This is a genomic window from Streptococcus sp. E29BA (assembly GCF_041807805.1).
GTDB lineage: Bacteria > Bacillota > Bacilli > Lactobacillales > Streptococcaceae > Streptococcus > Streptococcus entericus.
Window position 1 is genome coordinate 1 of record NZ_JBGTZA010000016.1, and the last position, 53,512, is coordinate 53,512.

Here is a 53,512-nt window from a genome sequence, read left to right on the forward strand (position 1 = left end):
CACCTATGGTTAAGCGAGTTATCGCTTAACAAAAACACTTTATAAAAATTGTACAGAAAAGGGGTGCCTTTTCAGGCTTTTTCTTGTTATTCTACCATATCGGTGGTACATTTGTACAGTCAAAACTAGAAAGGACGCTCTTATGAACTATCTTTACCTCATCGACAGCCTCATCCTCACCCTCAGCCTCGGGCTGTATGTCCTTTTCCACCAGCCTGCGACTATCGTTCCATTCCTGCTAGCCCTCCTCACCTACCGCTTCCTGCGTAGCCAAGCCCTCTGGCAAAAAGGATTCAGCCTGGCAAGTTCCCTTGCTCTAGTCATCGATTGGTGGAGCGACCGCTACCCTCTCGCCATGCTGGCAGCGACCTTGACAGGCGTGACAGGCCTGAGCCTTGTCCTCTCTCATCTTTTGAAAAATGGCAGAGCTCCTCAAACCGTTTGGGGCAAGGTCAGACGTGGTTTAGCTAGCCTTGCTCTACTAGGTCTTGTAGTTGGTCACCTCTTTTTAACCTACAATGTCATCAACCCAGACGTCATGACCCGCCAAGCTCCGCTATTGTTCAGCGAAAAAACACCCCCAAAAGAAGCCGACCTCCAGCGCACCGAAAAGCTATCAAAGGGCAGAATCAACTACTCCAACCTAACCTATCCATCTCATCTGCCCAACAACACCATGGACATTTACACCACACCACAAGCTAAGGTAACGCTGGTCTACATCCACGGCGGCGGCTACGCTACTGGCGACAAGTGGAACCGTGAGAATTACCTCTTTCGCTATGTCAAGGATGGCTACAACGTGGTCAATATCAACTACCAGCTCTCACTACCCTGACGGTCTCACACAAGTCGACCAAGCACTGGCTGATGTCGTCGCACAGGCGGCCACCTATAGTATTGATCCCGATAGCATCATCTTGTCAGGCGATTCGGCTGGTGGGCAACTGGCAGGACAGTTAGCACTTGTCTTGACGAATAAAGACTATGCCAAAGCCATTGGCTTTACGCCCAAAACTCATTCCCAAAGCCTATATTGGTGCTAGCTCTTGGTCAGATATTCAAGTGGGCTTAGAGACTGGTTGGGCAATCTTTGATTGGTTCATTCAACCACTTGCCCGTTCCCACTTCCAAGTGCTGGATGTGGAGCAGGCAGCTATTGCCGAAGAAGCCTCAATCGTTAAGCATGTGGATGCCAACTTTCCAGCCAGCTTTATCAGCGATGGCAACACAGGCAGTTTCACCACTGACAATTTGGCGCTGGTTGACCGCTTGAAGGCACTTGGAGTGAGGGTTGAGAGCCAGTTTTACGACAAAAAAGACATCGAACTCCACCACATCTTTGAGCTGGACATTAAAAACCCTTACGCTCAAGAGGTCTATGCCAAGCATTTAGCCTTTTTGGACAAGGTCTTAAGCAACTAATCTGAAAGGACAACTCACATGAAAAAATATCTCTCACCAGCTTTACAAACCTTAGCAATCCTTATCGTCTTCCTCCTGCTACTAACTGCTGCTCTGTTGACCGAGCACCCTTGGTGGAGCTTGACAGGTTTGAGCCTACTCGGTGTCGTTTCTCTCTATCAGGTCTATCACCCATTTTGGACGAAAAGCCTGACTCTTTTGTCGCTGACCATTTTAGCTCTTGGACTATTTGCCCTCGGCAGACCTTATAAAGACCATAGCCCGATGAATGACGTCACCGAGGTTGTTCTTGATGGACTAGCTGTTAAGACCCAAATGACCAGCCCTATCGGTCAGACAAAAATCCCTGTCTTGGTCTACCACAAGGTTGTTGAACAACCAGCTGCAGATGATCCTTTTGAGTATCCTCTATCGCTCTTTGAGGCACAAATGACCCACCTCAAAAAAGAAGGCTACACGACGCTGAGTCTAGCAGACTACAAGAACATCTTGTTAGGCAATCAACCCGCACCAGATAAACCCATTTTACTAACCTTTGATGACATCACCGCAGACTTTTATGACAATGTCTTGCCTATCCTCACTGCAAATGAACAAACAGCGACCCTCTTTGCCGTCAGTGATTGGGTGGATAAACCAAACTACCTAACCAAAGAGCAACTGCTAGATATTGAACAAGCAGGCTTTGCTATCCAAAACCATACCAAAAGTCACCCACGCCTCAGCCAGTTAAGCCTATTAGACCAAGAGCAGGAACTTATAACAGCTAAAAACAGGCTTAAAGATTTCCTGAAACAGGACATCACCACCATCGCCACTCCTTATGGCAATCACAATGCAGATACCCTGACTGTTGCTAAGTCCTTACAAACAGATTTGGTCTTCACTGGTCAAACAGGCATTCCCTCATCAAAACTGTCTGATCCCTATCAATTACCACGGATAAGTCTTTTGCAGAGCCACAGTTTTGAGGAGTTTTTGGATTTTTTGTTAAACCACTAGAAGATTAGCTAAAAATAAGGTAAAATGAATCGATAGTTCAATGTATTTGGAGGAAAAAATGATCCAACGACCAATTCATCTGTCGCACGAATTTTTAGCAGAGGTTTTAGATAAGGATGCGGTAGCAGTTGACGCTACTATGGGTAATGGTAATGATACTGCTTTTCTGGCTGGTTTGGCTGGTCAGGTCTATGCCTTTGATGTGCAGGAGTTAGCCTTAGTCAAGACTCAAGAGCGCTTGGCTAGTCTTGGCTTGACCAATGTACGCCTTATCCATGCAGGCCATGAGCAAGTTGACCAATACGTAACCAGCTTGAGGGCAGCTATTTTCAATCTAGGCTATCTACCTAGTGCGGACAAGTCAGTTATTACACAACCTGAAACAACGATTAGTGCTTTGGGAAAAATTCTTGACCGCCTAGAGGTTGGAGGTAGAGTATCGATAATGATTTACTACGGTCACGAGGGTGGGGAGATGGAAAAAGACAGTGTTCTTGCCTTTGTTAAGCAGTTAGATCAGACGGTGTTTACCGCTATGCTTTACCAACCGCTGAATCAAAAAAATCATCCGCCCTTTTTAGTCATGATTGACCGCCTGAAGTGAGGCTATCAACGATAGAGGACATGCCACTTGATAGAGTAGGCATGTTTTTTGTTGGGAAATTCAATATATAATCAGTTGACTTTTTGCTTGGTAAGCTTTATAATAATGGTGTATACGTTTACAATATCTATATTATCATCAAAAGGAGCAAGTGTGAGATGAAAGCTAAACATCGGTTATTTGATGAACGGCAGCGTTATGGTATCAGAAAATTAGCTGTCGGGACAGGTTCTATACTGATCGGCTCTTTCTTGCTGGGGGTCAACACTGCCTTTGCTCAAGAGCAAGCGACCAGTGAAACCACAACTAATTTAGGAGCCGTAGCAGTTGATGAGTATAATCAACTAGCTGAACCCTCTCTGTCAACATCGACGCGACTAGCTAATTTGGAGGAGGGAGAACCTCTTGTTGAAGATTTAATTCACCATAAACAAGGGCAGGTCATGAGTTCAGGTGTTGATTTGAATGATCTGGAGCGTTTTTCCCACGATTATGCTTTTGACCACAATCCTGAGACACGTTATGCTGCACCTAAGATGAAAGAACAGGGGAGTTCAGCAACTGACCCACAGACTCCGCAGTGGGTGCAGATTGATTTGGGGCAGAAAGCTAAGTTGATCTCAGGGCGTGTTGATTTCTATCGTCTCGTTTATTCAACTGATTATGAGGTTTTAACAGCAAGCCAGTCGGATGCGCAGGAGGCTGATTGGCGGCAGGTCGTGCATCGGACTGCTCTGGCTGACTACGGTCCTGCAGATCAGAGTGATTACTTTACTCTAGAAACACCACAAGACCTCGATCGCCATGTCCGTATCCGTTTCAATCGTGTGAATGCAGGAGCCAGTGGCTATGCTGTTTCGGTCAAAGATATTCGTCTTAACGGTTACTTGCTTGCTAATAGCACCACTGAACCAGAAAAACCAGCGACAGCTATTGCCCTAAACCGTCCAGTAACCGCATCGGGAGTGGAGGCAGGGACGAACACGTCACCTGAGCAGGCGTTTGATGGGGATGCTAGTACACGTTGGGCAGGCTTGCCGATGAAGCAATCTAACCGTCCAGACGATATGCAGACACCTCAATGGCTACAGCTTGATTTAGGATCAGATGGCAAGCTAGCTGCTATAGAAATTGATTTTTTTCGTAAGGTTTATGCGACAGACTATAGTCTCCTCACCTCTGCCACAGGTCAAGAGGGGAGCTTTAGAGAGCTTCATCGGTCGACCAATCTAGCTGCCAGTGCTACGGCTGCCGATTTGACAGACCGCCTAGTATTTGAGCAACCTTTAGCGGTCAATCGCTATCTTCGTTTCCAGTTCAATCGGATCAATCACCATGCTGGTGGCAATTCGGTGTCGGTCAAGGATATCCGCGTCAATGGTTGGTTGGCAGAAGACGCTAAAGAACCTGTTGATCCTGTCACCAAGCTAGAAGCAGCTCATCTGATTGTTCGTGATGGGCGTGTGGTGCTGGTTGGGGCAGATACCGATGACGAGTATAGCTATGAGGTTATCGGCTCTGCTAATCAATATGTCGTGGATAACCAAGGACGTTTGGCTACCTACCGCCTCAATGATATGGACGTGGTCATGGTTGTCGCTGCTAGGCATCAAACGACGGGTGAGTTGGTCATCCCATCTAAAATGAATAAGACCATTCATATCCCTGCTAGCCATCAAGAAACAGTGACAGGAACAAATGCTAAGCCTTTGCTAGCTTTGGACATTCAGGAGTTTTTACCTGGCGAAGGGATTCTGACCCTAGACGAACAATCAACCTTATATGTCGCTGATGGCTTGGCTAAGCAGGCAGCCTTGTTTAATAAGGACCTGCAAACGATTCTGGGCTACCAATTGTCTTCAGCACCAGCAGACCAGGCGACAATTAGTTTCACACTTACGGATGAGTATGACCTAAAAGACGAGGGCTACTTGATGCGGATTGGGGACAAGGTTGACGTTTTTGCCAAAGACGCCAAGGCTTTCAACTATGCCGCCGTGACCCTTGCTCAGATGTTACAGGCGCAAGGGCACTTGACCAAGGGTGTTTATCGCGATTATCCTAATTATGCCATCCGTGGCATGTTGCTTGATGTGGCTCGGATTCCCATGCGACAGGACTTTTTAGAGGAAGTTTCCCACCTCTTTCGCTGGTATAAACTCAATGAATTGCACCTGCATATCAATGATAACCAGTGGCCGGATGGGTCGCGCTCAAGTGCTGAAGCATGGGCTAAGACGGAAGCTGCCCATCGCTTGGAATCTACCGCATTTCCAAGCCTTAACAAGTCAGCGTTTAAGCATGACCGTTATGAGGGAGAGTACGATTTTTACCGTGATACCTATGGCAATCCTGCCTATTCTTTGGAGGAATTCAAGAAATTCCAAGCTCAAAATGGCGTAGCTGGGATCAACACACTGGTGGAGTTCGACACACCAGGGCATTCGGCGGTGTATTCACTCTATGCCTTGAACAATCCTGACCAGATTGATTATCTTGGTCAACCCATTCACCACCCGAATGATTTAGAAGCGCTAGCCATTAACGAACAAGTGTATCCGGAAGAAACGGCTCGCGCTAAGCGTTTTGTGCGAGAATTATTGAACAGTTATCTGGATGCAGGTATTTTTACCTATGACCATATTCATCTCGGTGTTGATGAATATTGGCAAAAAAACGGTAATAAAGAAGCCTTTAGAACCTATCTAAATGAGCTGAATGAATTAGCAAGAGAGCATGGTAAAACACTCAGAACTTGGGGAGCGTTGAGCATTTTCCAAGGAAATACCCCAGTCTCCAAAGACATTATCTTTGATGAGTGGGCTCAGTACGAATCAGTGAGTGTTGACCGTATCAATGAAGGTTTTAGAGTGGTCAATGTGCCACAGCCCTTCACCTATGTCACACCCGGGCGTAATCATAAAGACATCATCAACGAGCAGTATGTGTTCGACCACTGGAAGCCTTACGTGTTTAATTTGGATGTTGCCAGTCACCAGCGCCAGGCATTGGAGGGCGAGCCCTTACTTTTAGGAGCCAAGGGAGCGATGTGGGGCGATGAACATGCTGAAGGGATTGAGGAGAGCGATTTATACTACCGTTTGGAAAAATCTCTCGCTATGATTGGTTTTAAGACTTGGAATGGGAAATCACCTCGGAGTTTTTTGGAGTATCAGAAAGCCCTTGAAGCCACACGCCTCCGCAACAATTACCTGCCTTACCAGACAAAGACAGAAGTTCTGTTAAATATTGATGCGACCTATGCTCAGGATAATCAGGTCAGTGATTTGTCAACCAACGGCTTGGGGATTCGCTCTGAAGGTCGGACGGCTATCGTTGAACTTGATGGCGAAAAATGGCTAAAATTTGACGGAGACAATCATCTGGTGACTGATGTGCAGACCTTGGGCTTGCCTTACACCCTTGAGATGACCTTTAAACCGACTAATGTTGACAAGGGGAGTTTGCTTTTATCAGAAGATGGGGCTTTGTTCCTCAACGCCAAAGGTCGAACACAAGCAGGTGAAGTTGCTGAAGGTTTCAATCTTAATCGCTATTTTTATTCACAACACATCGCACCAAAACTGGAGAGCGGTAAGGTCTACAAACTGACCTTAACAGGGACCAGAGAAGTGCTCAATGTTTACTTGAACGATGAGCAGATTGCCTCTTTTAGTCATACAGAAGGGTTGCCTCTAGGCACGCGTGGGAACTTTAGAACCTCATTTAACCTCCCAATCAAGGAAATCGGCAAGGGATTTGAGGGTTACATCAAAACTATCACGGTTTATAATCGAACTCAGGAAGCAACTGAAGTTGGCAATGAACATCTGGAACGGGTCAATGTTGCCTTGCACAAGCCTGTCTATGATTACCGTCATCAGTCAGCTTTTTGGAACCAGCACATCAAACCTTACCATCGTGGTCGCTTGACCGATGGTGACACAGACGGTCCAGAAGGGCGCTGGCAGTCATCGAATCATGACCATGATTACTTTATCGTTGATTTAGGTGAACAAACTGATTTTGATACTGTACAGGTAGTATTTGATGCTTCTAGAGCGGCAACTGCCTTTAACATCGCCGTGTCAGATGACATGACTAATTTTAGGGACGTTAAGCAAGTTACCCAAAACACGACGACAATGGTCACGCTTGACCTTGGACCTCAGAAAGCTCGTTATGTGAAGTTTGCATCTGTCACCAGAAAACCTGGCACTAACGAAGTAGGTATCAAGGAATTCAGAGTTTATCAACCACGAACAGTTGATAAATCAGCCTTAGCTCAGCTATTAGCCACTAAAGAAATTACGATTGAAAACGATACTTGGTTGTATGCAACAAATGTGCTCGCCAATAAGTTTGCGACTGTTCAGGACGTTAGCGACGCCTTGGCCTTGGTGGAGAAGTTGAAAGACCGTACAGCAGAAGATGACGATTCAACAGTAGCCCCTGAGACCCCAGAGGATGCAGGCAAACAAGATGAAACTCCAGCACCAGATTCGTCAGATGGTGCTGATACACCTGACGTGTCCGCTCCGACCTCACCAGAAGATTCATCGGACAGTGGTGCTGGTTCAGATAGCGCAAGTGAATCAGCTGATACGCCAGCTAACTCGGTGGACAACGGTTCTGGTTCAGAGGATGCAGGCGAACAAACTGAAACTCCAGCACCAGATTCTCCTGATATGTCTGCCCCGACTTCACCAGAAGATTCATCGGAAAGTGGAACTGATTCAGGTAGCGCAGGCGAATCAACTAATGCGCCAGCTGACTCGGTAGACGATGGCTCTGATTTAGACGGTTCAAGTGAACATGCTGAAACTCCTACTCCAGATTCGTCAGATGGTGCTGCTTTACTTAATGTTGGCATAGCTCAGCGCTTGATGAATGCTGATAGAACAAGGCCATCAGAACATAATCTGACAAGCAGTCTCTCTCTGTCTGGAGAATTTGCTACAAAAAGTGATGAAAATAGTCAAATATCAGCTGCTTTCCCACAGTCAAGGAATGTAGAAACAGCGCAAGCAATTACTCAAAATCACCAAGCGAGTGAACGTGCCAAAAATCCAATAACTACAGAATCTAAGAAAATGAAGAGCGCAAATTCCTCTCCTAAAGCGTCAGCAACTCAAGCAGAAACCAGTGATTTTCCCGCTTTACTCGTTTTAGGTGCTGGCGGTATGCTTGCGGCACTCGGACTACTGAGCGTCAGACGTCGCGGTACAAAGTAGGTAAGAAATATCAAGGATGACTTGCACCGTTGCCTAGTGCAGACTAAAGAACAAAACACCCTTCAGCCTTATTGCTGAGGGGTGTTGATGGTGTTGCTACTTTACCACTTAATCTCCATGACAATTGGAGTGTGGTCTTGGCGAGTACCAGAGTCAATCATATCAGACTTAGTGACCTTGCCAGCGATGCGGTTGCTGACAAGCCAGTAGTCGATTCTCCAGCCTGTGTTGTTGATTTTGCTGGTGCGGCTGCGCTGTGCCCACCAAGTGTAGGCGCCTGTCACATCACCGTGGAGGTGGCGGAAGGTATCTGTGAAACCTGTTGCCAGCAGATTGGTAAAGCCAGCACGCTCTTCATCAGTAAAGCCGGGTGACTGGCGGTTGCTGGCGGGGTTGGCAAGGTCGATTTCCTTGTGGGCAACATTGTAATCCCCTGTGGCAAGGACGGGTTTGATAGCATCCAGCTTAGCGAGGTAGTCAGCGTATCTTTCGTCCCAGATTTGGCGGTCAGCCAGGCGACGGAGACCATCGCCAGCATTTGGGGTGTAGACTTGCGTGACAAAACAGTCATCAAACTCAAGGGTGATGATGCGCCCTTCGCTGTCCATGGTGGTTGGTGAGCCAATTTCTGGGTAGGTCACGACTGGATTTAAGTCCTTGCGGTAGAGAAACATGGTCCCTGCGTACCCCTTACGAGCTGGTTCGCAAGAAGAACGCCAGACGATGGCATGGTCTGGGAAATAGCTTTCAAGGACCTCTAAGTGTTTTTTGGTCGGTCCCTTGTCGGATAATTTGGTCTCCTGAATAGCGATGATATCAGCATTTTCAGCGACGAGCGTGTCTATCACCGCTCGAGACAGCAGAGCCCGTGGGCTGTCAGATGTCAGGGCGGCGTTGAGGGAATCAATGTTCCAAGAAATCAGTTTCATGAAATGTCCTTTTCTAAATTAGAAGTTCCTTTCTATTATATCAAAAAAATAAAAAAATGAGCATAACGCCTGCTTACAGTTGTTGTGTTTATCATAAAAACAAGAAATTCTAGTAGTTGTTAACCTGATGTCATAATTTTTCCATGATTGAGAAAGCGGTCGCTTAACAGTTGTGTTTGTGATATAATTATTTTGTAAAAAAGATGAAAAGGAGTTTCAAATGACGAAAATTTTGTTAAGTGAACCAATTAGTTCTAAAGCTGAGCAGTTGCTTGTTGATAAGGGATTCGAAGTGGTAACCTCACCAGCAACAGATATTGTGACAATGGCTGAACAGATTGTCGATGCCGATGCAGTTATTCTGCGATCTAGTCCCATGCCTGCAAGCGTTATTGAAGCTAGTAAGCAACTCAAGCTCATTTCTCGTCATGCGACGGGAATCAACAATATTGACCTGGCCAGTGCTAATCAGCAGGGTGTTTTGGTTGCCAAGGTTAATGGTGCCAATGCCTACTCAGTGGCAGAATACCACCTGACCATGATTTTGGCATTGTCTCGTCGGATTTATAAGTCTGATCAGCATTTCCGTGCAGGTAAGATGACTGGCGATGGCGTATCGCTGATTGGTCTGGCTAATACCTACGGTCTCAATGGTTCTGAAATCCGTGGTAAACGCTTGGTGATTTTAGGTTACGGAGCTATCGGACGTGAGTTGAGCAAGATTGCACAGGCTCTAGGGATGTCAATTGTGGCTTACGACCCATTTGTCAAGGAAGCCGATATTGAGATTTCAACGGATTTAAAAACCCTTTATAAAGAAGCTGATTTTATCTCCATCTGCATGCCTCTGACACCTGAAACGCACGACTTTATCAGTACCAAAGAGCTGGGTTGGATGAAAGAGACTGCTTACCTCATCAACGCTGGACGTGGCGGCATTGTCAACGAAATTGCCCTTGCTAAGGCTTTAGAAGATGGCGAAATCGCCGGTGCTGCTTTGGACGTGTTTGAAGTTGAACCGCCACTGCCAGATAACCCTATTTTAACAGCACCGAACGTACTTCTCACTTCCCACATTGCAGGGACAACAGTAGAAGCGACGGAAGCTCTTTCCTTTGGAGCTGTACAAAATGTCATCGACTTCTTTAACGGGACTATTCCAGCGTCAGCTGTTAACCCAGAAGTAATAGGAGGAACGTATGAATAAGAAATTAATAACAGGTATCTTAGGAATTTTAGCAGGAATTCTGGTCGTCTTTTTACCAGCTCCAGAAGGGTTGAGCAGGGAAGCTATGTTGGTTTTAGGAACGGTTGTGACGGCCAATGTCTTTTGGATTGCAGACTTGATTCCAAACTTTGCAACAGGTCTCATCATGATTTCCCTCTGGGCAGGTCTTGGTATTGTTCAGTTCAATGAAGCTTTTGGTGTTTTTTCAAGTTCAGCCTGGTGGATTGTTATCGGAGGTCTAGGCATTGGCTCTGTGGCAACGAAAACAGGTCTGGTTAAGCGGGTGGCCTTGAACATCATGCGGTTTTTCCCGCTAAACTATGGCGGTCAAAGTTTGGCACTCTTTGTGGCTGGAACTGCAGTAGCACCAGCTATTCCATCAACCAATGCCAAGGGAGCCATTGCAGCCCCAATCTCTCGCAGTATCAGTGAATCTCTCGGCTATGAAGAAGGCAGTGATCAGAGTGCAGGGATTTTCATGTCCATGGTCTGGGGCTTCTTGGTATCAGGAGCGGTTTTCCTTAGTGCAACGTCGATTAACTACGCCATCAAAGGCTTATTGCCAGAAAATGTTCAAGCTCAGTTGGCTTGGGCTGACTGGTTCAAGGTGGCTATTCCATGGGCTCTTGTGAGCATGGTTGGCGGTTATTTTGCCCTACAATTCCTTTATAAACCCAAAAATGAGCAAACCATGTCCAAGGAGACAATCCTTAAGCAAATTGCTGATTTGGGACCGATGAGCCGTGAGGAGAAAATCACTGCAATTGTGCTAGCTATCACCTTGATTTTCTGGGTGTTGGAACGTCAACTTGGGATTTCAGCTTCTATTTCAGCTATTATCAGCTTGAGCGTTCTCGTTGGGTTTGGCGTCATGAAACCTGCCGAATTTAAAAATTCAATTGGCTGGGATGTGGCAATTTTTATCGGAACAGCGATGAGTTTAGGAACGGTACTTGGCTTGGTCGGTGTCAGCGAATGGCTCAAGGTTAACTTGAGTGGTGTGATTACACCGCTCTTGGACAATCCCTTCCTAACAGTCGTTGTCTTAGCCTTGATTATCTATGCGGCTAAGTTTATCTTGGTGTCTTTGATTACTTCAAGTACCATTTTCCTCTTAATCCTCATTCCATTCTTTGAGGGTTTGTCTTACAATCCAGTTATTCTGGTCTTTATCGTAGCGACAAGTATCAACATCTGGTTCTTGCCTTACATGAACCCACCTTACTTGACAACGTCAGCCGCTGTTAATAATAAGATGGCTCTCAACAAACACGCCATGGTAACCTCTGTTGTTTATATGATTTTAAATATCTTAGGTCTGCTCATCAGCCTTCCCTACTGGCAGATGATCGGCTTGATATAAGACATAAAAGTTAGGCTCCGGTCTAACTTTTTAACATAGTTACCATAAATGTCCCAGCTGATAGTAAAATTCTCTCTTTGCTCAGCTATTATGGTAAAATAAAATGAACACAATAAAGAGGAGGTCGTATGAATTTATCGCAACGCCTGACGTTCGGTGAGGAGCTGGCTAATGCTATTAGCCATGGTGTCATGTTTTTACTGCTTTTGGGCTTATCGCCTTGGGTGGCCGTTCATACCTACCTCAAAGGAGGCGTCACCTTAGCTTTTGGTGCCAGTGTTTTTATCGTTGCTCTCAGCCTCATGTTTCTCTCCTCGACCCTCTACCACAGCATGGCCTACGACTCGCCACACAAACGAGTTTTCCGCATCCTCGATCATTCCAGCATTTTTATCGCCATTGCAGGCTCCTACACCCCAGTCCTTTTGATGGCTTTGGAGAAATGGCAGAGCTGGCTCATGGTGGGGTTACAGTGGTTTTTGGTCATCGGTGGGATTTTGTATAAGGTGTTAGGCAAAAATCGCATTCCAAAACTCAGCCTTATCATTTATTTGGTCATGGGCTGGCAAGCAGTCTTCTTTCTACCTCAGATTATCCGTGCAACTAACGCGGTCTTTCTCAGCTTGATCGTCGCAGGTGGCCTGATGTACACGATAGGGGCGTATTTTTACAGTAAGAAAAATATGCCCTACCATCATCTGATTTGGCACCTCTTTATTAACGCCGCCTCTATCTGCCATATCATTGCTATTGTGGGCTACCTATAAACTCATGTGAAAGGATGATAATGTGAAAAAACGAGTTCTATTGCTAACGTTACTTTGCCTTTTTTGCTACCTCAGCTTGCGCCTTTTTCCATCACTAGAAGAAGCTTTACACGACTTTTTGGGTTGGTACTGACGACTTGGTGGTCTATAGCCCTTCGGGAGCAATCCAGAGGGCTTTTTGCGTGTTCTAAACGCAGTTGGTATTTTTTAGGAAGCCCTTGTCCAAAGGTCGTAAACTCATCTTGTCTATCGAAAAATTTATTACTCCATTCGTGTGCTAAAATAGACTAAAGTGGTTTCGATAGCAGTTGAAAAGCCTTATCTGATGCAGTTTGTAGCTTGTGGTGGCGCAAATCGGTCATTCTATGGTATAATGGTCAAAGATAGTCAGATGAAATCAGGTCTTACATGAAGCACCTGATTTCCAAAGAAAGGGTGTTGGCATGCCACTAAAAAACACATCGGATCATATTGAAGAATACATAAAAGAAATTTTAGAGAGAACAGGAATGGCTGAAATCAAGCGTTCCCATATAGCGGATACCTTCCGCGTGGTGCCTAGTCAGATCAACTATGTTCTTAAAACACGCTTTACGGAGAGTCGAGGATACTTGGTCGAAAGTAAGCGAGGCGGCGGAGGTTATATTCGGATTGCGCGGCTGACCTTCTCAGACCAGCACCATTTGCTCTGCAATTTAATGGAAAGCATTGGAGACCAGCTCAGTGAGCAGATTTTTGCTGAGTTGTTGGACTATTTAAGTGATGAAAACCTCATCACACGACGAGAAGGCCAGCTTGTTCTCAGTTTAGCAACAGACGACCTGTTAGGCACTGAAGGACCACGTCTACGCGCAGAAATGTTGCGCCGTCTGCTCCAACGCTTAGATAGAAAAGGATAGGTTATGGATTACTCATTAAAATTAAAGGAAATTCTTGATTTTGCCCAATATCAGGCAACACGGTATAAGAGCCAGTCTATTGAAAGTTGGCATTTATTGTTAGCCATGGTGGTGATTCCTGATTCTGTAGCAAGTTTAGCGTTCGCAGAATTTGACGACGTTGTTTCCTATAAGGAATTTGAAGCCGTGGCCCTACATGTTTTAGAGAAACAACCTGAATTGAGACGCCCCAAAAGTGCCAAACACCTATTGCCCTTATCCAAAGGCAGTCGCCTTCTTTTTCAAGATGCGGAACAAATTGCTACCTTGGTTAATGATAAGGAAATCGGTAGTCAGCACCTGCTATTTGCCATGTTGCTTAACAAAGACCTCTTGCCCTACCAAATTTTAGAGGCTGTTGGCTTTGTTTCTGGAAATAGCAAGACATCTGGTTTACGCCTATCAGCCCTTAGAAATGTTTTAGCAGGTCATTCTGGACTGACCAAGGACCAAGTGAAAGAGATTTACGACCTCAAGCATGGGCGTAAAGCTAAGATGAGCCAGTTTCATATGATGGGCGGAGCCATGACAACTCCTGTCGGGGATTTGGAAGATTACACCCGAGATTTGACTGAGGAGGTTAGACGTGGGAACCTTGACCCAATCATCTGTCGTGATGAGGAAATCACTCGAATGATTAAGGTGCTGAGCAGAAAGACCAAAAATAATCCTGTTTTGGTGGGAGAAGCAGGTGTCGGAAAGACAGCTCTTGCTTACGGTTTAGCGCAGCGGATTGTCCACGGAGAAGTACCTTATGAGCTACTGGGTAAACGTGTGCTGGAGCTTGATATGATGAGTGTTATTGCTGGCACTCGTTTTCGTGGTGATTTTGAGGAGCGAATGGAAAAAATCATTGAGGAAATTGAGACAGCAGGCGATATTATTCTCTTCATTGATGAGCTGCATACCATTATGGGGTCAGGTTCAGGCATTGACAGCACACTTGATACCGCTAACATTTTGAAACCTGCTCTATCTCGTGGCACTCTGCATTTGGTTGGGGCAACGACACTCAATGAGTACCAAAAACACATTGAAAAGGATGCCGCTATTGCACGCCGTTTTGCGAAAATTATTGTTGATGAGCCTAGTTTGGCTGATAGCTTGGCTATTCTCAAAGGAATCCGTGAGAGTTATGAGCGCTATCACCGTGTAACAATCAGTGATGAAGCTCTGGAGACTGCTGTGAAATATGCGAAGCGGTATTTAACCAGCAAGCAGCTCCCTGATTCAGCCATTGATTTGTTAGATGAAGCGAGTGCTATGGTGCAGCAGATGGTCCAGCAAGAGGAACAGCCCCTTTTGTCTGTGGCTGATGAAGCCCTTATAGCAGGTGACTTTAAGCAGTTGAAGGCAGCCTTAGCTGAGGTCAAAGAGCCAGTACGCCCTACTCAGGTCACGACAGAAGATATTCTGCTGACCCTCAGCAAACTATCTGGGATCCCTGTTAGCAAGATGACACAGGCGGATAGCCAGAAATACTTGCAGTTAGAGCAAGAGTTGCATAAGCGCGTGATCGGTCAAGATGAAGCCGTATCAGCGATCAGCCGTGCTATCCGTCGCAATCAGTCAGGGATTAGGCTTGGCAAACGCCCAATTGGCTCCTTTATGTTCCTCGGTCCAACTGGTGTCGGCAAGACTGAGCTTGCCAAGGCCTTGGCTGAAGTTCTGTTTGATGATGAGCAGGCTCTGATTCGTTTTGACATGAGCGAGTACATGGAGAAATTTGCAGCTAGTCGCCTAAACGGTGCGCCTCCTGGCTACGTCGGTTATGATGAAGGCGGTGAATTGACTGAAAAGGTACGCAACAAGCCCTATGCTGTCCTTCTCTTTGACGAAATTGAAAAAGCACACCCAGATGTGTTCAACATGTTCCTACAGATTTTGGATGATGGTCAGCTAACCGATACTAAGGGACGAAAAGTTGATTTTTCAAATACCTTAATCATTATGACTTCAAACCTCGGAGCGACAGCTTTGCGTGACGATAAGACAGTTGGTTTTGGGGCAAAATCAATGGCACATAACCATCACGCCATGGCACAGCGGATTGCTGAAGAAGTGAAAAAAGCTTATCGCCCAGAATTTCTCAATCGGATTGATGAGCAACTGGTCTTCCACAGCTTAACCGAAGATGATATGCAAGCCATCGTCAAGATTATGGTAAAACCACTCGTTAACCATCTGGCAGAACAGGGGATAACACTCAAAATCCAGAAATCAGCCCTGTCGCACTTGGCGACTGCGGGTTATGATGCCACATTGGGTGCTCGTCCCTTGCGTCGAACCTTGCAAACCAAGGTGGAGGACAAGTTGGCAGAACTCCTCTTGTCAGGTGACCTAGTTGCAGGCAATACGCTCAAAATTAGCTACACAAACGAGAAACTAAAATTTATAGTGACGGCATAAAAAGAGAACAGCTACTTATTATACAGGTAGCTGTTCTTTTTTGATTGTCGTGATGAGTTGTTGGTGTCATGAAGGCCATTAAGGTTTCTTTAAGACGATTGCCTTACAATGACAATACAAAAACATAAAACGGAGGAACATCATGAAAAAACTATTGAGCATTTTTTTGCTGCTGATTGTTGGTCTTGGGCTGGTCTATGAAGCATTTATTGTTATCAGTATTGGGTTAAACGGGTCGCAGATTGTTCAACTCCTTAGCGCATGGGGGATTCTATTCATTGCCTATGCCCTGCCTTTGATAGTTTTGGCAAGGCATTATTTGAAAAAACATCATCAGCCCGCTTGGATTTTGCCGATTGCTATCTTGGTAGGTGCAGGAGCAATTGGTCCCCTGTCAGGATTACTCAATTTTCAATTGATTGCGGTGCTTAAGCAGCTTTTAGGCAACAATACCGTATTAGATGCTTGGGCAGCAAGTATTGCTCCGCCAATTGTTGAAGAAACGCTGAAAATGGGCGTAGCCCTGCTTGTTATTGTCCTGTTTTCGTTGCGCCATCGGGTGTCGTGGTTGGTAACAGGGTTGGGCGTTGGACTCGGTTTCCAACTGTTAGAGGACCATACTTATTTTATAGGAACTTTTGTGGAAAAATCAGGTTCACCAATCAGTCAGGCAATCTCCCGTCTGGATATGGCTTACGCTTCTCACTGGTTGTTAACTGCTGTGATGACTTTGGGTGTGGCTACATTGATTTTTGACAAAGCTTCTCGGCGTTCGGTTCTGCCTTATCTGTGGGTCATCGGTCCAAGCTTGCTCCATGCTTTTGGAAATAATCCATTTACAGACGAGCATAAATGGTTACTAGTCATCTTTGTTCTTCTAGGTTGGGCATTGTTGTGGACAACGCGAAAACAAGCTGAGGGGTGGAAAAGTAGTCTTTCTCCGAAAAAGCAAAGCCCATCACTTTTTGGTCTCTTCTAAGGCCATAGGAACAATAATTTGTGAATAATCAAAAAGGCTGACGTCAATGTCAGCCTCTTTTACTGTTCAAATCTTGTTGGTTAAGCCAGTGACATCACTCCGTAGCAAACCCATCAATAGTTGCAAACAGTGTTTCAACTTGTTCTAAGGTTTCTGCCTTAGCGACGCTACCTCGGATTTTGGCGGCGCCAGATGTGCCACGGAGGTAGTAAGGGGCGAGACCTCGAAATTCGCGAACCGCCACCTTTTCTCCCTTGAGCGCCACCAAACGCTTGAGGTGCTCATAGGCAATGCCCAGTTTTTTCGCAAAAGGTAAATCAGGCAAGACCTCACCAGTCTCGAAATAATGGTTAATCTGGGTGAAGAGGTAAGGGTTATTTAGAGCGCCACGACCAATCATCACTGCATCTGCACCGACCTCGTCAATCATAAACTTAGCTTCATCAACGGAGCGAATATCACCATTACCGATAAAGGGAACTTTGGTGATGGCCTTGGCTACCCGAGCCAGGGTCTCATGGTCGCAGGTTCCGGTGTACATCTGCTTACGGGTTCGACCGTGCATGGCGAGGGCTGACACACCAGCAGACTCAGCTGCAAGGGCATTTTCAACCGCTAGAGAACTATCTGCCCAGCCTGTCCGCATTTTGACCGTCAGTGGGATGTCAATTGCTTTTTTAACCGTACTGATGACAGAGTAAATCTTCTCGGGGTCTTTGAGCCAGATGGCTCCTGCTTCATTTTTCACGATTTTGTTGACAGGGCAGCCCATGTTGATGTCTAACATATCTGCTTTGGTGTGTTTTTGTAAAAACTCAGCTGCTCGAGCGAGACTATCCCCATCACTACCGAAGACTTGGATAGACATGGGGTGCTCATTCTCATCAATGTGGAGCATGTGCAGGGTTTTGGCATTGTTGTAGAGAATCCCTTTATCAGAGACCATCTCCATGACCACTAGCCCTGCACCAAACTCCTTAGCGATGGTGCGGAAAGCGGAGTTGGTTACCCCTGCCATGGGGGCTAAAACAGTACGGTGGGGAATCTCAACGTTCCCAATCATAAAAGAGGAATTAAGTTTGCTCATTAATCAATCTTTCTAGGTCATTTTCAGTAAAGGAGTAGGTGGTCTGGCAGAACTGACAGACAATCTCTGCACCGTGATCCTGCTCTGCCATGTCCCTTAAATCGCTGGTCGAAAGAGTCATCAACACCCCCTCGAAGCGCTCGCGAGAGCAATCGCAAGCAAAGGCAATCGGCTCCTCGCTTAGGCGTTTATAGGGGTCGTCGCCATAAATGGCGGATAGCAGAGCATCGAGTGGTTGGCTACTACTGAGGAGGGTGGAGATGGCTGGCATCTCTTGCAGGCGTTTTTCAAAGCGGGCGATGTCAACTTCCTTGGCACCAGGCAGGACTTGGAGCATGAACCCTCCTGCGACCTTCACCTGGTCCTTATCGTCCAAGAGGACGTTGAGACCGACAGCAGATGGGGTCTGCTCACTTTCTGTCAGGTAGTAGGCAAAATCTTCACCAATTTCACCTGTGATGAGTGGTGTTGTTGAGGTATAAGGGTTGCCTGTCCCATAATCAGTGATGACGATGAAATGCCCCTGTCCCATGAAAGGTCCGACCAAGACCTCGCCAGTAGAGGTCTTTTTAATATCCACTCCGCGATTTTGAATGTAGCCCTTGCCTGTCCCCTTGGTGTCCGCAACGGAGATGATGTGACCAAAAGAACTATCACCGATGACTTTAAGGGTCACCTTGCTGTCTCCTTTTTGGTTGGCTGCTAGAATGAGGTTAGCAATCAAGGCACGCCCTAAGGCAACAGTGGACGATGACATGGTTTGGTGAGCGGTTTGAGCAGCTCTAACGGTTTCGGTGGCGTCCAAGACATAAGCTCGGAAAGCCCCGTTTTCTGCGATTGTTTTTATCAATTTATCCATAAGGACTATTATAGCATACCTTGGTTATTTTGCCACATAGAGACACTTCATCTAAACACTGGCAACCGGTTTTTACTTGCAAATTTTTGTTAAAAAGCGTATACTAAATCTATCATCATAACTAATGAAAAGGAGGACAGTTTGATGCCATTTCAACTCATTTTTCTCATCTTATTCCTATTTTTTGTGATAGGGATTATCGCTAGCACCCTTTATGTGGTGCGCCAGCAGACGGTGGTTATCATCGAGCGCTTTGGTAAATACCAAAAAACAGCAACGTCAGGTATTCACCTGCGTTTACCCTTTGGTATTGACAATATCGCTGCCCGCATCCAGTTGCGTGTCTTGCAAAACGATATGGTGGTGGAAACCAAGACCAACGACAACGTGTTTGTGACCATGAATGTCGCGACCCAGTACCGCGTTGATGAACAAAACGTGATGGACGCCTACTATAAACTCATGCGACCAGAGGAACAAATCAAGTCCTATATCGAGGATGCCCTGCGTTCTTCTGTACCGAAATTAACCTTGGACGAACTCTTTGAGAAAAAAGACGAAATCGCCCTTGAAGTGCAACATCAGGTGGCTGAGGAAATGTCCAGCTACGGCTACATCATCGTCAAAACCCTAATTACCAAGGTTGAGCCAGATGCCGAAGTTAAGCAGTCCATGAACGAAATCAATGCTGCCCAACGTAAACGTGTGGCCGCTCAGGAGCTTGCCAATGCAGACAAGATTAAAATCGTAACTGCTGCTGAGGCAGAGGCTGAAAAAGATCGCCTACACGGGGTCGGTATTGCTGAGCAACGTAAGGCTATCGTGGACGGTTTGGCAGATTCTATTCAAGAACTCAAAGATGCTAACATCAGTTTGACTGAGGAGCAGATTATGTCTATTCTCTTGACCAACCAATATCTGGACACGCTCAATACTTTTGCTAGTTCTGGTAGCCAGACCATTTTTCTACCGAGCACACCTCAAGGGATTGATGACATTCGGACACAGATTTTATCAGCACTGAAAGCGAAATAATGTTTGTCTGAACAGTAGTCCATATTTTTTATCTTGATGTTTTGGGAAATAGCAGAGCGCTAAAATCGTCAGTAACTAAGAAAACAGGAGGTTTCTATGCTTGAGCCAATTCTCTCACAACCTAATAGCCCCTTGTGGTACTGGTATGTGATGTTCATTTTTGGTTCTGCCTTTGTTTTGGGCTGGTGGGGATTGCTGGGTATGTTGCTATTGCACCTCATCATCTTTGCAGGCCTCTATGCCAGTTATCGTAAACGCCAAGCAGGGAAAACTCAGCCTCTCTGGCAACGTTTGTTAAGCCTGTTAGGCTTGATCATTTTGACCAATATCCTCTCTGGGGTACTCGTCTATGGCGGTCTTTGGCTCTACAGAGGGGTGGTGAGTCTATTAAGTTAAGTTAAAACTAGAACTAAAAAATTTCCTTAACATTGATTTTTTTAACGGCCTTTTACGAATAGTTAGGTGTCAACAGAAAAAATCAATAAAAGGAGATGACATGTTCACACATTCTCAACTTAATCGCTTTGCTATCCGCAAGTATGCTGTAGGTGCTTGCTCGGTTTTGGTTGCTAGCTTAACCTTTTTAGGAGCAGCTCATGTTTCAGCTGATGAGCTTTCCTCATCAGCCAATTCGGCAACAATAAGCCTTGTTCAAATCGGAGAGGCTACCACTGACCAGTCGGAGCCTGTAGCTGGTTTAGATATTGCGTCAGCTGGGTCTGCGACGAATGACTCACCACAAACAACTCTTGAAGAGGTCAAAAAAGATGGGCTAGTTGTGACGAATCAGCAGGATACCAAAGAAAGGTCTGAATATCAGACCCCAGTAGTTACCCCATCAACCCAGTCACTAGAAACTGACGCAGCAGCTAGCGTAGCAGAAGTTGCTACGTTAAAAACGAGTGGAACAGTGGCCAATCCAAAAGAGCTGAGCTCTGCTATTGACAAAACGGTTGAGACGATAGACCACAAGAAGGAATTGTCGAAACCAACCGAAACGGTAGCACCAACAGTTCCAGTGACTGAGCAACAGCAAACTCCAGACCAACAGCCTAAACCAGCTCCAGCAAGACAAACCGTTCAGCCGAGTCTGACGCCGTCTAGTCGCACCGCTTTTCGAACATCAACCAGAGCAGCTGGCGCCCTAGGTGATACCTACCCAGCAAAATGGAAGAACTTAGATCCAGATAGCAACATTGATGATTGGGGCATGTATGTGCGCAATTGCACTTCCTTTGTTGCTCATCGCCTCAGTGCGGTCAATAAATTTGAACTACCACGCGCTTATGGCAATGCTGAGGCCTGGGGAAATCGGGCAAGATCAGAAGGTTATCGTGTTGACGAGTCTCCTGTTTTAGGCGCGGTTGCCTGGTCAGCTGCTGCACCTGATAACTGGGGCTACGGGCATGTTGCCTGGGTTGCTGCGGTCAATGGTGACATGGTCACTGTAGAAGAATATAACTACGGTAAACGTTATGCCTACAATAGCCGTACTGTTCACAAAAGCAGTTTTACAGGCTATATCCATTTTAAGGATGTAACCTCAAAAACCAATACACCATCAACCCCAGCACCAGCAGCACCTCAGGCCTCACATAACTTGCCAGCTCAGGGCACCTACACCTTTACCCAGCGTTCAGGTGTCAAGAGTGAACCAAAACAGGCAGCGGCGGATTTGGATTTCTACGAGGTTGGTGAAAAAGCCAACTATGATAAATTGGTTGAGAGCGACCAGAAACTGTGGATTAGTTACCTCAACTATAAAGGTAGCCGTAGTTACGTTGCCATTCGTGATTTGGCACCTGTTATCACGACAGGGACTATTAACGTTCAAAATAAAAACAATCAAACCGGTGATTTTGATGTTCTGATTACCAATGTCAATCATTCTCAAGGCATCAAAGAAGTCAAAGTGCCGATCTGGTCAGATAAGAACGGACAGGACGATATCATCTGGTATGTCGCACAAGCTCAAGGGAATAACACCTATAAGGTTTCTGTGAAAAATAGCCAGCACAAGTCTGACACAGGCACTTATCATATTCATCTCTATTACCAGCAAGCAGATGGGCAATTAAAAGGTGTGGGTGGCACAACAACAGTTGTTGAAAAAGTTGCACCAGCTCCAAGCTTGCCATCCAGTGGCACCTATCGCTTTACCACAACTCAGCCGATTAAAAACCAGCCAAGCCTAGCTTCGGCAACTATTGATCACTACTATGCAGGAGAAACGGTTAACTATGACCGTACGTTGACGGCGGAAGGGCGCCAATGGCTGAGCTATATCAGTCGAAGCGGGGTTCGACGCTATATCCCAATTAACTAAATTATTTATGGAAAGGATGACACTCATGTCTAAAGTAGCAAAAATTTCAAAAACCGTCCTACTATTAGGTCTTCTAACCAGCGTTGCAACCTTGACAGCCTGCGGTAAAAAAGAAGCAACCACCACCACAGCCTCATCAAGTGTCACAAAAACGAGTCAGTTATCTTCAAAAGAAAAATCGACCACCTCACAAGCGACTGAGGTCACCTCTAAAGCTACTGACACTGGTTCAACCACTGCTGAAACGGGTTCTTCAAAAACTTCTGAAACGGCGTCTTCAACTGCAACAACCAGTACCTTTAATCTGGATGCTATCGTGGCTGGAGACTTTAGCTCAATTGCAGGAACTTGGGCAAATGTCAACGGTAAAACAGTTGTGATTGAAGGAGATAAACTGATTTTTGAGACAGAAGGAGAGTCAGATCCTAATCAGTATAATCTGATTGAATCACAAAATCTTAATGAGTCGGGGCGTGTAGGTGCTTCCATTGGCTTCTATAACAACGGCGAGCGTCAAGGAGGGATTGTTTTATCAATCGTTCCAGCAGGTGTTCCTAATATTCTTGGTGAAGTAAGTGACCAAGACCATCTTGAAATGGGACACATGCCGACGACTGCTGATTCTGGGGAACATTTTTTCCGTCAATAAAGATTTGACCTGAGATGCTATCATCACGACATCGACATAAAAGCAGTGGGACATCGTATCCAACTGCTTTTTAGATATTTTAGATAAAGTTTTTATCTGTTAGCCAATGCTTGATTACCCGAAGTGTCTGATTTTGGAATTTCCCGGACTCGTACATGTGGTCAGCTCCCGTGATGGAGACGAGTACAGAGTCTTTATGATTTTTAGCAGTTTTTCGGGCAATAGCAGAGACGGTCATCTTGTCCTCACTACCTGTGATGACAAGTACAGGACAAGAGATTTTATGAAAGTCTACCCGACCAGCTCGGCTATTATCCAGAAAAGGAAAGGCTATTTGAGTATAGACCTTACCAGATTCCGGTACCAAATCCTTGAACAAGTCCTCCTTGATGGCGTCGTCTTGGGCATTGAGGCAGTAGCGGAAGAACTCATCCTTATAAGGTGGCATGGCCTTTTTCCAAAAGCCCCAACGCAGAAAATGCTTGATAAAACAGCGAATCATCGTCGGGTAAAGCGAAAAAATATCTGCAGTTGGAGCAGGTCCCATCAGGATCATCCCAGCGACAGGCGTGCGTTCGGCAACCATCTGAGCGAGTAAGCAACCTAAGGAGTGCCCCAGTAAAAGGGGTGGCTGTTCTAAACTGTTGACAAGGTCAACCAAATCATCTGTATAATCTTGGAGACTGAGAGCACCAACTTTTTCAGCAACCTCGTCATAAGGTAGGTCGTGATAACGTAGGCTTGGCGTGTGGACGCGACATCCAAACCGCTCTAGTTGAGTGGCAAAACGTCCCCAGACCTTCCCAGAGCACCATGTGCCATGAATTAAAACAATGTCTTGCATATCCTATTCCCCATTAAAAAGAGCCTTTATCGGCTCTTTTTATGATTAAAGCTTGTTTTTCAAGCTTTCAACAGCACCTTCGACAGCCTCTTTGGCATCGTTGGCCAAGTCTTTAGACTTCTCAACAGCATCTTCTAAGCCTTTTTTAGCATCTGCTGCAACTTCTTTAGCCTTGCCGACAAGGTTGTCAACAATGCCTTCTGTTTCTAATTTTTTATCGCCAAGAACCTTACCAGCTAATTCTTTGGCTGAGCCAGTCACTTGGTCTAATTTTGCATCTAATTTATCAAACATTTGATAACCTCCTTTAGTTGATAGGTCTATTCTATCAGAAACGTCTTATCATAAAGCAAGATATAGGCTATAAACCGCATAAAATCAAGGTTATTAAAATTTAGGTATATAGTTATAGGTCATAAAAGAATAGCCAAAGTTCTTAAAAAGTTCCTAAAACAGACACGCAAAACGCAAGCCACACAAGGAAAAACGTTCCTAAAAAATAAAAAACCAGACAAAAAACGAGTTCAGCAGGCAAGAAACTAGCACGGTGTAAACTGTGCTAGTTTATATTAAATCGTTATCTTTACTTAGTGATAGATTTTAGTAAGAGTAAATAGCCTCCCCCCCTAATGCACGTAAAAGGCATCTTTTTGGTCAGAAAAGTATCCGCCGGTTTTCCGCATTGAGAAAACGCCGAATTTGCTTTGACCGGGGGGGATGTTATATGGCTCACAATCTTGACAATCCTGTCAATTATGCTTGTTTTACCACTCAAATCGCTCGTCTTGCCACTGTCTTTTTTTTCTTTGATATCTATTATGTCTCTTGTTGTGACAGTCGCGACACAGCGTCCTCAGGTTGTCAAGGCTGTATGCCAGATCTGGTCGCTTGTCTAGCTCCTCTATGTGGTCTGCCTCAAGCCGTTTCGTTGTCAGTATGCCATCTTTACGACACCAAACACACTGAAAATGGTCACGCTCTAGCGCCTTAAGCCTTGTCTTTCTCATACGACCCCCATAAAAAAAGAGCAAGCAACTGCTCGCTCACTATTTCATACTATCATTCTAACAGACTAAACACGCAAAAAGGGAAAAAAGGCGCAATAAATGATACTAAAATTCAAGCTATTTAGGCTGGTTTTTTCAGGTTTTTTTAGCATTATTTTATATCTAAAAAATGCAACATATCTTACATTCTGTTTCCTTTTCTAAATAGCTCATAACGCTAGTCCCTGCAAGGCTTCTACTTGATTTTCTAAAAATACAATGCAACACTTTTTCAATATGTTTCCTTTTGGGTTAATATAAAAGAGGGATAACCTCCCTCTTTTATATTAAATTTTACATATCCAGTTCATAAGTGATAACCGTTTCTGTACTGTCAAAAATAGATTTAATTTTATTTTGGACGTATTCTTCAAACGGAAGTCCGTTGATGTTATCTTTGTCATGACCATAGTAGTGTTGTTTTAGAGCTTTTTGATCTTCTTCATGACGTTTACGCTCATAGTATCTTGCCTTGTAGCTGGTTGAGTCTGAACCTTCTTTTTGTGCCTGTTGTTCTACTGCCCGTAACCCCTCCTCGTAATAAAAGTTCTCTCTACCTGTTACCTCAATTTTTAACTGATGCATCAGGCGGCTATAACTCTCTCGTTCTCCTAAATTAGAGTAATACTCTATATTCCTTTTGTCAAATGGTGGCGCTGCAGTGTATATACGATCCAGCCAGGTCTTCAGTGACAGAATACCATGTTCTTTAAAAATTGGCTTGTATTCAGAATATTCAAGAGATGACAGTAGAGTATCTGTAGTTTCATATACTTTATGTAGTATGGATACTTCTGATTCTGGGTAATAGTTTGATAGTTTGTCGCAATGTTCTTCCAGTAATTGACGTATGTCTTTCAACCACTCTTTTGTCTTCTTACCTAGATTTTCAGATATCTTATCTGTTTCTTTGCCTACTTGTTTTCTTAATTCGGAACTTAATCGGCGTTTTTCAGGAGAAGTAATATAATCTTCACCATTGAGGTGGTGAATTTTGTAACGAAAATTAGCAATTAAACGCTCCATTTCACTTGACAAATCCATCAATTCTGCTGTTCTAGTTTCAACTTGTTTCTTTTGTCTTTCGCCTTTTAGTGATGCTAATCTCGGAGCTACCTCTAACAAAATAAAGCCGAAATCTATACTGTTTTTATAACCTACTTTTTTGGGGGTTCCATAGAGTTTTGCCTCGTACTCAAGTTCTCTAGCGAGTAATTTCGTTTCTTCAATCGATGCTTTTGTTTCGTTAGGCTGTTTATATAAATTAAAAATGTTCATGTTATTCCTCTTTCTTTATGAATTTTCTAAATGGGCTGCTCCATTGGTTGCTTTGTTTTTTCTTGTTTTGGCTCTTTTGATGACTAGCTTTGTTAAAATAAGCTTTGTTGCCAATCAAACGCCCTTTATCCTTCATAGCTGCTTTTAATTGCATCAAGTCGGTTCTTTCGATACCTTGTTTTTCACCGCGATTATAAAAATTGCTGTCAAAAGTAACGGTATTATCTTTGTTATGTTGCAACTCCTTATCTATAAAGTCTTTTATTTTGGTTCCGTATTTACTAGACAATTCATTAACGATTGTTGCAGTTTTGTATCCATTGTTAAAAGCTGAACCCCAGATAAAAGGTCTTTTCTTTTTCATTTTGATTTTAGATGTCATATTGTTCTCCTCAGGCGTATCAGTTTTTTGCTACACTTTTCAGCTGATTCACTACGCCCTCACTACGCTTTTTTTGGCAAGCGTAGTAGCTAAAACCCTTGATTTTACTAGGTTTCCGAGCGTTTCACTACACTTACTACACTTGCTTTCTAGTCCCTGTATTTTCTAAAAAAGAGAGGAACGCTTTTCTTTATTTACTACACCCCTTAAATAAGTGTAGTAGGTGTAGTAAATAAGGGTAAAGCCTTGCTGTGTCTGGATTTTTTTCACTACACTTGTTTTTTTAAGCGTAGTAAAAAGCGTAGTGACTGCCTTGGTGTGTAGTGACTTACTTATTCTTTCGCCTATAGCCCCGTTGGCGCTTTGTTCTCGCTGGGGCGTAAGTATTAGGCAAATAGGGCGGCATGTCTTCCTGGGGATAGAACCCCTTGGGCAATTCCGCCCCTGTCGGTAAACTGACAGGGTAAGGGGCTTTTTCCCAGTCATCGGGTAGGTACTTTGGAAAGGCGGTATTTAATCCTTGGCTTGTGTACTGATGACTATGATTGTGGTATTCCGCATACTTGGCAAAGCACCACCAAACAAAATCATTAGGAAAAAAACTGGATTGTGGCTGGTCAAAAAGCTCTTGGGCAAATACTAGCACGGGATCAAGCGCCTGCTGGTAGTCGTCTAACAATTCTTGTGAAATTTTAGGACTGATAAAGTCCCCATAGTCTAGGTCAATCACCAGTTTTAGCACATACTCCAGCACCTCGGAGCGTTTGATATAATCGCTCTTGATGGCTCGGTTAGGTCTACCTGCAAACCGTTTGGTAAACGGTAAAATCACCATACGCCGTCTGATGGCTTGGTAGTCCCCTTTGACCTTTGGGAGTTCGTTAGTCGATTGGATAACCACTGTCTTGATAAAAGTACTATAGGCATCCTTACCCTTTTTCTCAACGCTGACAGTGTCCCCACCTACTAGGCTGAAAAGCTTTGACGTGTCCTTGATGACTGCCCCAGCCTGCACATCGTCACCTATAATCGCCTGTTTACCGATAGCTTGTGCTAGGGTAAAACGATTGTTAAGGTCTAAATCTGTGATTTTGATACTAGCGATGTTCTGCCTGCCTACTAGGTTGATAAAAAGCTCCTGTAGTGTCCCTTTACCAGTTCCACCAGCCCCCACAAACCAAAACATCTTACCCAAACTTTCCCCACGGACAACAGCATTTAACAACTGTAAGGCTAGTTGGTAAAGCTCTTTGTTACCGTCAAATAGGTCAAGTAACCAGTCTTCAAACGCCCAGCCCTTGATAGATGGGCTCTTGGCGATCGGTGTGTAATTAGTGGCAATCTTGCTCGTAAACACTTTTTCAGGTGTATAAGGGAGCAGTTGACGGCTCTTCCTGTTATAGAGACCGTTGCCAACGATGACCAAGTCTGGATTGTCTTCAAGTTTACGATACGGAGCTTTTCTAGTCAGAAAATAAATACAGTCATTGGCTCGCCGCTCGTTGTGGCGGTTTTCGATAACGTAGATAAAATCCCTCAAAAATTCCTTATCATGACGATAAATCCCCTTATCAGGATCATAGAAATAGACCGGCTTGTCCCCTTCATCACTCTCAATTCTGCAAACAGTCAAGAGCTCTGCCATTATCCCAGCAACCAAGGTAGGAGCCAATGGTTTGTCAGCTTCTACCTCAGCCTTGCGACGGTCTTTGCCTTTTGCTATCAATTCTGCAAGCAAATCCTGCCGTTTCTTGTAAGCATAGGCTTTGACCTGTTTCTGCCAGCCCTTAAAGGTTGCCAGTTTTTGCTTGTCAACGTCTTCAGGTTGCCCTCTCACCCTGTCGGGGTCTGTCCTCGTTTTGCTCTGCAGGTTATCTGCCAGCAGTTTTTCCGTTAACTCACTCAAACCCTCACCCCCTTATAGCAACGATTTAGCTCGGTTAAAAAGTAGCGAGCTAGGTCTAGTCGTTTGGTTAGACTGGTAAATACTCCGATAACTTGTTCATAGTCATACCCCGTCATAAACATCACCCGAACCAGATAGGCAACTTCCTGCCTGGTATGGATACCAAAGCAAAGGGCATCTAATAACCAACCAGATAGGGCTAGTCCTATCCCTTGGCGCTTCTCGGCTAGCTGGTGCTGTTCTAGGTCTAGTAGCTCCGTCAGCAGCTGATTGCCTGCATAGGCTGGGGCAAAATCTCTCACCAGCTCTCCTCGCTCTGGGACTTGTTCTGCAACCTCTAGCCAGAGTTTAGTCAGCTTAAATGGCATTAGATAGCAACTCAAGGGCTCGCGATAGATAAAGCAGTAGTAGTCGCCTTGCTGATATACTCTCGTTGGGTTATCCTGTAAAAAACCAAACAAGCCCAAATAGTCACGGTGCAGGGTTAAAATCAAATAACGCATTCCCTCTCCTTTCATCTGGTATATTTGAGCAATAACTTGCTCACGTTTTTCTATCGGACAATGTCCAACCACTGTCCAAAAGGTGTCCAAAAAAGTTCTTGATCGCTATTATTGAGGCGAATGTTCAAATTAACTAACATCGACAACCTCAGCTTCTTTCATCTTCTACCCCCAAAAATTCTAATAACTCGCTAACCTTATAAAAAATAGTCCTCGTGTCCTCAAGCGGTGGATGGTAGGCTTTTAGACCTAGCTTTTCCCACTCTCTGAAAGTCTGCGCTCGCTTGATACCCAGTTCTGCCATGGCATCTTGTCGGCTAATCAAGCCCGTTAACCGTGGTTTGGGTTTGGTCTGCAAGTCCAGAAAACGGCTGATCAACTCAAGAATACCTTTGAATAATTTCTTTTCCCCTTGAGGGCTTAGCTCTAGTTGCATGTTGTCCCCTCCTTATCAGTCATAACATCTTTGACCAACATAGCGAACCGCTCAGGATAAAGTAAACCTCGGTCGTAAGAGATGACAAAGTTTCTGATTTTTTCTAGCTTTCGTAACTCGTTAGCCACCTGTTGGGCTAGTGTTTGCTGATTGCTCATGGTCTTACTCCTTGTCTATCTTCCAATTCCTGTAAGAGCTGGGCAAGCTCCGCCTTATCCTCTGGGGTTACTGTCAGCGTCTTATGCCATAAGACCATCACTAGGGGCAACAAAACCGCCATAATCGCCCTGCTCAATCAGCGATAGGGTCTTATAGGTCGTTCCCAGCTTTTGGGCTAGGTCTTTCATGGTCTGACGGTTCACGGCTCGCTTGATACGAATTCGCTCCGCCATATCGTTAGTGATAAGCATTGATGTCCTCCTTTGTCTTTTGATAAATAGCCAAGCGTGAAAGGTAGTAAGGTTTGAGTGCTTGGACAGAAGTATAGAAAACTATCCTTTTCTCTCCTGCAAGTAACAATATAGCATAGTTTTCTATATCTTGTCAACACCTAAATCCAAAAAAAAATATAATTTTCTATACTTTTTTATGGATCATATGATATAATCAAAATGAGAGGTAGTAACAACTTATGAATAGACTAAAAGAATTGAGAGCTGAAAAAGGGCTAACTCAACAAGAGCTAGCCGATATAGTAGACGTGACAAAGCTAACAATAGCAAATTGGGAAAATGAAAAGCATAAAGTAAAATCCGACAAAGCCCAGCAACTAGCGGATTATTTTGAGGTGAGTGTGGGGTATCTGTTGGGGTATAGTGAAAAAGATGACTTCTACGAAGCATTACATGAAACGATAGCTAAAGAGCCCCTTGTGGCTTTTGTAGAATTTTTGCTTGGCAATGAGTTTTATTTATCAGATAAGCAAATAAAAACTTTCTTGGATTTTTTAGAAGCAACTAGTGACTTAAACTATAAATCAGGACTGACAAAATCCGAATTTTTAATCCATTTTAACTATACAGGTAATAGGGATATTTTAGGACGATACGATGAAGCTTATATTCTAAAACAGTACAATCTTATTGAGCAGATATTAAGCGAACAGTATTCTTACCCTCTGCCAACACAAAAAGACCAGCCCATCGGCTAGCCTTTAGTAGGCGGTAACCGTAGCATAACCCTTGACAATTCCATAAAAACCTGTCATAATGAGGGGGTAAGACAAAACGGCTTGCCATACGGCAACGCTAAAAAGCCCCCGACGGTTCTAACGTCAGGGGTTTTTCTTATGCTAGACGGTGCTAGCCTTCGATGCTATCGCTTAAACCACTTATCCAACCAATAACTGATAACATAATCAATCAAGGCAGATAGAATGGCAAGAGCGACAAATGACAAAACGGCTTTAACCATACTCCCTTACCTCCTTTCCAGGCGGTATAGGTCAACGCCGTCATCATTATAACACAAGTCGCCACCCTCTACAAGCCCATAGCAGCCCCGTAGCACGATTTTAGCCCTTGCCCTATGAAATTTACCGACTGACCCAAAATAAACGAAAATAGGGACGGTCTCGTCAATACTAGGGGCATTCTAGGAAAAAAGAAAAGCCTAACCGCTAAATCATTGTTTTAATAACAGAAAAAGCCAGCTCTCGCTGACTCCTTGTGAAATATTAACCTGAATATATTATACCAGATTTTCACCCTGACTTCAATCTAAAACCTTTGATAACGGCTTGCCTGCTGATAGTTAGAAAAGAGGTTAGACAATGAAAATCACAACGTACACTAAAAAAGACGGATCGACCGTCTACCGTACCAGCATTTATCTAGGCATTGACCAGATAACGGGCAGGAAAATCAAAACCACGGTATCAGCACGTACCAAAAGGGAGCTACAGCAAAAAGCAAGGGAGAAAGAGAGAGACTTCATCGCAAAAGGTTCCACAACCCATCAGAAAGCTGTCAAGGTATCGACCTATGCCGAACTAGTCACCCTCTGGCAAGAAACCAATTATCCCACTTTTAAGCCAAATACCATCAGACGCTACAATATGGAAATCAAGCGGTACCTACTCCCAGCCTTTGGGGCAATCAAGCTCAGTCAGCTAAACCGCTCCTATATCCAGAAAGTTGTCAACGACTGGGCAAGAGCCTACAACACACAGCTATCAGGCGGCTATAAACTCTATAACGAACTTCACAGCCTGAACAAGACCATACTAGCTTTTGGGGTCGCTCTGGATGCCGTGCCAAGCAATCCCTGCCACGATATCATTGTCCCCAAACGCAAACCAACGCCAGATGTGAAAAAGCATTTTGACAACAAGGAACTCAGCAATCTGCTTGACTACCTAGACAAGCTACCTCCAACTTATCAAAATACTTATAAATCGACCTTATACAAGTTTCTCCTAGCGACAGGGTGCCGTATCGGTGAGGCGCTAGCCCTCGAATGGTCAGATATCGACCTAGATGTAGGAACCGTCAGCATTTCAAAAAACTTGCAGGAGCAAGGAACTGTCAGCACCACTAAAACCCGACAGGGCAACCGTACCATTAGCATAGACCGCAAGACAGCGCTCATGTTACGGCTCTACAAGGCAAGACAAGCCAAAAAATTAAAAGAAATGGGCAATCAAGGTATTCAAGTCGTTTTTAGTACCTGCCTAGTGCCTTATCCAGATGTGAACAGGGCAAGGGAAAGATTAAAAAAAGACTTGGAACAACTGGGGATCCATGGTCGCTCCTTCCACGCTTTCCGCCACACGCACGCTAGTCTCTTGCTGAACGCTGGTATCCCCTATAAAGACCTATCAAACCGTCTAGGGCATGCTAATATAGCTGTTACCATGGATACCTATAGCCACCTCTCACCAGACAAAGAAAAAGAGGCGGTAACGTACTTTGAAAAATCGCTATCGGTTCTCAAAAGTTCCTAAAAAGTTCCTAAATTTTATTTTTTAAGCCCTCACTCCCTTAGAAACGCTGATATTAAAGGCTTTCGACCAAACATGCAGGGATAGGCGTTTTATACCACAGCTTCGTAAATTATGAAAACGTTTTGTTTAATAACAAACTAATGCTCGCCTAATTTAACAGGTGATTAACCTCTGGTTATTGTCTGACTTCCAGACAGCTCAGATAGATAGCTGTAGGTCGGTTGATATGGCAGGTTGCGAGAAGAAAGCTCGTCATCGTTATGTGTGTCGCTCCACTGAGCTATTTGTTGGTCAACCTGCTGTGCAAGTCATGACTTAAGGCGAGACCTATGAGTTTTGATTGGCATTAAGGCGTTACTGAACATGTAGGGCAATTCTATGCCTTTCAAAAACGATATTTTATTTGGTAACAATCAAAAAATCAAGAGGCTAGGACTTTTATCCCAGCCTCATTGAGGTGTACAGCCATTAGTTTAAATTGGCGGTCAGAAATTCTAGTAATTGGGTGATGTCAGCTCGCCAGTCATTATGATAGACAGCAATTTGTTTCCGATTGCTGAATTTAGCGATGTAGGCATGAGATCGGATAGCGTACTTTTTGGAAAAAGCCTTGTAGGATCGCGCATTGACACCTTTGACGTTAAGGTACAAGATGGGAGCAGAAGCAGTCTCTGCTTCATGAAGTTGAGCCATTGCCAACTGAGCATCAACGTTATCATCACGACCGATAAAAAGGTAAAAGGTTTCTCTAGCTCGTATCTTAGCCTTCACAGTGTCTAGGTTGACCTCTTGGATGGGCTGATGGCTTGGTGAGGTGTCAATGGTTTGAGCCATAGCTGAGCTGAACCAGCCAGCTAACCCAAGTAAACTAATAAAGAGTAGTAGTATTTTTTCATTTGTTTGTCCTCCTAATAGAATATTCGTAAATGGAGGAGGAAATTTTGTCTTTGCTCTGCCATTTTCCTAAAACATCAAAAAATCCCAGCTTGAGCTGAGATTTTTTAGTTGATTACAACCCTAAGAGTTCTTTAGCATGGTCATCCATTGACAAGACTTCGTGGAAGACACGTTGGGTGAGCTCAGTTTTTTGCTCTTTGGTCAGGTACTTGGTGTTAACACAGTAGCCTGAGATACGAACGATAACGTCTTCACCACGCATGATGCTGTCGTAGACATCTTGTAAGTCCATAACGTTCAAGTTAACGTGCTGACCACCCTCTTCAAAGTAGGCGTCAAGGATAGTCACCAGGTTACCAACTTGCTCATCAAAGGTCTTACCAAGCGCTTTTGGAGATACCTGAGTAGTTAGTGAGATACCATCGTTAGCGTGTGAGAAGTCAAGTTTCTTGAGGGAGTTGAGGTTTTGCAACCAGCCACCACGAGATTTAGATGTTGGGTTAGCACCTGGTGGGAAGAATTCTACTTTAGATGTGTTCACTGAGCCATCTTCGTTGAGGAATACACCACGGTGAACTGGTGAGTTACCAGTTTGTTTAGAGTAAGCCACGTTTGAGGTGATGGTCAAGATTGACACAGCTGCCTCAGCATTTTTGTAGAGTTTGTGACGAGCCAAGCGAGTGTAGAAGGCTTCCATCAACCATTTTGCGATGTCATCTACACGGTCATCGTCCTCACCGTAGCGTGGGAAGTCGCCGTTCACTTCGTAGTCATAGATGAAGCCAGTTTCATCACGGATTGGTTTTACTTCAGCATATTTGATAGCAGACAGGGAATCAACAGTGTTGGCAAAGCCACAGATACCGAAGCCCATGTTAGCGCGCAGGTGAGTTGGCAAGAAGGCCATTTGCACGGCTTCGTAGTTGTACTTGTCAGTCATGTAGTGGATGATGTTCATGGCATCCACGTAAGTGTCTGTCAACCAGTCAAGAGCTTTTTCAAAGTTAGCGATAACTTCATCGTACTCAAAGATTTCTGAGTTGTTTGGCTCAACCACATCAAAGACCTTGTAGTCTTTATGCACATCGTCGTAACCGTTGTTCCAAGATGAGAGCAGAGCTTTCAACACGTTTACACGGGCACCGAAGTACTGGATGTTGTGGCGTTTTTCTTCACTTTCTGGGTCAAGTGGTGACACACAGCAAGAGATACAGCTCATTTCACCGTAACCGTCTTTAGCCATGGTGGTCACACCCTCATACTGGATAGAAGAGTGTTTGTGGCTCATGGCCATACAGTAGCGACGGAAGGCGTATGGCAACTGGTCTGACCAGAGAACGGTCAAGTTTGGCTCTGGTGAGTTACCGATGTTGTCGAGAGTGTGCAAGAAGCGGTAATCCATCTTAGTGACACGGTGACGACCGTCGTTACCCATACCAGCCATAGAAGTGGTCAAGAAGGTTGGGTCACCTGAGTAGATTTCGTCGAAGGCTTTGGTACGAGCGAATTTTACCGTACGAAGTTTAAGAACGAAATCGTCAACGAATTCTTGAATTTCGCTTTCGGTGTAGGTACCGCGAGCTAAGTCACGCTCAGAGTAAATGTCAAGAACGATTGGCACACGACCGAGAGAAGTTGCTGCACCGTTAATGACACGGCAGACAGCCATAAAGGCGATGTTGACCCATTGGATAGCTTCTTTGGTGTCAAAAGCAGGGCGACGCACGTCAAGACCATAGAGGTCACCGAGTTTCACCACGTCTTGCAAGGCTTGGTACTGGAGGTTAATTTCTTCACGAAGACGAGTTGATTCTTCATCGATTTCTGTGATGGCGTTCCAGTCGTTAACTTTTTCTTGCATGAGGTAGTCTGCACCGTAGAGGGCAAGACGAGCATACATACCGATGATACGACCACGAGAGTAAGCATCTGGCAGACCTGATACGTGGTGGCTGTGACGGGCACGACGAATGTCAGCAGTGTAAGCGCGGAAGATACCGTCGTTTACTGTTGTCGCATGCTTGGTGTAAATCTCATGAAGAAGTGGGTCAGGCGTGTAACCATTCTCAATCAGAGTGGTTTCAGCCATGCGGATACCACCGCGTGGCATGAAGTTAAGTTTGAAGAGTTCATCGTTTTGGATACCGAAAATCAACTCGTTATCTTTATCGATGAAACCTGCAGGAATACCTGCGATGGAAGTAGCACGGTCGATATCCATTGGGAAACGAGTATCTTCGTAGTGTGCTTTGGTTTCTTCGATGATTTTTTTGATTTTCAAAGAACGCTCAGTCACAGGAGCAAGGAAGCTCTCGTCACCATCGTAAGGGTTGTAGTTAGCTTGAACAAAACGAGTAACGCTTGCTTTGTCACGCCAGTCAGTTCCCTTAAAGCCTTCCCAGGCCTTTTCAAAAACATCAGTGTTTGTTGTTACTTTTGCCATGTCGGTCTCCTTTTGTGTTATATTGACAAGTTTATTATATCACAACGCAAGCGTTATCAGCAAGAGAAAACAAGGCTTGTGAAGAAGTTCTTTAATAATACAGTTCCAATCAGAAGTCTAACTGTACTATAAAATTGTTTTATTTGCAGAAAATCCTAGAAATCGTATAATAGTAAAGAGAACGAACGTGCCTAGAAAGGAGCAGCCATGTTGATTTTTCCACTCATCAATGACACCTCACGCAAGATTATCCACATTGATATGGATGCTTTTTTTGCGGCGGTGGAAGTGCGGGACAACCCTAGCCTGCGTGGCAAGCCTGTGATCATCGGTGCTGACCCTCGAGAAACAGGTGGACGTGGGGTGGTCTCGACCTGCTCCTACGAGGCTAGGACCTTTGGTGTCCGCTCTGCTATGTCCAGTAAAGAAGCCTATGACCGTTGCCCTCAAGCGGTCTTCATCTCTGGTAATTACAGCAAGTATCAGGAGGTTGGGCGTCAGGTGCGGGAGATTTTTGCCCGTTACACGGACAAGATTGAGCCCATGAGCATCGATGAGGCTTATCTGGATGTGACGGCTAATAAGCTGGGCATCGCATCGGCTGTTAAGATTGCCAAGATGATTCAGTACGACGTTTGGCAGGAGTTGCAGCTCACCTGCTCGGCTGGCGTGTCTTACAATAAATTTCTGGCCAAATTAGCCAGTGATTTTCAAAAGCCAGCTGGCTTGACCTTGATTTTGCCTGAGGAGGCAGAAGGGTTTCTAGCTGATTTGCCCATTGAAAAATTTCATGGGGTTGGCAAGAAAACGGTTGAACGTCTGCATGAGATGGGAGTCTTTACAGGCAAGGATTTACAAGGGTTGTCAGAGATGGTTCTCATTGATCAGTTTGGGCGGTTTGGCTATGACCTCTATCGCAAGGCCAGAGGCATTTCCAACAGTCCGGTCAGAACCGACCGTGTTCGCAAGTCCATCGGCAGTGAGCGGACCTATGCCAAGCTCCTTTACGCTGACGAGGATATCAAAGTTGAAATCAGCAAAAATGCTAAGCGTGTGGCGGCTACTCTAGCCAAACATGGCAAACAAGGCAGAACCATCGTCCTCAAGGTGCGTTACGCAGACTTTTCCACGTTAACCAAACGCCGCACCCTAGATGAGGCGACGGCTCATTTTGAGGTGATTGAAAAAATCGCTTATGACATTTTTGATGAATTGGCGGAAAATACCTCAGGGATAAGGCTCTTGGGAGTGACTGTAACAGGCTTGGAAATAGGAACCCAAGCTTTGGAACTATTAGACGATAAAGACTAATCCCACAGCGCTTGCCGTGGGATTTGGTGTGATAGAACAAGATTAGTATGGTTAGAAATGTGAATCTCTTAAGGGCATGCGACAGAACAGAAATCTGCTAACCGATGATAATAGAATGAAGGAACGTGTTGGTTGTAGAGATAAGTGTTGTAGATTTCGTGGGCAATCGCAGAGCGAGATATGTTGCTCGGGTTTCTGAGATGACATAGGCTTGGTCACCTTGTTCTTTTCTGGATAGGACAGCCTGTGAAGACTTGTGACAGAGGTGATTTAATCACTTTTTTTCATACTGGTTCAGGTCTCTTTTGATGGCTCATAGTTGGTAACGCCTCTTTAGTTACTTTCCAAAGAAATGCTCAATATCTGCTTCCGTCACCCCAATCATAGGGTCTATGGTCAGGAGGTTTTGCCGATTCAGGGTATAGGTTTCTAGTGTGCTGGGTGGGCTTGTTTCAAGTGTAGTGCTTTTTTTCGCTGGATGAGTGGTCTGAGGGTCTGTCACAGGGCTTGGTACTGATTGCAGCGTTTCAGTACCAGCAGTTGTCTGGTTTAGGGTGTCGGTCAGCTTGTCGGTGGTCTTGTCTGTCTCTGCTTGTTCTGCTCGGCTATTTTCCCCTAAAAAGCGCTCAACCAAGTAGGTGGCTCGCAGGCTCCCTTGAGTGCGCACAGCCTGATTGAAGGCTGCCACCTCACCCAACATGACCAGCTTGCTCTTGGCGCGTGTGATGGCCGTGTAGAGCAGGTTGCGCTGGAGCATGCGGCTGGCTCCTCGGGTAATCGGCAGGATCACAACAGGAAATTCACTGCCCTGAGACCTGTGGATGCTCATGGCGTAGGCCAGGGTGATTTTGCCCCAGTCCTTGCGGGGGTAGGTGACCTCGTTGCCCTCAAAGGCGATGGTCAGCTCGTCCTGCTTGCTATCGGTGTATTTGTCCAACTCCAGCTGAGAGATAACACCGATGTCGCCATTGAACACATTGCTTTCAGGGTCATTGACCAGGTGCAAGACCTTGTCGCCCTCCCGAAAGAGGGTCTCGTTAAAGGCAAACTCCAGCTGGTCATCTTTAGGATTAATCAGGTTCTGAAGTAGTTGATTGAGCACGGTGATACCAGCTGGTCCTCGATACATGGGAGCTAGTACTTGGATGTCTTGGGGAGCGATGCCGCTCCTCATGGCAGAGCTGACAATCTTGGTCACCATATCTGGGATAAACTGGGCTTGGGCTTCAAAGTAGGAACGGTCAGTCTTTTTCTGTGTAAAGTCTGCAGGCAAGCTGCCAGCCTTCATCTGACTGGCTAGGGTGACGATGGTTGAGTCATCAGACTGGCGGAAGATTTTGGTCAGAGCGACTTGGGAGAGGTTATCGACCTTGAGGAGGTCAGCCAGTACCTGACCAGGACCGACCGATGGCAGCTGGTCACTGTCGCCCACGATAATCAGCTGGGTATTAGAAGAGATGGCTGCAAAGAGTTGGTTGGCTAACCAAGTATCCACCATCGAAAACTCATCCACGATGACCAAGTCAGCGTCCAAATAATCATCTAAGGTCTGGTAGTCCCCTTCAGTGGTCAAACCCAGATGCCGATGAATGGTCGCAGCTGGCAACCCTGTTAACTCGGTCATCCGTCTAGCGGCTCGGCCAGTCGGTGCTGCCAGCACAATCGGCAGATCTCGGGTCTCCATATTTAGCCCGTGAAGTTTGCCATAGGCGGATAAGATGCCGTTGATGACGGTCGTCTTACCTGTTCCAGGGCCACCGGTTAGGATAAAGACCTTGCTGTTGAGGGCTTGGGCGATGGCGTCTTTTTGCGTCTGATCGTAGCTGATACCTAGCTCGTCTTGAACCCTAACGATAGTATCATCTAGCTCCTCATCGGCAATCGGCTCACCGAGATGATTGTCCAAGAGTCGTGTCAGATGGCGGTGGATGCCCTGTTCCGCAAAGTAGAGGCTGTTGTCAAAAATCTTAGTCTCAATTTGCTGAACCTTGTCCTCAATGATGAGGTCCGATAACTCTTGGGCGACTTGAGCAGGGTCAATTTCCACCTGACGCGCGTCTTCGAGTAGGTAGAGGGCGCGCTCCAGTAACTGCTTGTCCTCCATGTAGGTGTCCCCTGTCTCCAGACAGCCCTCCAAGAGGCTGTGAAAGAGTGCCGCCCGAAACCGTTGCGGCGACTGGCTATCAATCCCAAGCTGTTCTGCCAGCTGGTCAGCTGTCTTAAAACCGATGCCCTGAATGTCCTCGACCAGTTGATAGGGATTTTCCTGAACGAGGCTCAGGCTCTTGTCCTTGTATTTGTCGATAATTTGAAGGGCAAAGCGGATGGAGAGACCATATTCAGCCAGTTTGGAAAGGATCTGCTCCGTTCCATAATTGACTTTCAGGGTGGCTAGAAATCCTTCGCGTTTGACCTTGGACAGACCTGTGATGGTCGTTAGGTGCTCGGGGGCCTCTAAAATCCGGTCGATGGTGTCTTCATCACCGTAAGTGGCTACGATTTTTTCGGCAATTTTCTTACCGATACCCTTGAATTGGTCAGAGGAGAAGTACTTGACTAGTCCAGATGCCGATGGTTTGGCGCGCTCGTAGCGGGTCACCGCCAACTGTTCTCCGTAACGGGGGTGCTGGGTGAGATTACCCCAGAAAGTATACTGCTCTCCCTCTACAACTTCAGCGATAGTGCCGGTCACGATAATCTCGACATCATCAAAATAGCTATCGGTCTCCTCAATAGTCAGTAGAATAATCTTGAAAAAATTACTGGCATTTTCAAAAATCACCCGTTCAATAGTACCTGAAAAATAAGTTTCCATACTTGTCCTTGTTTTGCTTTTTTTCTATTATAGCACAAAAGAAAATCAGATGATGGGGCTCATCATCTGACATTCTACTTACTCTAATCAATTGTCCCTAAACTGTTAAATGGCCAGAATCGGAACATCACTTCACCGATGATATTCTCCCGCTTAAAAGTGCCGACATGGCGACTGTCTTTTGAAACGATCCGATCGTCACCGATAAGGAAATACTCGCCTTCAGGTACAGTTACCGTAAAATCGGCATTGCCTGTAGCATCAGCAGTGAAACTCGGTGATGCGAGGGCTAACTCTTGAAAGAGTTTGCTGTAGGCATAGGTACTCTGTAGCTTGTCTCCTTGGAATTTTGCCATGAATTCAGCCAGATAGGGCTCGTTCGTCTCAATCCCGTTGATGGTTAAGACGTCGTTATGGTAGCTAATAGTGTCTCCAGGCATGCCAACAACGCGTTTGACGATTCGCTTGGTTTCGCCATTTGCTTCTTCTTGAGCAACAACAATATCAAAGCGATCAATCGGTGTGACCTTTAGGACGAAAAGGCGATCACCGTGGGCAAGGGTTGGATCCATGGAATGCCCATCAACTTGGACATTGACAAAAATAAAGAGCCAAGCCAAGAGCATCAGGGTCATGGTGAGGATAAAGCTTCCCCATTCTTTTATAAAGTTTTTCATTGATAGTTCACCTTTTCTTTAACAAATCGTATGCTTTTTGTGTATTTTTGAAATGCCATTTGGCTACTTGTGTCAAGCCTTCCTGACCAAACCGAGCTAAAATCTGGCTGGCAATCTTGTCGGAAGCTGTGCCTGCGCCACTGGGCAACGTTAAGCCAATTTGTTGACTCAAGCTGTCCAGATTATCCAGAAACAGTTTGCGGGCGATGATTGAACTCACTGCCACAGCCAGATATTGACTTTCTGCTTTTTGAATGAGGCTGATGGGCTGGTGGAACTGGTTAACCTCCTGCTGCAGGTACTTGCGGTAGTTGTTCTCGCTGGTAAAAGCATCAATGACGATAGCTTCTGGCTCACTCACTTCCTGCAAGAGCAGGAAAATTACCTGATTGTGGAGGGCGACCTTGACGGAGACGGCGTTATGCCTGAGCCCTTCACCGACCACTTGGTTGTATTTTTTCGGGGTCAATAGCAGAGCTTTGTGGGGGATTTTTTCTTCCAACAAGGGAGCGATTTGCCTGATTTTTTGGTCGGTCAGGGTCTTTGAGTCCCCAACACCCAGTTGCTTTAGCCAAGCATGATTACTAGGAGTGACGTGGCTAGCCACAACTGCTAGACCGCCAAAGTAAGACCCGTTCCCCACCTCGTCAGACCCAATCAAACTGAGCTGATTGCTGGGTTGACCAGTAGCGGTCGGTCTGGTTGAGCTGCTACTGGCTGAGTGTTTGCTTGAGGCCTGCTCAGCCATTTCCACAAAGCCCAAATCCGCTGCCACTGCCTGTGCCTGACTACCTTGAATAAGGAGTTTGCCTGAGGCGTAGAGGGTTAGAGTGCAGCCCTTGAGTTTAGCAACTGTCAGGGCGTGGGCGTTTTGATGAGCCACCGCGTAGGGGGTAAGGATGTGCTGTGCTGTTATCAGAGCCGTCGGTGCAAGCTCAAAAACCAGATGTGTCATGTTTCTATTGTATCATAAAGTTGCCTAGCTTGCTGGCTTGAAAATGATGATTTTAAAACTTTTTTTAGCGTTCGGGAATTGCTGATTTATAATTTTTTTAGTGACAGATTCTTGTTTTTTCACTCGAAACATGTTACACTAATCAAGACTAGAAGTTTAGCAGAAATGTTTTCTAGCAAATAATGCCCTTTATAAGCCGACGGACAGGCGGGGCAGTAGCCGAAGCGTGGTCGATGTGACCACATTATTGATTGAGGTCGAACGTCTGTTCACTGTCGAGCTAGTGCTTGAGCTCCTCATTTGAGTGTCACTCGTCGTTAAACTTTTTTGCCATACGCTCAGTATGGTTGCAAAAGTTTACCTAGATTGATATCACATGAGCAGCTCATCTGACAAACTCGCCGATGTGACCATCCGTTCTAAAGCTCGATTTTATAAGTTGATGACTGACCTTGCTTCAGTCACTATAAGCAGCTGTGGGGGTAAGCCCACAATCATCTTGTGAAACGGTCAATAAAGTACGTGATATTTGCATTGAGAGTAGGAAACACTAGGCACATAAACTCAAGATAAAAACCAACGTCATAAACCCAATGGACAGGATGAGTGTATCCTGTTCTTTTTTTGTTTCACGCTATTCGCTTAACCTTGGAAAGGAGTTGTCATGACCCCATTAAATCAGAACCAAGCCCCCATTTATCAGGGGCTGGTCAATTTGCGCAAGAAGCGTATCGTTCCTTTTGACGTGCCAGGACACAAGCGTGGTCGCGGTAACCCAGAACTGGTGGAGCTCTTGGGGGAGAAGTGTGTTGGCATTGATGTCAACTCCATGAAGCCCTTGGATAATCTGGGTCACCCTGTTTCCATCATCCGTGAGGCTGAGGAGTTGGCTGCCGAGGCCTTTGGTGCGGCGCATGCCTTTCTCATGATTGGCGGCACGACCTCATCGGTGCAGAGCATGATTCTTGCCACCTGCAAGGCTGGCGACAAGATTATCTTGCCGCGCAACGTCCGTAAGTCTGCCATCAACGCTCTGGTGCTCTGTGGCGCCATTCCCATCTATGTAGAGATGAGCGTCCAACCTCAGATTGGCATTGCCTTAGCTTTGGAGACCGACCGCTTGGCGGCGGCCATAGCAGAGCATCCTGATGCGGTTGCCGTGCTCGTCAACAACCCGACCTACTACGGCATTTGTTCAGATTTGAGAGCTTTGACGGAGCTGGCGCATGCGCATGGCATGACCGTCTTGGTTGATGAAGCTCACGGTGCTCATCTGGGCTTTACAGATCACCTGCCCTTGTCTGCTATGGAAGCAGGGGCTGATATGGCGGCTGTGTCCATGCACAAATCTGGCGGCAGCCTGACCCAATCGTCGCTCCTTTTGGTCGGTGAGGGTGTTAATGCGGAATACGTCCGCCAAATCATCAACCTAACCCAGTCGACCTCAGCTTCCTACTTGCTCCTGTCCAGTTTGGATATTTCCCGTCGTAATCTCGCCTTGCGTGGGCAGGCTTCCTTTGAGCGTGTGATTGAGATGGCGGAGTATGCCAGACGGGAGATTAACGCTATCGGTGGCTACTATGCCTACGGCAAGGAGTTGATTGATGGGGTGACTGTTCATGATTTTGACGTGACCAAGCTGTCCGTTTATACACAAGGTATCGGTCTGACAGGGATTGAGGTTTATGACCTGCTCCGAGATGAGTATGACATTCAGATTGAGTTTGGGGATATTGGCAATATTCTGGCTTACATTTCCATTGGTGATCGCCTGCAAGACATCGAGCGTCTGGTAGGGGCGTTAGCCGACATCAAGCGGCTGTATGCGCGGGATGGGAGCGACCTGATCGCTGGGGAATACATCCAGCCCCAGCTCGTGCTATCTCCCCAAGAAGCCTTCTACGCCAAGCGCAAGCGTCTTCCACTAGCGGCTGCTGTCGACCAGGTCTGTGGTGAGTTTGTCATGTGCTACCCGCCAGGCATTCCCCTCCTTGCCCCAGGTGAGCGGGTGACCCAGGACATCGTGGACTACATCCAGTTTGCCAAGGAGCGCGGTTGCTCGCTCCAGGGAACCGAAGACCCTGATGTGGAGATGATTAATGTGATTGGGGAAGGGTGAAATAAATGCTCAAAGATTTTAGAAAAATATCAGATATGCCCACAGAGGTGATTGAAAAATATGATCCTCAAGTACCCGAAGAACTCGTTTAAATGTGGAGAGGGCATAGATTAGGAACTTTTTTGAATGATTACCTCAAAATTATCAACCCAGATGACTATAAAGAATTTGTCAAGGAAACGTATTGTCGAGGTGAGTCGTCACTCCCAATTTTTATAACTGCGTTTGGAGACATCATTATTCTAGAAGAAAATAAATATTTGAGACTAATTCGATATAAAGAGGGTGATTTTGTATCTATTCCGGAAAATATGTATTACTTTTTAGAGGATTTAGAGGATGAAGAACTTTTAGAAGATTATTTCGAAATTCCTCTGTATGAAGAAGCGATTACTCGATTTGGTTCTCTGAGCTATGACCAGTGTTTTGGTTTTGTCCCCTTATTAGGATTGGGTGGCAAAAAACATGTCGATAATCTGGATAAGGTGAAAATTAGAGAACACCTGCATCTCATTGTTGAACTTGTGGGGGGCGTGTTCTAACTCTGAGTAGGCAGATGCTAAGGTCTGAGCTTGAAAAATATCAAGCGAAGATACTTGCTGTTACAAATAGAAAAAGTTTTAGAAAGGAACTGAACACGGGACTACTTTTCTAGGAAAAATGATAAATCTTTCCTTGATGCCAAGCATCAGCGTCAGATTTCCTATTTTTCTACGAAAAGTTTCGGCGAGCCGAACCGTCCCTTTGTATCTTATATGGAAATGTGGTTTTCTGAAATCCATACGCCGGATGCGAAGTTATCCATTCGTACGAGTCAGCAGCTTTATGCTGGTCAGAGCGAGTTTCAGGACATTGCGGTGTTGGATTCTCCTGCTTTCGGGCGGATTTTGACCTTGAATGGTAAGATTTTGTTTTCGGATGCAGATGATTTTGTTTACAATGAAATGGTGGCCCATGTGCCCATGGCTGTCCATCCCAATCCTAAGAAAATCTTGATTTTGGGTGGGGGTGATGGCGGTGTGGCTCAGGTACTTAGCCTCTATCCTGATATTGAAGCCATTGATGTGGTTGAACCTGACGAGATGTTGGTTGAGGTGTGTCGGGAGTATTTTCCTGACTATGCCAAGGGGCTGGATGACCCACGGGTGTCGGTCTACTTGCAGGATGGACTACGGTTCTTACGCAACTGCGAGAATGAGTACGACATCATCATCAACGACGCGACCGATCCCTTTGGGCACACGGAAGGGCTCTTTACCAAGGAGTTTTATGGCAATAGCTTCCGCGCCCTCAAGGATGACGGGATTATGATTTACCAGCATGGGAGCCCATTTTTTGACGAGGATGAATCGGCCTGCCGCAGCATGCACCGTAAGGCGACTCAGTCCTTCCCCATCAGTCGGGTTTATCAAGCCCATATCCCGACCAGTCCAGCGGGTTACTGGCTCTTTGGTTTTGCGTCCAAGGTCTATCACCCTGTCCATGATTTTGACAAGGAGCGCTGGAAATCGCGCCAGCTTTTTACCGAATATTATGCGGCTAATCTGCACGTGGGTGCCTTTATGTTGCCCCGCTATGTGGAAGATATTTTAGAAGAAGAGGAGAATAAAAAATGAGTCGTTTGTTAGTTATTGGTTGTGGGGGTGTTGCCCAAGTGGCCATCAGTAAAATCTGTCAAGCTGAGGACACCTTTACCGAGATTATGATTGCCAGTCGCACCAAATCCAAGTGTGATGACCTCAAGGAGAAACTGGCAGGTAAGACCAACGTTAAAATTGAAACCGCCAGTCTGGATGCGGACAAGGTGGACGAAGTGATTGCCCTGATTGAGAGTTACCAGCCTAAGGCTGTCCTCAACGTTGCCCTGCCTTATCAGGATTTGACCATTATGGATGCCTGCTTGGCGACGGGGGTTCACTACATCGACACCGCTAACTACGAGGCGGAGAACACCGAAGACCCTGAGTGGCGGGCGATTTATGAAAAGCGTTGCGAGGAAGAGGGCTTCACAGCCTACTTTGACTACTCGTGGCAGTGGGCTTATCAGGACAAATTCAAGGAAGCTGGCTTGACGGCACTTCTTGGTTCTGGCTTTGATCCTGGGGTGACCAGCGTGTTCACCGCTTACGCCCTCAAGCACTATTTTGATGAAATTCATTACATCGACATCTTGGACTGCAATGGCGGTGACCATGGTTATCCCTTTGCTACCAACTTTAACCCTGAAATCAACCTGCGTGAAGTGTCAGCTCCAGGCTCCTACTGGGAAAACGGCAAGTGGGTGGAAGTGGAAGCCATGTCCATCAAACGCGAATACGACTTCCCAGAAGTTGGGCTCAAGGACATGTACCTGCTCCACCACGAGGAAATCGAGTCACTGGCGCGCTTTATCCCAAATGTCAAACGCATTCGCTTCTTTATGACCTTTGGGCAGTCTTACCTGACCCACATGAAATGTTTGGAAAATGTTGGCCTGCTTCGCACCGACACCATCAATTTTAACGGTCAGGAGATTGTGCCTATCCAGTTCCTCAAGGCTCTCTTGCCTGACCCAGCCAGCCTTGGTCCTCGGACAGTTGGGAAGACCAACATCGGTTGTATCTTTACAGGCATCAAGGACGGGGTGGAGAAGACCATCTACATCTACAATGTCTGTGACCACCAAGAGTGCTACAAGGAAGTTGGTTCTCAGGCCATTTCTTACACGACTGGGGTGCCTGCCATGATTGGAACCAAATTGGTCATGGACGGGACTTGGCAGCAGCCTGGGGTCTTCAACCTAGAACAGTTGGATCCAGATCCGTTTATGGACTTGCTCAACCAGTATGGTCTGCCGTGGGTGGTTGTTGAAAATCCGAAAGTGGTTGACTAATGAAAATTGAGCAAATTCCCACCCCTGCCTATATTGTTGACCTGAAAAAACTCAAAGCCAATGCTCTGCTATTGTCCCAAATCCAAGAGGAGACGGGCTGTAAAATCCTGCTGGCGCAGAAGGCCTACTCGCTCTATGCTACCTACCCCCTGCTGGCTCAGTATCTGGCGGGGACGACGGCTAGTGGGCTCTATGAGGCACGCTTGGGGCGCGAGGAGTTCGCGGGCGAGGCGCATGTTTTTGCCCCTGCCTTTAAGGACAGCGAGATTGATGAGCTGCTGTCGGTATCTGACCATATCGTCTTTAACTCGGAGCGGCAGCTGCGTAAGCACTACGCTAAGGCGCGTGCGGCTGGGGTTTCCATCGGGCTTCGGATTAACCCAGAGTGTTCGACCCAAGATGATCAGGCCCTCTACGACCCCTGTGCCTTTGGCTCTCGCTTTGGGGTGACGCTGGACAAGTTCAGCCCTGACCTGATTGAGTTGGTGGATGGGCTACATTTCCACACCCTTTGCGAGCAAAATTCGGACGATCTGGCAACGACCTTGACCTGCTCAAGTCCTGCATTCGCCATATTCAGGAGACCTATGGTGTCGAGGTGTATTTAGAGCCTGGTGAAGCGGTGGCGCTTCAGGCAGGCTATTTGGCGACAGAGGTGTTGGACATTGTGGAAAACGGCATCGAGACCTTGGTGCTGGACGCCTCTGCCACCTGCCATATGCCTGACGTGTTGGAAATGCCTTATCGCCCACCCCTGCGTGGCGGTGACCAGCCCAACGTCAAGGCCCACACCTACCGCTTGTCTTCCAACACCTGCTTGACAGGGGACATCATTGGGGATTACTCCTTTGATGCGCCTGTCGCCATCGGCGACCGCCTCTACTTTGAGGATATGGCCATCTATTCCTTTGTCAAGAACAATACCTTCAACGGCATCGGTCTGCCTAGCCTCTACACCATGGACAAGGACGGTGACTGCCAGCTGATCAAAGCCTTTGGCTATGAAGACTTTAAGATGCGGTTGGGTTAGGAGTAGGAGCCAACCATGACACTCGACGAACACGACAAAATTGACGGTATGGGCATTGCTGACGATAACCCTGTCTTTCATCGCATCAGGTCAATTCAAAGAAACTTACCCTGATCATGCTATTCAGGCGATTAGCTTGTTGGTTTATGCCAAAGAAACGGTGCCACAAGAAGGACTGGACTTTTTAGGCAGGGTTAATCAACAACTGCAAGCCTTCCCTGACTACCAATTCAGTATTCAATTATATTCTTAACTAAGGGAGACCCCATGAGCACACCTAAAACCCTAGGCTATCGTATGCCTGCCGAGTATGAGACCCACCAAGGGACGCTCATGATTTGGCCCATCCGCCCTGGCTCCTGGCCTTACAATGGTCAGGCTGCCAAGGCGACCTTTACCCAGATTATCCGCCAGCTGGCGACCGAGGAGACCGTCTACCTACTTGTGGACGCCCAGCATCTGTCTGAGGCCAGAGCTGCCTTGGGCGATGCCGTGACCTATTTGGATCTGCCGACCAACGACGCTTGGGCGCGGGACACAGGTCCGACGGTTTTGGTCAATGGCCGAGCAGATTTGCTGGCTGTCGACTGGAGCTTTAATGCTTGGGGAGGGGCTGTTGACGGGCTTTATCAGGACTATGCGGACGATGACTTGCTGACCAGTCGTTTTGCGGACGCCTTGGGTCTGCCTGTCTACTCCGCCAAGCCCTTCGTCCTTGAAGGCGGTGCGATTCACAGCGACGGTGAGGGAACGATTCTCGTCACCGAGAGTTGCTTACTCAGCCCAGGACGAAACCCTCACCTGACAAAAGAGCAAATCGAACAACAGCTTCTGACTTATCTAGGTGCGGACAAGGTCATCTGGTTGCCAAACGGCATTTACCAAGACGAGACCAATGAGCATGTTGACAACATCTGTGCCTTTGTCGGACCAGCAGAGCTGGTGCTGGCCTGGACAGATGATGAGACTGACCCTCAGTACGCTTTGTCCAAAGCCAACTGGGACTACCTTCAAACCGTGACCGATGCCAAGGGCAGACCATTCACCGTGCACAAGCTCCTTATCCCCAAGGAAGCGGTCTGTGTCAAAGAAGATGACCTAGCAGGCTATGTCTACGAGGAAGGCGAGCAGGAGCGACTGGTAGGGGAGCGACTGGCTGCCAGCTATGTTAATTTCTATATCAGCAACCAGTCCATTTTTCTGCCTGTTTTTGATGACCCTCATGACCAGTTGGCGATCGACTTATTGGCTCAGCTATTTCCCACACGAACCATCCGACCGATCCCTGCCAGAAGCCTGCTCCTCGGTGGTGGCAACATCCACTGCCTGACCCAGCAGATTCCTGCTGGTGGAAGTGTCGATGATTAGGGTGAGACGTGGAGAACTTGCTGATGCAGTAGCTCTTTCAGCGTTGTACCAGCAAGAGGGTTGGTTGACCTTTAAGGATAAGGTCAATCAACTGATGGCTCATTCCGCCTATCTGGTGCTTGTTGCCGATGAGACCGTGATTGGTTTTGTTCGTTATTTGACCGATCAGCTGGTCACAACCTTTGTTTGTGAATGCCTCGTGTCTGAAACTTATCGGGGTAAGGGTTACGGCAGTCTTTTACTTGATGAGTTGCAAGCAGCTTATCTAACAACAAGATTAGAGCTAATTTCCCAAGCAGACAGCTTTTATGACAATAATAGATTTAGAGCGGTTGGCACAGGTTTTCGCCGACCGTGATTAGAGAGAAGGACCCCCATGAGAAACGTAACCGTTGCTGCTATTCAGATGCAGTGCCAAGAAGCGGTAGCAGCTAACCTAGCCACTGCCGAGCGTCTGGTGCGTCAGGCTGCCAGCCAAGGCGCCCAGATTATCCTCTTGCCAGAGCTCTTTGAGCGCCCGTATTTCTGTCAAGAGCGTCAGTATGATTTTTATGATTATGCCAAGTCCGTTGAGGACAACGATGCCATTCAGCATTTCAAGCCTATTGCTCGTGAGTTGGGTGTGGTTTTGCCCATCAGTTTCTATGAAAAAGATGGCAATTCCCTTTACAACTCTGTCGCCGTGATTGATGCAGACGGAGAGGTTATGGGGGTTTACCGCAAGACCCATATCCCAGATGACCACTACTACCAGGAGAAATTTTACTTCACGCCAGGTAACACAGGCTTCAAGGTCTGGGAGACCAAATACGCCAAGATTGGCATCGGCATTTGTTGGGATCAGTGGTTCCCAGAAACGGCTCGTTGCTTGGCCTTGAATGGGGCGGAGCTCCTCTTTTACCCGACGGCTATTGGCTCTGAACCTATTTTAGGAACAGATAGCACAAGGCACTGGAAGCGCGCCATGCAGGGACACGCTGCAGCCAATATCCTGCCAGTCATCGCTGCCAACCGCGTCGGTCTGGAGGAAGTCCTCCCTCAGGAGGCCAACGGCGGACAGAGTTCCCAGCTTAATTTCTACGGCACTTCCTTTTTGACTGATGAGACAGGCGACCTGCTCCAAGAAGCCGATAAGACTAGCGAGATGGTTCTCTTAGCGACCTATGACTTGGACAAGGGGCGCCGTGAGCGTCTGGACTGGGGGCTTTTCCGTGACCGCAGATCACACATGTACACACGCATTGCAGAATAGGAGAAATAAGATATGATTTGGAAACTGATTGTTGGGGCTTTGATTGGCTTTATTGGTGGCGCTTTGACGAAAAAAGGAGGACAGGGTTGTCTTGCTAATATCTTAGCTGGTATCGCAGGGTCTTATGTTGGTCATGCTTTGCTGGGTGACTGGGGGCCATCTTTGGCTGGAATGGCACTGGTGCCTTCTATTATCGGAGCGGCTTTAGTCACTATTGTTGTGGCGCATTTTCTTGGTCGCGATTAAAAATTTGCCTAGTGATTAGGATAGGAAGTGGTCACTTTGGGTCTAGTCAGATAGCTGAGAGGCAGCTCTGCTATGTTAGAAAGAATAACCTTGTAAAGTAAAGCGATACCATTTTTATCGAAAGTATGCTATAATGGTTATAAAGATAAAGAGGAGGACGTGGAGTTATGCCTAAAGTTGAAAACATTGTGACCTCAAAATACCAAAAGGTTGCCCTTGAAATCGCAGGGCGCATCGCCGATGGCAAGTATCAAGTCGGTGATAAACTCAAGTCACGTTCGACCATTGCGAGCAACTTTGGCGTCTCTCCTGAAACGGCTAGAAAAGCCATCAATGTTTTAGTCGACCTCGGCATTTTGGAGGTCCGTCAGGGCAGTGGGTCAACGGTTATTTCTCAGGAAAAGGCAGAAGAGTTCATCACTCAGTTTGATTCTGAAAATAATATTAAGACCCTGTCCAAGGACATTATTGCGACCATCAATTACCAGAAAAAGGCCATGGATAGTATGAAACAGATGATTCATGCCTTTATGAATCAGACTTCTTTGGCAAAAAAACACTACCCGTTTCGTCCTTATGAACTAACAGTTACAGGAACGAGTAAGCTTGGGCAAAGTCTGGCAGATCTTAATCTTTGGCATCAGACAGGAGCGACCATTATTGCGATTCAGCATGAGGAGAACCTCATCTTATCGCCTGGGCCTTATGAAACGATTCAGGCTGAGGATATTCTCTATATGGTTGGTGATGACCAGGTTTTAGCTAGAGTTGATACCTTTTTCAACCAAGATTAGACAGGGGAAAGTGCTTGTTAAGTGTTGAAAAATTTACAGTGAATAACACGTCTATTTTCCCTTGTTTTCAAGCAAGGGAAATTTTTTTGTGAAAAAGTGATAAAAAACGCTTGCAATTTGGTTTCATTTATGGTAAACTGACAATACGAAGATGTATAGAGGTATACAACTTTGTATGGTCACTTTGCTTTGTCAAAATGAACGGACAAGCAAAAAAGACCTTAATTAAGATGTTTTTAAGAAAACGGGGAATTCCTTGGGGTGTGTTCATTACCTCGCGTTCTAGCCATCTATCAAACGTTCTGCCTATCCCTTGTATAGCAGTCGTTACACAAAAAATAGGAGGAAAGATGTCAAAACTTACCAAACTGATAAGCGTTGTACTTGGTATTGTGTTGTTGACGCTCTTGTTGCCACTGTTGGTAACGAGTGCCCTCGATGCAAATGTGCCACCACAGCTGCTAGCTTTGAGAGACTTGTCGGGCATTCAATTCCCTTTTAGACAACTCATTGCGACCTATACGTTTTGGGCTGCTTTATCCCTCATTATCGTGATTTTAATCGGTATTTTAGTGATTATTATCTTCCCGCGTTTGCAAACAGAGTTACCACTCGCTAAAAAAGATGGTCAATTAGTGCTGAGCAGGTCAGCCATCGACGGTCTGGTCAAATCTGTTGTGCAGGAGCATGGCTTGATGAAAGACTTTGTGGTTAAGACCAAGCTTTACAAACGTCGTTTTAAGGTTAAGGTTACAGGTGATGTCGTTCCCAAATATGACGTCGTCAACCGCACTAATCGCTTAAAATCAGCTATTGAACGAACCTTGCGTGATTTTGTCGGTGTGGAACAGCCGATTGACCTAACTGTTGTTGTTAAACAAGTTGATAAAACAGGATCAAGCAAGCAGAGTCGTGTGATTTAAGGAGGTTTTATGGATTTTATTCGTGAGTACAAATATGCTATCACTGGAGCTATCATCGCGCTCCTGCTGATGCTGATTATCCTCAGCTTCGGATTTTTCAAAACCCTCTTGTTGGTGATGATTGTAGCACTAGGTGCGATTATCGGTCACCAGTTTAAGGACACTGGTATTTTAGAGAAATACCTCATCAAATTAAGAAATAAATTATAAAAGGAGATGGACGGATGACAACTACCGTAACCCCTGTAACCCCAGTTGCTTTAGCTGGTGAGTTAACTTATGAAAATAAAGTTATCGAAAAAATCGTTGGTTATGCCTTGGAACATATTGATGGTCTCTTAGCCATTGACGGTGGCTTCTTTGCCAATTTGAAAAACAAGGTTGTTTCAACTGACAATGTCACAGACGGCATCAATGTTGAGGTTGGTACCAAGCAAGTCGCTGTTGATTTGAAGGTGATTGTTGAATACCAAAAACACGTTGGGACAATTTTTGAAAACATCAAGCGCGTTATTGTCGAAGAAGTTGGCAAAATGACAGACCTTGAAGTGGTTGAAGTCAATGTAACCGTTGTTGACATTAAGACAAGAGCCCAGCACGAAGCTGATTCCATTACTGTTCAGGATCGTCTAGAAAACGCCGCAAGTACGACCGGAGAATTTGCGAGCAAGCAAGCTGATTATGTCAAGTCAGCTGTATCTGGCACAGTAACTACAATTAAAGAGAACACAGAACCACGTGTGGTTTAATAAAAATAGAGAGGTTTATCATCATGACACAAGAAAAATTTGACGCAAAACTAGACCAAGTTGCAGGCGGTATTAAAGAGGCTGCTGGTAAAGTCACAGGAGACAAACAGTTAGAGGCTGAAGGAACGGCTGAAAAACTTGGTGGAAAAATCAAGGAAGGCATTGAAGATGCCAAAGCAACTGTTAAAGGGGCTATTGATAGCCTCCTAAAATAAAGGCAAACAAAGGAGAAATAGATGACAAATCAAGCAAATAAACCAGCAGAAACTACTGTAGTAAAACCAATTAAAACAAGTTTGACCTATGAAAACAAGGTGATTGAGAAGATTGTTGGTCATGCTTTAGAAACCGTTGATGGCTTGTTGGCTGTTAGTGGAGGCTTCTTCACTGACTTAAAAAACAAGACCTTCAACGCTGAAAAGGTCACTGATGGTGTCAATGTTGAAGTTGGTACAAAAGAAGTTGCGGTTGACCTTGACATTATTGTTGAATACCAAAAAGATATTCCTGCCATCGCGGAACAAATCAAGGAAGTTGTTAGCCGTGAAGTGGAACGGATGACCAAGTTAGTCTTGGTTGAGCTTAATGTTAACGTTGTTGATGTTAAGACACGTGCTGAACATGTTGCCGATTCAATCACCGCACAAGACAGGGTTGAATATGCGGCACAGTCAGCAAGTGACTTTGCATCTGAACAAGCAGAGAAAGCTCGTGTGGCCTTCTCAAATGGTATTGATACCGCCAAAGAAACAATCAGTGACGCGACAGAAGCTCGTGTAAACTAATGTTTAAGAGTTAAGAAAGAGAAAAGATGAATCGGTTACACTAAACTAGACAGAATTTATAAAGTGTTCTACACTAAAGAAAACAGGAGAACTCTATGTCTAG

The 53,512-nt window shown here is 45.7% G+C and carries 50 protein-coding genes and 2 pseudogenes; 34 read left to right on the forward strand and 18 right to left on the reverse strand.

Going from position 1 to position 53,512, the window contains the following annotated elements:
• The first annotated feature begins 676 nt into the window (after nt 1-676).
• The 5 genes and pseudogenes from ACERC8_RS05215 to ACERC8_RS05235 all read left to right on the forward strand — a co-directional run bounded on the left by ACERC8_RS05215 (nt 677) and on the right by ACERC8_RS05235 (nt 8,265).
• Nucleotides 677-1,046 (forward strand): annotated as a pseudogene (locus ACERC8_RS05215) (alpha/beta hydrolase).
• On the forward strand, nt 988-1,425 hold the full coding sequence (locus ACERC8_RS05220) for a hypothetical protein (RefSeq protein WP_373658834.1): 438 nt from the start codon (nt 988-990) through the stop codon (nt 1,423-1,425). The pseudogene ACERC8_RS05215 and the gene ACERC8_RS05220 overlap by 59 nt, the downstream one beginning before the upstream one ends.
• Before the next feature lie 18 nt (nt 1,426-1,443).
• Nucleotides 1,444-2,427, forward strand: coding sequence for a polysaccharide deacetylase family protein (locus ACERC8_RS05225; RefSeq protein ID WP_373658835.1), 984 nt, complete (start codon nt 1,444-1,446; stop codon nt 2,425-2,427).
• Nucleotides 2,428-2,485: 58 nt separating this feature from the next.
• Nucleotides 2,486-3,031, forward strand: a complete 546-nt coding sequence (locus ACERC8_RS05230; protein WP_373658836.1) for a class I SAM-dependent methyltransferase — start codon at nt 2,486-2,488, stop codon at nt 3,029-3,031.
• Nucleotides 3,032-3,189: 158 nt separating this feature from the next.
• Nucleotides 3,190-8,265 carry a discoidin domain-containing protein gene (locus ACERC8_RS05235; RefSeq protein ID WP_373658837.1) on the forward strand — a complete coding sequence of 1,692 codons (5,076 nt, stop codon included), beginning with the start codon at nt 3,190-3,192 and terminating at the stop codon, nt 8,263-8,265.
• Nucleotides 8,266-8,366: 101 nt separating this feature from the next.
• Here ACERC8_RS05235 and ACERC8_RS05240 read toward each other — a convergent pair whose 3' ends face one another.
• Nucleotides 8,367-9,194, reverse strand: coding sequence for an exodeoxyribonuclease III (locus tag ACERC8_RS05240; RefSeq protein WP_373658838.1), 828 nt, complete (start codon nt 9,192-9,194; stop codon nt 8,367-8,369).
• Between the two features lie 220 nt (nt 9,195-9,414).
• Between ACERC8_RS05240 and ACERC8_RS05245 the strand changes: the two genes are divergently transcribed.
• The 6 genes from ACERC8_RS05245 (at nt 9,415) to ACERC8_RS05270 (ending at nt 16,878) form a co-directional block, all read left to right on the forward strand.
• Nucleotides 9,415-10,401: a hydroxyacid dehydrogenase gene (locus tag ACERC8_RS05245; RefSeq protein WP_373658839.1), complete on the forward strand. Its 987-nt coding sequence runs from the start codon at nt 9,415-9,417 to the stop codon at nt 10,399-10,401.
• Nucleotides 10,394-11,785, forward strand: a complete 1,392-nt coding sequence (locus tag ACERC8_RS05250) for an SLC13 family permease (RefSeq protein ID WP_373658840.1) — start codon at nt 10,394-10,396, stop codon at nt 11,783-11,785. The genes ACERC8_RS05245 and ACERC8_RS05250 overlap by 8 nt, the downstream gene beginning before the upstream one ends.
• Before the next feature lie 128 nt (nt 11,786-11,913).
• Nucleotides 11,914-12,552: a hemolysin III family protein gene (locus ACERC8_RS05255; RefSeq protein WP_373658841.1), complete on the forward strand. Its 639-nt coding sequence runs from the start codon at nt 11,914-11,916 to the stop codon at nt 12,550-12,552.
• 443 nt (nt 12,553-12,995) lie between these two features.
• Nucleotides 12,996-13,451: a CtsR family transcriptional regulator gene (locus ACERC8_RS05260; RefSeq protein WP_018367710.1), complete on the forward strand. Its 456-nt coding sequence runs from the start codon at nt 12,996-12,998 to the stop codon at nt 13,449-13,451.
• Nucleotides 13,452-13,454: 3 nt separating this feature from the next.
• Entirely contained in the window at nt 13,455-15,899 is a 2,445-nt protein-coding gene (locus ACERC8_RS05265) for an ATP-dependent Clp protease ATP-binding subunit (RefSeq protein WP_373658842.1), read from the forward strand.
• Nucleotides 15,900-16,041: 142 nt separating this feature from the next.
• A complete protein-coding gene (locus tag ACERC8_RS05270; RefSeq protein ID WP_373658844.1) occupies nt 16,042-16,878 on the forward strand; it encodes a PrsW family glutamic-type intramembrane protease in 837 nt (278 codons plus the stop codon).
• Between the two features lie 94 nt (nt 16,879-16,972).
• Here ACERC8_RS05270 and dusB read toward each other — a convergent pair whose 3' ends face one another.
• Together dusB and hslO are read right to left on the reverse strand one after the other, a co-directional pair.
• Nucleotides 16,973-17,965: a tRNA dihydrouridine synthase DusB gene (gene dusB / locus ACERC8_RS05275; protein ID WP_373658845.1), complete on the reverse strand. Its 993-nt coding sequence runs from the start codon at nt 17,963-17,965 to the stop codon at nt 16,973-16,975.
• Entirely contained in the window at nt 17,952-18,824 is an 873-nt protein-coding gene (gene hslO / locus ACERC8_RS05280; protein ID WP_373658846.1) for an Hsp33 family molecular chaperone HslO, read from the reverse strand. Before hslO ends, dusB begins: the two co-directional genes overlap by 14 nt.
• A 144-nt stretch (nt 18,825-18,968) precedes the next feature.
• Here hslO and ACERC8_RS05285 point away from each other — a divergent pair, with 144 nt between their 5' ends.
• The 4 genes from ACERC8_RS05285 to ACERC8_RS05300 all read left to right on the forward strand — a co-directional run bounded on the left by ACERC8_RS05285 (nt 18,969) and on the right by ACERC8_RS05300 (nt 22,834).
• The gene (locus tag ACERC8_RS05285) at nt 18,969-19,859 is read left to right on the forward strand and encodes an SPFH domain-containing protein (protein WP_373658847.1); all 891 of its coding nucleotides are present in this window, start codon (nt 18,969-18,971) and stop codon (nt 19,857-19,859) included.
• Nucleotides 19,860-19,955: 96 nt separating this feature from the next.
• Nucleotides 19,956-20,255 carry a hypothetical protein gene (locus tag ACERC8_RS05290; protein ID WP_373658848.1) on the forward strand — a complete coding sequence of 100 codons (300 nt, stop codon included), beginning with the start codon at nt 19,956-19,958 and terminating at the stop codon, nt 20,253-20,255.
• A 100-nt stretch (nt 20,256-20,355) separates the two neighbouring features.
• A complete protein-coding gene (locus tag ACERC8_RS05295) occupies nt 20,356-22,185 on the forward strand; it encodes an SH3 domain-containing protein (RefSeq protein WP_373658849.1) in 1,830 nt (609 codons plus the stop codon).
• A gap of 25 nt (nt 22,186-22,210) precedes the next feature.
• Nucleotides 22,211-22,834, forward strand: a complete 624-nt coding sequence (locus ACERC8_RS05300; protein WP_373658851.1) for a DUF6287 domain-containing protein — start codon at nt 22,211-22,213, stop codon at nt 22,832-22,834.
• A 79-nt stretch (nt 22,835-22,913) separates the two neighbouring features.
• Here ACERC8_RS05300 and ACERC8_RS05305 read toward each other — a convergent pair whose 3' ends face one another.
• The 10 genes from ACERC8_RS05305 to ACERC8_RS05350 all read right to left on the reverse strand — a co-directional run bounded on the left by ACERC8_RS05305 (nt 22,914) and on the right by ACERC8_RS05350 (nt 29,639).
• The gene (locus tag ACERC8_RS05305) at nt 22,914-23,678 is read right to left on the reverse strand and encodes an alpha/beta fold hydrolase (RefSeq protein ID WP_373658853.1); all 765 of its coding nucleotides are present in this window, start codon (nt 23,676-23,678) and stop codon (nt 22,914-22,916) included.
• A 45-nt stretch (nt 23,679-23,723) separates the two neighbouring features.
• Nucleotides 23,724-23,972 carry a CsbD family protein gene (locus ACERC8_RS05310; RefSeq protein ID WP_373658854.1) on the reverse strand — a complete coding sequence of 83 codons (249 nt, stop codon included), beginning with the start codon at nt 23,970-23,972 and terminating at the stop codon, nt 23,724-23,726.
• 470 nt (nt 23,973-24,442) lie between these two features.
• The gene (locus ACERC8_RS05315) at nt 24,443-24,685 is read right to left on the reverse strand and encodes an HNH endonuclease (RefSeq protein WP_373658855.1); all 243 of its coding nucleotides are present in this window, start codon (nt 24,683-24,685) and stop codon (nt 24,443-24,445) included.
• Between the two features lie 333 nt (nt 24,686-25,018).
• Nucleotides 25,019-26,002 (reverse strand): hypothetical protein, encoded by a 984-nt coding sequence (locus ACERC8_RS05320; RefSeq protein WP_373658856.1) that lies wholly within the window; start codon nt 26,000-26,002, stop codon nt 25,019-25,021.
• A 1-nt stretch (nt 26,003) separates the two neighbouring features.
• A complete protein-coding gene (locus ACERC8_RS05325; protein WP_373658857.1) occupies nt 26,004-26,384 on the reverse strand; it encodes a hypothetical protein in 381 nt (126 codons plus the stop codon).
• A 328-nt stretch (nt 26,385-26,712) separates the two neighbouring features.
• Nucleotides 26,713-28,290 carry a phage/plasmid primase, P4 family gene (locus ACERC8_RS05330; protein WP_373658858.1) on the reverse strand — a complete coding sequence of 526 codons (1,578 nt, stop codon included), beginning with the start codon at nt 28,288-28,290 and terminating at the stop codon, nt 26,713-26,715.
• Nucleotides 28,287-28,793, reverse strand: a complete 507-nt coding sequence (locus ACERC8_RS05335; protein WP_373658859.1) for a hypothetical protein — start codon at nt 28,791-28,793, stop codon at nt 28,287-28,289. Before ACERC8_RS05335 ends, ACERC8_RS05330 begins: the two co-directional genes overlap by 4 nt.
• Before the next feature lie 148 nt (nt 28,794-28,941).
• Nucleotides 28,942-29,229 (reverse strand): hypothetical protein, encoded by a 288-nt coding sequence (locus tag ACERC8_RS05340; protein WP_018368051.1) that lies wholly within the window; start codon nt 29,227-29,229, stop codon nt 28,942-28,944.
• Complete coding sequence (locus ACERC8_RS05345; protein ID WP_018368052.1) at nt 29,220-29,387, reverse strand: hypothetical protein; 168 nt, start codon at nt 29,385-29,387, stop codon at nt 29,220-29,222. The genes ACERC8_RS05340 and ACERC8_RS05345 overlap by 10 nt, the downstream gene beginning before the upstream one ends.
• An 81-nt stretch (nt 29,388-29,468) precedes the next feature.
• Nucleotides 29,469-29,639, reverse strand: a complete 171-nt coding sequence (locus tag ACERC8_RS05350; RefSeq protein WP_373658860.1) for a transcriptional regulator — start codon at nt 29,637-29,639, stop codon at nt 29,469-29,471.
• 221 nt (nt 29,640-29,860) lie between these two features.
• On the opposite strand from ACERC8_RS05350, the gene ACERC8_RS05355 reads away from it, so the two are divergent.
• Together ACERC8_RS05355 and ACERC8_RS05360 are read left to right on the forward strand one after the other, a co-directional pair.
• The gene (locus tag ACERC8_RS05355) at nt 29,861-30,379 is read left to right on the forward strand and encodes a helix-turn-helix transcriptional regulator (protein ID WP_373658861.1); all 519 of its coding nucleotides are present in this window, start codon (nt 29,861-29,863) and stop codon (nt 30,377-30,379) included.
• Between the two features lie 621 nt (nt 30,380-31,000).
• Nucleotides 31,001-32,173 carry a tyrosine-type recombinase/integrase gene (locus tag ACERC8_RS05360; protein ID WP_373658862.1) on the forward strand — a complete coding sequence of 391 codons (1,173 nt, stop codon included), beginning with the start codon at nt 31,001-31,003 and terminating at the stop codon, nt 32,171-32,173.
• Nucleotides 32,174-32,641: 468 nt separating this feature from the next.
• Here the strand turns inward: ACERC8_RS05360 and ACERC8_RS05365 are convergent, their stop codons facing one another.
• Together ACERC8_RS05365 and pflB are read right to left on the reverse strand one after the other, a co-directional pair.
• A complete protein-coding gene (locus tag ACERC8_RS05365) occupies nt 32,642-33,007 on the reverse strand; it encodes a hypothetical protein (RefSeq protein ID WP_373658863.1) in 366 nt (121 codons plus the stop codon).
• A 175-nt stretch (nt 33,008-33,182) separates the two neighbouring features.
• Nucleotides 33,183-35,513 (reverse strand): formate C-acetyltransferase, encoded by a 2,331-nt coding sequence (gene pflB / locus ACERC8_RS05370; protein WP_373658864.1) that lies wholly within the window; start codon nt 35,511-35,513, stop codon nt 33,183-33,185.
• 207 nt (nt 35,514-35,720) lie between these two features.
• Between pflB and dinB the strand changes: the two genes are divergently transcribed.
• Complete coding sequence (gene dinB / locus ACERC8_RS05375) at nt 35,721-36,824, forward strand: DNA polymerase IV (RefSeq protein WP_373658865.1); 1,104 nt, start codon at nt 35,721-35,723, stop codon at nt 36,822-36,824.
• 337 nt (nt 36,825-37,161) lie between these two features.
• Here the strand turns inward: dinB and ACERC8_RS05380 are convergent, their stop codons facing one another.
• The 3 genes from ACERC8_RS05380 to rnhC all read right to left on the reverse strand — a co-directional run bounded on the left by ACERC8_RS05380 (nt 37,162) and on the right by rnhC (nt 41,271).
• A complete protein-coding gene (locus ACERC8_RS05380) occupies nt 37,162-39,639 on the reverse strand; it encodes an ATP-dependent RecD-like DNA helicase (RefSeq protein WP_373658866.1) in 2,478 nt (825 codons plus the stop codon).
• Nucleotides 39,640-39,722: 83 nt separating this feature from the next.
• Nucleotides 39,723-40,316: a signal peptidase I gene (gene lepB / locus ACERC8_RS05385; protein ID WP_373658867.1), complete on the reverse strand. Its 594-nt coding sequence runs from the start codon at nt 40,314-40,316 to the stop codon at nt 39,723-39,725.
• 7 nt (nt 40,317-40,323) lie between these two features.
• Nucleotides 40,324-41,271 (reverse strand): ribonuclease HIII, encoded by a 948-nt coding sequence (gene rnhC, locus ACERC8_RS05390; RefSeq protein WP_373658868.1) that lies wholly within the window; start codon nt 41,269-41,271, stop codon nt 40,324-40,326.
• Nucleotides 41,272-41,935: 664 nt separating this feature from the next.
• Between rnhC and ACERC8_RS05395 the strand changes: the two genes are divergently transcribed.
• The 16 genes and pseudogenes from ACERC8_RS05395 to ACERC8_RS05470 all read left to right on the forward strand — a co-directional run bounded on the left by ACERC8_RS05395 (nt 41,936) and on the right by ACERC8_RS05470 (nt 53,409).
• Nucleotides 41,936-43,390 carry an aminotransferase class I/II-fold pyridoxal phosphate-dependent enzyme gene (locus ACERC8_RS05395; RefSeq protein WP_373658869.1) on the forward strand — a complete coding sequence of 485 codons (1,455 nt, stop codon included), beginning with the start codon at nt 41,936-41,938 and terminating at the stop codon, nt 43,388-43,390.
• Between the two features lie 122 nt (nt 43,391-43,512).
• Nucleotides 43,513-43,932 carry a T6SS immunity protein Tdi1 domain-containing protein gene (locus ACERC8_RS05400; protein WP_373658870.1) on the forward strand — a complete coding sequence of 140 codons (420 nt, stop codon included), beginning with the start codon at nt 43,513-43,515 and terminating at the stop codon, nt 43,930-43,932.
• A gap of 213 nt (nt 43,933-44,145) precedes the next feature.
• On the forward strand, nt 44,146-45,006 hold the full coding sequence (speE, locus tag ACERC8_RS05405) for a polyamine aminopropyltransferase (RefSeq protein WP_373658871.1): 861 nt from the start codon (nt 44,146-44,148) through the stop codon (nt 45,004-45,006).
• A complete protein-coding gene (locus tag ACERC8_RS05410; protein WP_373658872.1) occupies nt 45,003-46,262 on the forward strand; it encodes a saccharopine dehydrogenase family protein in 1,260 nt (419 codons plus the stop codon). Before speE ends, ACERC8_RS05410 begins: the two co-directional genes overlap by 4 nt.
• Nucleotides 46,262-47,292, forward strand: a pseudogene (locus ACERC8_RS05415) (carboxynorspermidine decarboxylase). Before ACERC8_RS05410 ends, ACERC8_RS05415 begins: the two are co-directional and overlap by 1 nt.
• Nucleotides 47,293-47,332: 40 nt before the next feature.
• Entirely contained in the window at nt 47,333-47,545 is a 213-nt protein-coding gene (locus ACERC8_RS05420; protein ID WP_373658873.1) for a DUF6572 domain-containing protein, read from the forward strand.
• Between the two features lie 14 nt (nt 47,546-47,559).
• Complete coding sequence (aguA, locus tag ACERC8_RS05425) at nt 47,560-48,660, forward strand: agmatine deiminase (RefSeq protein WP_373658874.1); 1,101 nt, start codon at nt 47,560-47,562, stop codon at nt 48,658-48,660.
• Nucleotides 48,653-49,018 (forward strand): GNAT family N-acetyltransferase, encoded by a 366-nt coding sequence (locus ACERC8_RS05430; RefSeq protein WP_373658876.1) that lies wholly within the window; start codon nt 48,653-48,655, stop codon nt 49,016-49,018. Before aguA ends, ACERC8_RS05430 begins: the two co-directional genes overlap by 8 nt.
• An 18-nt stretch (nt 49,019-49,036) precedes the next feature.
• Nucleotides 49,037-49,912 (forward strand): N-carbamoylputrescine amidase, encoded by an 876-nt coding sequence (aguB, locus tag ACERC8_RS05435; RefSeq protein WP_373658877.1) that lies wholly within the window; start codon nt 49,037-49,039, stop codon nt 49,910-49,912.
• Between the two features lie 12 nt (nt 49,913-49,924).
• The gene (locus ACERC8_RS05440; protein WP_373658878.1) at nt 49,925-50,158 is read left to right on the forward strand and encodes a GlsB/YeaQ/YmgE family stress response membrane protein; all 234 of its coding nucleotides are present in this window, start codon (nt 49,925-49,927) and stop codon (nt 50,156-50,158) included.
• Nucleotides 50,159-50,325: 167 nt separating this feature from the next.
• Nucleotides 50,326-50,952, forward strand: a complete 627-nt coding sequence (locus tag ACERC8_RS05445; RefSeq protein WP_373658879.1) for a GntR family transcriptional regulator — start codon at nt 50,326-50,328, stop codon at nt 50,950-50,952.
• 350 nt (nt 50,953-51,302) lie between these two features.
• Nucleotides 51,303-51,875: an alkaline shock response membrane anchor protein AmaP gene (gene amaP / locus ACERC8_RS05450; protein ID WP_373658881.1), complete on the forward strand. Its 573-nt coding sequence runs from the start codon at nt 51,303-51,305 to the stop codon at nt 51,873-51,875.
• Nucleotides 51,876-51,884: 9 nt separating this feature from the next.
• Entirely contained in the window at nt 51,885-52,085 is a 201-nt protein-coding gene (locus ACERC8_RS05455) for a DUF2273 domain-containing protein (protein WP_373658882.1), read from the forward strand.
• A gap of 14 nt (nt 52,086-52,099) precedes the next feature.
• Nucleotides 52,100-52,624, forward strand: coding sequence for an Asp23/Gls24 family envelope stress response protein (locus tag ACERC8_RS05460; protein ID WP_373658883.1), 525 nt, complete (start codon nt 52,100-52,102; stop codon nt 52,622-52,624).
• Nucleotides 52,625-52,647: 23 nt separating this feature from the next.
• Nucleotides 52,648-52,839, forward strand: a complete 192-nt coding sequence (locus tag ACERC8_RS05465; protein WP_018367743.1) for a CsbD family protein — start codon at nt 52,648-52,650, stop codon at nt 52,837-52,839.
• A gap of 21 nt (nt 52,840-52,860) precedes the next feature.
• The gene (locus tag ACERC8_RS05470; protein ID WP_373658884.1) at nt 52,861-53,409 is read left to right on the forward strand and encodes an Asp23/Gls24 family envelope stress response protein; all 549 of its coding nucleotides are present in this window, start codon (nt 52,861-52,863) and stop codon (nt 53,407-53,409) included.
• Nucleotides 53,410-53,512: the final 103 nt, after the last annotated feature.

Coding starts and splice junctions, on each gene's coding strand:
- ACERC8_RS05220 (WP_373658834.1), top strand. CDS start 988: ATGCCAAAGCCATTGGCTTTACGCCCAAAACTCATTCCCAAAGCCTAT.
- ACERC8_RS05225 (WP_373658835.1), top strand. CDS start 1,444: ATGAAAAAATATCTCTCACCAGCTTTACAAACCTTAGCAATCCTTATC.
- ACERC8_RS05230 (WP_373658836.1), top strand. CDS start 2,486: ATGATCCAACGACCAATTCATCTGTCGCACGAATTTTTAGCAGAGGTT.
- ACERC8_RS05235 (WP_373658837.1), top strand. CDS start 3,190: ATGAAAGCTAAACATCGGTTATTTGATGAACGGCAGCGTTATGGTATC.
- ACERC8_RS05240 (WP_373658838.1), bottom strand. CDS start 9,194: ATGAAACTGATTTCTTGGAACATTGATTCCCTCAACGCCGCCCTGACA.
- ACERC8_RS05245 (WP_373658839.1), top strand. CDS start 9,415: ATGACGAAAATTTTGTTAAGTGAACCAATTAGTTCTAAAGCTGAGCAG.
- ACERC8_RS05250 (WP_373658840.1), top strand. CDS start 10,394: ATGAATAAGAAATTAATAACAGGTATCTTAGGAATTTTAGCAGGAATT.
- ACERC8_RS05255 (WP_373658841.1), top strand. CDS start 11,914: ATGAATTTATCGCAACGCCTGACGTTCGGTGAGGAGCTGGCTAATGCT.
- ACERC8_RS05260 (WP_018367710.1), top strand. CDS start 12,996: ATGCCACTAAAAAACACATCGGATCATATTGAAGAATACATAAAAGAA.
- ACERC8_RS05265 (WP_373658842.1), top strand. CDS start 13,455: ATGGATTACTCATTAAAATTAAAGGAAATTCTTGATTTTGCCCAATAT.
- ACERC8_RS05270 (WP_373658844.1), top strand. CDS start 16,042: ATGAAAAAACTATTGAGCATTTTTTTGCTGCTGATTGTTGGTCTTGGG.
- dusB (WP_373658845.1), bottom strand. CDS start 17,965: ATGAGCAAACTTAATTCCTCTTTTATGATTGGGAACGTTGAGATTCCC.
- hslO (WP_373658846.1), bottom strand. CDS start 18,824: ATGGATAAATTGATAAAAACAATCGCAGAAAACGGGGCTTTCCGAGCT.
- ACERC8_RS05285 (WP_373658847.1), top strand. CDS start 18,969: ATGCCATTTCAACTCATTTTTCTCATCTTATTCCTATTTTTTGTGATA.
- ACERC8_RS05290 (WP_373658848.1), top strand. CDS start 19,956: ATGCTTGAGCCAATTCTCTCACAACCTAATAGCCCCTTGTGGTACTGG.
- ACERC8_RS05295 (WP_373658849.1), top strand. CDS start 20,356: ATGTTCACACATTCTCAACTTAATCGCTTTGCTATCCGCAAGTATGCT.
- ACERC8_RS05300 (WP_373658851.1), top strand. CDS start 22,211: ATGTCTAAAGTAGCAAAAATTTCAAAAACCGTCCTACTATTAGGTCTT.
- ACERC8_RS05305 (WP_373658853.1), bottom strand. CDS start 23,678: ATGCAAGACATTGTTTTAATTCATGGCACATGGTGCTCTGGGAAGGTC.
- ACERC8_RS05310 (WP_373658854.1), bottom strand. CDS start 23,972: ATGTTTGATAAATTAGATGCAAAATTAGACCAAGTGACTGGCTCAGCC.
- ACERC8_RS05315 (WP_373658855.1), bottom strand. CDS start 24,685: ATGAGAAAGACAAGGCTTAAGGCGCTAGAGCGTGACCATTTTCAGTGT.
- ACERC8_RS05320 (WP_373658856.1), bottom strand. CDS start 26,002: ATGAACATTTTTAATTTATATAAACAGCCTAACGAAACAAAAGCATCG.
- ACERC8_RS05325 (WP_373658857.1), bottom strand. CDS start 26,384: ATGACATCTAAAATCAAAATGAAAAAGAAAAGACCTTTTATCTGGGGT.
- ACERC8_RS05335 (WP_373658859.1), bottom strand. CDS start 28,793: ATGCGTTATTTGATTTTAACCCTGCACCGTGACTATTTGGGCTTGTTT.
- ACERC8_RS05340 (WP_018368051.1), bottom strand. CDS start 29,229: ATGCAACTAGAGCTAAGCCCTCAAGGGGAAAAGAAATTATTCAAAGGT.
- ACERC8_RS05345 (WP_018368052.1), bottom strand. CDS start 29,387: ATGAGCAATCAGCAAACACTAGCCCAACAGGTGGCTAACGAGTTACGA.
- ACERC8_RS05350 (WP_373658860.1), bottom strand. CDS start 29,639: ATGCTTATCACTAACGATATGGCGGAGCGAATTCGTATCAAGCGAGCC.
- ACERC8_RS05355 (WP_373658861.1), top strand. CDS start 29,861: ATGAATAGACTAAAAGAATTGAGAGCTGAAAAAGGGCTAACTCAACAA.
- ACERC8_RS05360 (WP_373658862.1), top strand. CDS start 31,001: ATGAAAATCACAACGTACACTAAAAAAGACGGATCGACCGTCTACCGT.
- ACERC8_RS05365 (WP_373658863.1), bottom strand. CDS start 33,007: ATGGCTCAAACCATTGACACCTCACCAAGCCATCAGCCCATCCAAGAG.
- pflB (WP_373658864.1), bottom strand. CDS start 35,513: ATGGCAAAAGTAACAACAAACACTGATGTTTTTGAAAAGGCCTGGGAA.
- dinB (WP_373658865.1), top strand. CDS start 35,721: ATGTTGATTTTTCCACTCATCAATGACACCTCACGCAAGATTATCCAC.
- ACERC8_RS05380 (WP_373658866.1), bottom strand. CDS start 39,639: ATGGAAACTTATTTTTCAGGTACTATTGAACGGGTGATTTTTGAAAAT.
- lepB (WP_373658867.1), bottom strand. CDS start 40,316: ATGAAAAACTTTATAAAAGAATGGGGAAGCTTTATCCTCACCATGACC.
- rnhC (WP_373658868.1), bottom strand. CDS start 41,271: ATGACACATCTGGTTTTTGAGCTTGCACCGACGGCTCTGATAACAGCA.
- ACERC8_RS05395 (WP_373658869.1), top strand. CDS start 41,936: ATGACCCCATTAAATCAGAACCAAGCCCCCATTTATCAGGGGCTGGTC.
- speE (WP_373658871.1), top strand. CDS start 44,146: ATGGAAATGTGGTTTTCTGAAATCCATACGCCGGATGCGAAGTTATCC.
- ACERC8_RS05410 (WP_373658872.1), top strand. CDS start 45,003: ATGAGTCGTTTGTTAGTTATTGGTTGTGGGGGTGTTGCCCAAGTGGCC.
- aguA (WP_373658874.1), top strand. CDS start 47,560: ATGAGCACACCTAAAACCCTAGGCTATCGTATGCCTGCCGAGTATGAG.
- ACERC8_RS05430 (WP_373658876.1), top strand. CDS start 48,653: ATGATTAGGGTGAGACGTGGAGAACTTGCTGATGCAGTAGCTCTTTCA.
- aguB (WP_373658877.1), top strand. CDS start 49,037: ATGAGAAACGTAACCGTTGCTGCTATTCAGATGCAGTGCCAAGAAGCG.
- ACERC8_RS05440 (WP_373658878.1), top strand. CDS start 49,925: ATGATTTGGAAACTGATTGTTGGGGCTTTGATTGGCTTTATTGGTGGC.
- ACERC8_RS05445 (WP_373658879.1), top strand. CDS start 50,326: ATGCCTAAAGTTGAAAACATTGTGACCTCAAAATACCAAAAGGTTGCC.
- amaP (WP_373658881.1), top strand. CDS start 51,303: ATGTCAAAACTTACCAAACTGATAAGCGTTGTACTTGGTATTGTGTTG.
- ACERC8_RS05455 (WP_373658882.1), top strand. CDS start 51,885: ATGGATTTTATTCGTGAGTACAAATATGCTATCACTGGAGCTATCATC.
- ACERC8_RS05460 (WP_373658883.1), top strand. CDS start 52,100: ATGACAACTACCGTAACCCCTGTAACCCCAGTTGCTTTAGCTGGTGAG.
- ACERC8_RS05465 (WP_018367743.1), top strand. CDS start 52,648: ATGACACAAGAAAAATTTGACGCAAAACTAGACCAAGTTGCAGGCGGT.
- ACERC8_RS05470 (WP_373658884.1), top strand. CDS start 52,861: ATGACAAATCAAGCAAATAAACCAGCAGAAACTACTGTAGTAAAACCA.